Annotated in this window: 10 protein-coding genes and 2 pseudogenes; 7 read left to right on the forward strand and 5 right to left on the reverse strand. The window is 41.1% G+C overall.

Features of this window, described 5'->3' with window-relative positions:
• Positions 1-63: 63 nt before the first annotated feature.
• Complete coding sequence (locus V7K49_RS18490) at positions 64-588, reverse strand: hypothetical protein (RefSeq protein ID WP_335206769.1); 525 nt, start codon at positions 586-588, stop codon at positions 64-66.
• 266 nt (positions 589-854) lie between these two features.
• Between V7K49_RS18490 and V7K49_RS18495 the strand changes: the two are divergent.
• A pseudogene (locus tag V7K49_RS18495) lies at positions 855-1,271 on the forward strand (IS5 family transposase); the annotation flags it as partial.
• 223 nt (positions 1,272-1,494) lie between these two features.
• On the opposite strand, the gene V7K49_RS18500 reads toward V7K49_RS18495, so the two are convergent.
• Complete coding sequence (locus V7K49_RS18500; RefSeq protein ID WP_335206771.1) at positions 1,495-2,472, reverse strand: MvdD family ATP-grasp ribosomal peptide maturase; 978 nt, start codon at positions 2,470-2,472, stop codon at positions 1,495-1,497.
• An 89-nt stretch (positions 2,473-2,561) separates the two neighbouring features.
• Positions 2,562-3,008: pseudogene (locus V7K49_RS18505) on the reverse strand (MvdC family ATP-grasp ribosomal peptide maturase); the annotation flags it as partial.
• 1,555 nt (positions 3,009-4,563) lie between these two features.
• On the opposite strand from V7K49_RS18505, the gene V7K49_RS18510 reads away from it, so the two are divergent.
• From V7K49_RS18510 to V7K49_RS18535, 6 genes are all read left to right on the forward strand, one after another.
• The gene (locus tag V7K49_RS18510) at positions 4,564-8,871 is read left to right on the forward strand and encodes an SDR family NAD(P)-dependent oxidoreductase (protein WP_335206772.1); all 4,308 of its coding nucleotides are present in this window, start codon (positions 4,564-4,566) and stop codon (positions 8,869-8,871) included.
• Positions 8,868-16,859: an amino acid adenylation domain-containing protein gene (locus V7K49_RS18515; protein WP_335206773.1), complete on the forward strand. Its 7,992-nt coding sequence runs from the start codon at positions 8,868-8,870 to the stop codon at positions 16,857-16,859. The genes V7K49_RS18510 and V7K49_RS18515 overlap by 4 nt, the downstream gene beginning before the upstream one ends.
• Before the next feature lie 2 nt (positions 16,860-16,861).
• A complete protein-coding gene (locus tag V7K49_RS18520; protein ID WP_335206774.1) occupies positions 16,862-24,457 on the forward strand; it encodes an amino acid adenylation domain-containing protein in 7,596 nt (2,531 codons plus the stop codon).
• 8 nt (positions 24,458-24,465) lie between these two features.
• The gene (locus tag V7K49_RS18525) at positions 24,466-28,743 is read left to right on the forward strand and encodes a beta-ketoacyl synthase N-terminal-like domain-containing protein (RefSeq protein ID WP_442948676.1); all 4,278 of its coding nucleotides are present in this window, start codon (positions 24,466-24,468) and stop codon (positions 28,741-28,743) included.
• 104 nt (positions 28,744-28,847) lie between these two features.
• On the forward strand, positions 28,848-39,386 hold the full coding sequence (locus V7K49_RS18530; protein WP_335206777.1) for an amino acid adenylation domain-containing protein: 10,539 nt from the start codon (positions 28,848-28,850) through the stop codon (positions 39,384-39,386).
• Between the two features lie 71 nt (positions 39,387-39,457).
• Entirely contained in the window at positions 39,458-41,479 is a 2,022-nt protein-coding gene (locus tag V7K49_RS18535) for an ABC transporter ATP-binding protein/permease (protein ID WP_335206779.1), read from the forward strand.
• A gap of 106 nt (positions 41,480-41,585) precedes the next feature.
• Here V7K49_RS18535 and V7K49_RS18540 read toward each other — a convergent pair whose 3' ends face one another.
• The gene (locus V7K49_RS18540) at positions 41,586-43,319 is read right to left on the reverse strand and encodes a hypothetical protein (protein ID WP_335206780.1); all 1,734 of its coding nucleotides are present in this window, start codon (positions 43,317-43,319) and stop codon (positions 41,586-41,588) included.
• Between the two features lie 186 nt (positions 43,320-43,505).
• A complete protein-coding gene (locus tag V7K49_RS18545) occupies positions 43,506-43,793 on the reverse strand; it encodes a hypothetical protein (RefSeq protein ID WP_335206781.1) in 288 nt (95 codons plus the stop codon).
• Positions 43,794-43,845: the final 52 nt, after the last annotated feature.

Below are 43,845 nucleotides of genomic sequence, written 5' to 3' on the forward strand. Positions count from 1 at the left end.
AAACTTTATCAACTCTTACTATTTTATTTAATTGCCAAAAACTGAAATTAAAATAATCCTTGATCATACCACAAAATATTTATGCAAGAGTTCTATAGTACGTGCAGCTTCATACGAACCAGCTATTGCACCATATTTTGTAACTGTTGCCCAAAGATGGGGTGTTAATCCTTCTTCTATTCCTAACCATTTTAGAAAGGGGCAGAATCCTAACTTTAAATATTTACCTTTTTGATGTGATTGTTGGTGACGCTCAACCATATATGGTAATGAAAGAGTTACTTTAACCTGACCAACTGTTAATATATGTCTAGTATAATTCCCATGCTTTCTGAATGCTTTATTTGACATATTTTCTGTTTGACTGATTGCTGTATTTAAAGCTGATTGGGACTGTGATAGTTTGTTTAATAAAACTGCTACACATTCCCCCGCCAAACTTAATGCCGTGTTTCTAATTTTTTCCTCTCTATCTTTAAAAGTCTGAGCCGACCATTCACTCAGATTTTTTATTTCTAAAAATTTCGTAACTTTTTCTTTAAAGTTTGACAATAATGTGCTTAAATCTAAACTCAAATGTTTATTCATGAAGTGTAGTCATTCCCTGTTTTGATATCAAATCTCAAAACTTTTACTCCAAAGGAATCCTACACTTTTTTGTTTCCATCATAAAATTAAACAATCATAACGATAAATTTTTCTCAGTATTACTGAGGTATTGAGCTATCTAACCAGTATCTATTTTACTCATCTACTGAACTATCGGGTTAGCGATCGCATCCTTCGGAGTGGGGCATATTCACTCGTTTTTACCCGACTTCAGAAAATCGTGTTGCTCCCGGGAGGCATCTACTGAAGCAATTGGTCGTAGCAAAGGTGGATTGAGTACCAAGATTCATGCGACAGTAGATGCCTTGGGCAATCCTTTGAGTTTTCATCTAACCCCAGGACAAGCTTGTGATTTGGATGGAGCTGACCAACTATTACCTGAGTTAGTAGCTGATACCATACTTGCTGACAAAGCATACGATGCTGATCACAGAGTAATTGAACCACTCCAGGCTCAAGGCAAGACAGTGGTAATTCCGTCCAAGTGTAACCGCACCAAAGCGCGTGATTACGATTAAGACTTGTACAAGGCCCGCCACCTGATCGAAAACTTTTTTGCCAAGCTCAAGCAGTACCGGGCAATCGCCACCCGCTATGATAAACGTGCCAACAACTTTTTGGGTGCCATTTATTTGGCTGCCTCTGTTATCTGGTTGAATTGATGACACGCCCTAGGTTTGTCACAAGGATTTTATCTCCAATATAAAGAACTTCCTAATTTAAAGTTAAGGTCTTAAATATTAATAATTTTAATCAGAAAATTCACTATTAACTTCCAAAATTGTAGGTAATGTAGATATGGTTACTACTTTACTCTAGAGAACATTACTACAAACATATCTTTTAACTGAGTACCTTTCTGGTGGAGAAAAAATAAATAATACTCTAATTTTTATTAGTTAGTAATACTTCTGCGATCGCTTGCGAGATGGGATAATGCGGTGAATATATTTCCATCCAAAAAAATTCCCCGACTGGATTAACTTCGAGGAATACATGCTGACCATCGGGGGTGACAATAATATCAATTGCCCCATAGTTTAAGCCAAACTCAGTCATTAGTTTGAGCAGCTTTTTCTCAATATCTTCTGGCAAGTTGTATGGTTGCCAATTCTTACCTAAAGCTAGCCCCTCTTTACGCCAGTCGTAAGTAGATCCTGACAAGCTTTGCGAGTCTACGGAGGCAGTAAATACGCGGTGTCCGACGATAGTTATCCGCAACTCCAGCGCCTTGGGCACGTTTTCTTGAAATGTCATCGGACAAAAACGCAGCCCTTCCATATTCTCCATATCCTCATCTGTAACTGGAGTGGTAAACACCACGTTTTCTCGTCCCTGCTCATCATAGATAGCAAAGGAAGAAAGCATCTTGGTGATTATACCTTGCTGACACTCTTGAGCGAACTGCTTGACTGCTTCGGGATTATTTGAAGTCAAGGTACGTGGAGTTAGAAGTCCGAGTTCTCGTGCAACTTGCAATTGTAGTTGCTTATTATTAGCCCGATCCACATTTGACATTTTATCAAAGTGGAATCCTTGGAGGCTGGCAATCATACCTCTGACGGTGGCGCGACATTCGTTAATTGACGCATCTCTATATTGCTTGTCCATTGAGTTAGATATTTTCTGCCCATAGCGCATCCGCCGATACCAAACTGAGAACACTTCACTCAAATCGAGCTTTTGTTCGCCATCAGTAATAATTACCTGTTCAGTATCACCAGAGTAAATATCTAGCTTGACTTCGGTGGGATATCTGTCTGTGTCAAACCGAAATGCTTTTTCTCCTCTAGCCTCAATTTCTTTGATTACTAAAGGAATGCTTTCGTTATCTTGGCTAAACGTAACTATTAATACAGTCATAAAAAATTGTTAACGAAAATACTTGTTTTTATATTTTGTAGTAAGGACTTTAGTACTTAATACTGAAGCTAAAACCTTTACTAGAAGAACTATCCGGCTTTTTCATAAATAAGAGCAAGTGCGATCGCACTTGCAATAGGCAAGTCTAAATCTTTCTCTAGCATTCCCCATTCTCCCACAGGGGTGATTTCCAAAAAGACGTATTCGCCTGATGGTGTGAGAATGAAATCTAAGGCTCCAAATAACAACCCAAATCTCCCCATAAAGGCTTTGATACGACGAATTATTTGATCAGGAAGCTGGTGGTGTTGCCATGCGCCAACCTCAACACCTGGTTTACGCCAATCAACTTTAGCTGCTGCATACACATCCGCATTTAGCGCCCCTACAAATACATTGCCATTCACATACACCACTCGTAATTCCTGTTTCTTGGGGATTTGCTCTTGAAAAACCATTGGGCAATAGCGTAGTGACTCGGCATCTTCTAAGTCTTCCTCTTTGACGATGCTGGTGTAAAGAAAGAAAGAGGAGTTAGCTTCCATACACTACTATTGTTTGATACTTGCAGAAGTTTTCGGTCTACTGACTTTATCAACGAAGGCAGGAGGCAGATAGCGCAGCGTTAGGAGTCCGCGTTCGCTTTTAGCGTCTCGTAGAGAGCGTCGGGCAGGAGACAGAAGGAAAACTGCCCGTACTGTAGAACAGCTGCGACCAGATAAGATAAGAACACCAAATTTTCAATTTGGTGGCTCCCGTTCAGGAGCAGGCTGTTTCATTCGTAATGGTCATGATTTTGTCAAGAGTATGGCCGAGAAGTTTAGGAAGGTAGGAAAAAGAAAAATTACCATTTCAACAGATAAATTTAAGTGCGAGCGCCATTTTCTTGTCGAATTAGATTTCTTAGTCACCTGATTTTTTTGCTTAAAATACTTGTAAATCAGCGCCTTTTAGGGGATAAATCAGCCCTGCGTCCAGAAGGGGATTCAGACCCCTTCTGAACGGAACCTTCTGCTTTCTGCCTCCTACCTCCTTCAAAAATATCAAAGTTAACTCGCTTGGCTTGTGCGTTTTACTTGATTTTGAAGCCGGAAATTAGTTTGCGCCAACCAGACTACAAAATAATTCCTGCAATACTGAGAACTAAAATAGGAATCTGCTTTGATTTCTATTAGCGCAGCTTGGCGTAGCCTACTGATTTGTGTAGGCAGGGAATAGGCAATAGGCACTCTTGCAACAGAAAAAAAGCCTTTCTGTTGTACTGAGCTTTTTCAAAAATCAAATATAAGTCCTATATCTACTTAACTTTCTTAACTTTCCTTGAGTTCCCGCTATGAAGCTGAGAGAATAGTAAGCTGTATAAGTTAAAAAACAAAGGTAAAAAAGTTTGCTTAAATTAGATTAATACTGAATAATTTTAATACGTAGCTTTTACGTAATGTTAAGCATTCTTAGCAAAACTAAAGTTAGCTAATTTTAATTCTCAAAGAGCGGTCTTTAAGCAAAGATACAGAAGCTAATGCATTTAGATAGTCAAGCTAGCATAAATAATATTACTTAAAATTTTGTAAAATATGGAAGTAAAAATAAAACTTTGAGGCTATCGATAATTACGGAGGATTACGCCTACCCGTCATCAAAAAAAGTACCACTCATTCTTAACCGCCAATACTCCGTATAATATTAAATTCGATACTCAGATACTGCGGGTCTGTTGTAATGGGGAAGACCGCTTTTAAATATTGTATTTGACGGTAGTAGTGAAGTAGTAACCGGAGAATTAAAACGATTATTTGAACCGAGTAATAAAGGTAGTAAAAGTTTTTATTATCGTTTTCAAACATTCCCCAGCAGTGAACAGCAAGCAACAGATAACGCTAAACCAGAAAATATTCGTCAGCTACAGGCATTAGCAGCTCGGCTGATTGTAGAAAAAAAACAAACAATTAATAAGTTGTGTGGTCTATTATAAAACTAGTCTTTATTAATGGCCTGCTATTATTTAATGTCACCTCTTACTATTATTAGCAAAAGTGCAGTTAAGTAAGCATAATTCTGAAAAAGCCAACAGCAAGAAGGATATAGAATCAAATGCAGTTAGATAACTATAGTCTGCCTTTAGCAAATTCAATTAATAAGAATTTTATATGTAGAGAAGTGGAAGTTGCTATTCGGTCGGATTTAGCTGTTGACGATTGTGTAGTAATCCAGAGGCAGACAAAAAAGTTAAAACAAGAGTTAGTTGCTTATATAGTTCCATCAGGTTCTTTTATACCAGAACAATTGTTATCTGACTTGCAAAAAATTCTACCCAGCGAATACATCCCCAAGGCGATCGCACTAGTTTCTACCATACCCTTGACAGATAAAGGAGAGTTAGACAAAGCGACTCTAGCCACTTTAGAACTGATTGACTCTGACCTGATACTTAATATAGAAAAGCAACTAGAGTCATTGTCAGAAATTGAGCGCGTTGCTGTGGTTTTTGAACCTCAAATTAAGATTATTCCTACTCTACATTTAGAGAATTTACTAGGCGAAAATCAAGCAATATCTCTGGCAACGTCTCTAACAAATGTTTTTGAAAATAGCCTCCTGCAAAAAGTACAAGCCGTTATACCTAATGAGAATATAGAAAATCAAAATTCTGACTCGTCAAAAAAGCTAGCCATTAGCCACGGGGAATCTCTGCAATACTCCGAAGACACTTCTAAAAGTTTACAAGAAGTGCTGCAACGAACTGCTCAAAATTCAACTAAAGGTATCATTTATGTTCAACTTAATGGCAGTGAGAAAATTCAGTCTTACCGCCAATTATGGCAAGATGCTCAAAGAATTTTAGCGGGATTGAGAAAGCTGGGACTCAAGCCCCAAGATAAAGTAATTTTTCAACTAGAAGATAATCAAGATTTCATCTGTGCCTTTTGGGGTTGTGTGCTAGGGGGCTTTGTGCCGGTGCCAGTGTCTATCGCACCTACCTACGAACCAGTCAACAGTACCGCAAGCAAACTCCAAAATGCTTGGCAACTGTTGGGAAAACCGATTGTACTGACGAGTGCTTCTTTAGCTCCCAACATTGATGGTTTTTTCCGGCTTTTAAATTTAGAAAACTTTCAAATTGCAACTATCGATCAGTTGCGTGAGTGTGAACCGGATTTTAAATTGCATCAAAGTCAGCCAGAGGATTTAGCAATTTTGTTGTTAACTTCTGGAAGTACTGGCATACCCAAGTGTGTAATACTAAATCATCGCAATCTATTGAGTATGACGGCTGGCTTAGTTTCAATGGGCCATTTCTCCAGCCAGGAAAGCGTTTTAAACTGGATGCCTCTGGATCACGTCGGTGCATTGGTATCTCTGAGTATCATGGCTGTTAGTCTGGGTTGCCAACAAATCCATGTACCCACTGACTTAATTGTGCAAAATCCGCTCAAGTGGCTGGATTTGATTGATAAACATCAAGCTACGATTAGTTGGTCTCCTAACTTTGCTTTTTCCCTAATCTGCGATGCCCTTGGCGATCTTTCCTACGGAACGCTGCGCGAAGGGTATCAGGCTTTTGATATCGAGCGCCAGAAATGGGATTTATCCTCAATGAAGTTCATAATCAACGCTGGAGAGCCGATTGTCACTAAAACAGCCAGGAATTTTTTAAAGCTGCTTCGCCCTTATGGTTTACCAACCAACACGATTCATCCAGCCTTTGGGATGTGCGAAACCGCTTCTGGTATCACTTACTCTAATAGTTTTTCCCTAGAATCGTCATTAGATAACACCTCATTTGTAGAGTTGGGGTCTCCTATTGCTGGTGCTTCACTGCGAATTGTTGACGAAAATGAACAAATAGTTCTAGAAGGCATAATTGGGCGACTGCAAGTAAAAGGTGCATCTGTTACTAGAGGTTACTATCAGAATCCACAGGCGAACCAAGAAGTTTTTACCCTCAATGGTTGGTTTAATACAGGTGATTTAGGATTTCTGGATCAAGGGCGTTTAACGATTACTGGACGGCTCAAAGATGTCATTATTATCAATGGACTCAATTACTACTGCCACGAAATTGAAGCTGCTGTTGAGGAACTTAAAGATGTAGAAGTTTCATATACAGCCGCCTGTGCAGTTAAACAACCAGGAAGCAATACTGATAAATTAGCTATATTTTTTAATACTTCTGTTTCTGATGATGCCAATTTATTAGTTCTGCTGAGGCAAGTTCGCGCTTCTGTTGTCAATAAAGTAGGAGTAAATCCAGATTATTTAATTCCAGTAGATAAAGAAATTATTCTTAAAACCGCTATTGGTAAAATCCAGCGATCGCAACTTAGCCAGCGTTTCAATGCAGGTGAGTTTAAATTAATTATTAAGCGACTTGATATATTACTGAGTAACGCTAATACCATTGCCGACTGGTTCTACCGTCAAGTGTGGCAGCCCAAATCTCCCATTACTTTTAATTCTGTTTTAACTATTACTAATTCCACTCTAGTATTTCTAGATTCTTGCGGATTAGGGGCATATTTATGTCAAATATTGTTAGAACATAACCTGCCATATATAACTGTTTCACCCAGTGAAGATTTCCGAAAAATTAATCACTCACACTACACAATTACTCCCAGACAAGCCAAGGACTACCAACTTTTAATCGAATTTCTAGCAGCAGATAATATTATCATTGGACAGATTCTTCACTTATGGACTTATGACGAGTATATTGGCGAAGTCAAAAATCTTGATGCTCTCGAACAAGCACAAGAACATAGCATCTACAGTTTATTGTTCCTGACTCAAGCTTTAGCCAAATTTCAGGGTGCTGATAATTCTGTTCAATTACTATTTATTTCTTCTTATATTCAATCTATTTCCTCATCTGATCCAATCGGTTACGAGAAATCAGCAGTATTAGGGCTATTGAAAACGATTCCTCAAGAATTACCTTGGTTGAACTGTCGCCACATTGATTTGCCTTTCGCTGAAGTTGAAAAAAATGGAGCTTATATCTTACAAGAGATACAAGTTTCCTCAAAAGAACGAGAGATAGCATATAGAAATGGACAGCGTTTCGTTCCTCGTTTGAAAAAAGTTGATTGGACTAACGAACCTAAATCCTCAATTGCCTTCAAGCAAGGAGGAACTTATTTAATCACTGGAGGACTTGGTGGTATAGGTATTGAAATTGCGCGGTATTTGCTGAAACATTACCAAGCTAAGTTACTGTTGGTTGGCAGAACTCCTTTACCTGAAAAAAGTACCTGTAATGCTCATCTAGAGAGGGAAGATGTTACTGCAAAATCCCTGAAAGTTTATCAGGAACTAGAACATCTTGGCGGAGAAGTAATCTACGAAGCTGTTGACATTTGTGACTTAAAACAGTTGCAGATAATAGTTGAAAAAGCTAAATTCCGATGGAGTACAAATCTGGATGGAATAATTCATTTAGCTGGAACTTTCCATGAGCAGCTGGTACTTGAAGAAACTCAGGAGAACTTAGCAGTAGTATTGCGTCCCAAGATGTTGGGTGCTTGGACGTTGCATCAATTAGTGAAAGACAATGCAGACAGCATTTTTATCAATTTTTCTTCAGCACACGGTTTTTTTGGTAGTACTGCTGTCGGTGCTTATGCTGCTGCCAATAGTTTTCTCGATCGCTTTTCTGATTACCAAAATTCCCACAGTAAATTAACAAGCTATTGTTTGAGTTGGAGTATGTGGGATGACACAGGGATGAGTCAGGGATATCAGATGAAGAATCTGATCCGTGCCAAAGGTTTCTATGTCATGTCTGCTTCCCAAGCAATATCTTCAATGCTTGCCACCTTACAACATCAGCAAAAAAATATATTGATAGGTTTGGATGGTAGTAACCAAAATATTCAACGTTGGCAGTCTCAAGCCTTTAATTTAGAGAAGTTAACTGCCTATTTCACTTCTAGTAGTAACGAGGTTGTTCAATTACCAAACTTGCAAGTGCAAGACCGCTTTGGAACTTCTTGTACTTGCAATTTAGTACAACTGCCGGAAATGCCTTGCCTCGAAAACGGCGAAATCGATCGCACCAGCCTAATTCAGAAAATTAATACTCAGCAAATTAGGGAGCGAGTAGAACCACGCAACGAGATAGAGTTCAAAATTGCTCAATGTTGGCAGCAAGTTCTAAAAGTACCACCTTTAAGTATTAATGACAACTTTTTTGAGTTTGGTGGAAATTCACTACTAGCTGGGCAAGTAATTTCTCGGTTACAAGCAGATTTTTCTCTAGAGTTGTCTCTACAACGTTTATTTAAAGCACCCACGATCGCTAGTTTAGCCCAGAGTATTGAGGCGATTCGAGGATTAACTCAAAATCAGAGTGGATCTATTGAGGCAATCGCAGAAGAATATGAGGAAGTAAGGATATGAGAATAGAAGAGTTTTTAGCTAACCTGCAAACCAAGGGTGTCAAAATCTGGATTGACGGAGATCAACTTGGCTGTCGCGCTCCCAAAGGAGTGATGACAGCAGTCATCCAGCAGGAACTTAAAGAGCGGAAAACAGAAATCCTTGCTTTTCTCAAAGAAGCTCAAATAGCTACACAATCTACTTCTTTCCCTCTAGCAGCAGTTGCCAGGGATAGGGAGTTGCCTTTATCTTTCGCTCAACAGAGGATATGGTTTCTTTCTCAACTAGATAAGGAAAGCCCATTTTACAATGAAAGTTTCCAACTGCGGATTATTGGAAAGCTTTCAATCACAGCCTTAGAACAGAGTATCAACGAAATTATCCGCCGTCATGAAGCCTTACGAACTACCTTTGCTGTGGTAGAGGGCATCTCTTTTCAGGCGATTGCACCTACCTTTACCATAAATATACCTGTGGTGAACTTACAGGGTTTACCAAAAGCCTCAGTGCAACAAATAGTCACTTCATTGGTTCGCAAACCCTTTGACTTGAGTAGTGTTCCTTTGTTGCGAGTTACTCTACTGCGTCAGGAAGTAGAATCTCACTTGTTGATCTTGACCATGCATCACATCATTATCGATGGCTGGTCAATGGGGATATTTTTCAAAGAGTTAAAAGCTCTTTATCAAGCTTTTACTAAAGACCAACCAAATCCTTTACCAAAGTTAACTATACAATACGCTGATTTTACCTTTTGGCAACGCCAGTGGTTAACTCAAGAAGTTCAACAAAAGCAACTTGATTACTGGAAACAACAGTTAACTGGTGCACCGCCTTTATTAAAGTTGCCAACTGATTATCCGCGTCCACCCGTGCAGACATTCTCTGGTGCTACTAAAAAATTTCAACTAACAGAGCATTTAACCTCTCAACTATTAAGCCTCAGCCAAAAGTCAGGTGTCACCTTGTTTATGACCCTGCTGGCCGCTTTTGCAGTTTTACTGCATCGTTATAGCGGTGTAAATGATGTTTGTATCGGTTCGCCTTTTGCTAACCGCAATCGTCAAGAAGTTGAGCCACTAATTGGCTGCTTTGTCAATACTTTAGTGTTGCGTACTCAAATCGAAGATAATCCTAGTTTCTCTCAATTACTCCAACAAATCCGCTCTGTTGTTTGGGATGCCCACGCACACCAAGATATACCATTTGAGCAAGTGGTAGAAGCACTACAGCCAGAACGTTCTCTTAGCTATAATTCCCTGTTTCAAGTGGTGTTTGTTTTAGAAAATTTTTCGCTCGATACTTTAGAATTACCTGATATTAGTCTGACCCCAGAGATGGTAGAGCGGGGTACGTCTCAGTTCGATTTGAGCCTCTCGATTTGGCAGACACAAAAGGGATTAATTGGGTCGTGGGAATATAACAGCGATCTGTTTGAGGCAGATACAATTGCTAGGATGACGGGTCATTTCCAGACTTTGTTAGAAACAATAGTTAGAGAACCCAATCAGAGAGTTGGAGAATTCTCTTTACTAACACAATTAGAACGGCATCAGTTATTAGTGGAATGGAATAGTACTCAAACAGACTATCCCCAAAAATGTATCCATCAGTTGTTTGAAGAGCAAGTAGAGCGCAATCCTGATGCAGTAGCGATAGTCTTTGAAAATCAACAACTTACATACCGTGAATTAAACTGCCGCGCTAACCAATTAGCGCATTACTTACGTTCTTTGGGTGTGGGAGCAGATGTACTGGTAGGTATTTGTGTAGAACGCTCGCTCTTAATGATTGTGGGAATCTTAGCAATTCTCAAAGCAGGTGGGGCTTATGTGCCACTTGACCCTGAGTATCCGACTGAGCGTTTGCACTTCATGCTCGAAGACACTCAGCTATCACTGATATTGACTCAAGAAAAACTAGTTGAGAAATTAAGCGATCGCTTTCGGCGTGGCTTTGGCGATTCTCCAGAGGAGACGCTACGCGATCGCAAAGCTAGGATAATTTGCTTAGACTCAAACTGGGATATCATCAGTCAACAAACACAACAGAACCCGACTACTAGCATAAAGCCTGATAACTTAGCTTATGTAATGTATACGAGCGGTTCTACAGGTCAACCCAAAGGTGTGAGCATTATTCACCGAGGTGTAGTTCGATTAGTTAAAGAAAACGACTATGTAAGCTTTTCTGAAAAAGAAGTATTTTTCCAATTTGCTCCTATCGCCTTCGACGCTGCAACTTTTGAAATTTGGGGAGCGTTACTTAACGGTGGAAAACTTGTAATATTCCCTGCCCACACCCCATCAATAAATGAATTAGGACAAGTTATTGAGCAATACCAAATTACTACCCTTTGGCTAACTGCGGGTCTATTTCATTTAATAGTAGATGAAAATATTGAAGCTTTAAAACCCTTACGTCAACTGTTAGCAGGTGGTGATGTTTTATCTGTAACTCATGTCCAAAAATTTTTTCAAACTGTAGAAAATTGCCGACTAATTAATGGTTACGGCCCCACAGAAAATACAACTTTTACTTGCTGTTATCAAATCCCCAAGTCACTCAGTTGGGATGTCTCTATTCCTATCGGTCGTCCGATTGCTAATACCCAAGTTTACATATTAGATAAAAATCTTCAACCCGTACCCATTGGTGTACCTGGAGAATTGCATATCGGTGGTGCAGGATTAGCACGAGACTATTTCCATCGACCTGAAACTACCGCCGAAACATTTATTGAAATTGAATTATTCAATAAAGTTGAACGTCTTTACAAAACAGGGGATTTAGTTCGTTATTTACCAGATGGCAATATCGAATACCTGGGACGCATTGACAATCAGGTGAAGATTCGTGGTTTTCGGATCGAGTTGGGAGAAATTGAAGCAATACTGAGCCAACATGGAAATGTGCAAACCTGTTGTGTGATTGTCAACGAAGATGCAACTGGTGATAAACGCTTATTCGCCTACGTAGTACTGCAAACAGAGGTAACATCCATCAAGGACGAACTACGTCAGTTTCTTGCCGATAAACTGCCTCACTACATGATGCCATCGGCTTTTGTAATCTTGGAGTCCTTACCACTAACTCCCAACGGCAAAGTAGACCGCCGTGCATTACCACTACCGGATTTATACAGTGAAATAGCAGATAAATATGTAGCTCCGCGCACCCCCATTGAAGAAAAGTTGGCACAAATTTGGGCGCAAGTCCTCAAAGTAGAGCCAGTTGGCATTTACAATAATTTCTTTGAATTAGGGGGACACTCGCTATTAGTGACCCAAATAATTTCTCGCTTACCAGAAGCTTTTGGGAGTTCGTTATCGTTGCGTTCTTTATTTGAATCACCAACAGTTGCTCAGTTAAGTGAAGTCATCTCTAATGAACTGCAAACTAATTCGGGTTTGACAGTACCGCCGATTGTGCCTGTTTCCACAAGACTTGACATACCTCTATCTTGGGCGCAGGAACGCCTGTGGTTTCTGCATCAATTAGAAGGTGAAAGTGGAGCTTACACGATAAATTTCCCCTTGCATTTGGTGGGGAATCTCAATATTCAAGCCTTAGAAAAGGCAATTGAGGAGATTGTGCAGCGACATGAAGTTCTGCGTACTCGCTTTGAGATTAAGAATGAGAAGTTAGTACAAGTAATCGACCCCAACATAACCATCAAGTTACCAATAGTGGATCTACAAAATGTGGCAGATCCTTGGCAACTAGTGGAGCAACTAGCGATTAAAGAAGCATACAAACCATTTGATTTGGCTAACGATCCTGTGTTGCGGGTCAAGATGTGGCAAGTTGCTCAACAGGAGTATGTATTACTGATAGCCATCCACCATATTGCTGCTGACGGTTGGTCATTAGGTGTTGTTAACAGCGAACTGTCTGCCCATTATCGAGCCAATGTCACAGGTAGTTCAGTTGTCTTACCATTACCTGTACAATATGCTGACTTTACCTTATGGCAACGCCAATGGCTGACAAATGAGGTACTAGAGCGTCAGTTAAGCTACTGGAAGCAACAGTTAGCAGGAGCGCTCCCTTTGTTGGAAGTGCCTACAGACCGCCTCCGCCCAACCATCCAGACTTTTAGGGGAGCAACAGAGCAGTTTAAACTAGATAGCAAGCTAACTTCTGCGCTCAGACTACTGAGCCAAGAGTCAGGAAGCACTTTGTTTATGACACTGCTGGCGGGTTTTGTGGTGTTAATGTCTCGCTACAGTGGACAAACGGATCTTCTAGTTGGCTCCCCAATTGCCAATCGCAACCGCAAAGAAATCGAAGGATTAATTGGATTTTTTGTCAATATCTTAGCACTGAGGTTCGACTTATCAAAAGAACCGACCTTTGCAGACTTATTGACGCAAGTACGACAGGTGACTCAAAACGCTTACGACCATCAAGATTTGCCCTTTGAGATGTTAGTCGAAAAGTTGCAATTGGAGCGAAACCTGGCTCACAACCCATTGGTACAGGTGATTTTTACTCTCCAGAATGCTCCTACTTCCCCTTGGGATTTACCTGGTTTAAAGGTGGAAGAAATGCCTTGGGAACTTGATGCCGTGCGGTTTGACCTGGAAGTACACTTCTGGGAAACTCCAGAAGGTCTTGAGGGCTTTTGCTGTTACAGCACCGATTTATTTGATGGGATAACGATCGCCCGCATGATGCAGCATTTCCAGAATTTGTTCGTGGCGATCGCTGCAAATCCACAGCAGCCAGTAGCTTTACTACCCTGGCTCACACAGCAAGAGCGTCATCAACTGTTAGTGGAGTGGAACGATACAGGAGTAGATTATCCCCAAGATAAGTGTATCCATCAGTTGTTTGATGAGCAGGTAGCGCGTACTCCCGATGCGGTGGCGGTAGTGTATAAAAATCAACAACTTACATACCGTGAATTAAACTGCCGCGCTAACCAATTAGCGCATTACTTACGTTCTTTGGGTGTGGGAGCAGATGTGCTAGTAGGCATTTGCGTAGAGCGTTCTTTAGAAATGATTGTGGGACTGTTAGGGATTCTCAAGGCAGGTGGTGCTTATGTACCTATTGACCCAGAGTATCCCCAAGAGCGTTTGAGCTTTATGTTAGAAGATGCTCAAGTATCGGTGCTTTTAACTCAACAGCAATTTGTAGAAACGTTGTATGCAACGTCTAAAAATCAAGCGTATGTCGTTTGCTTAGACACTGACTGGGAAACAATAGCTCAAAACAACTCCTCAAACCTGGAAAAGACTGTAACCCGCGATAATTTAGCTTATGTCATCTACACTTCAGGTTCTACAGGTAAGCCCAAAGGCGTTTTAGTCAATCACAATAATGTAACTCGTCTGTTTGCAGCAACAAACTCTTGGTATAACTTCAATTCCCAAGATGTATGGACACTGTTCCACTCTTATGCTTTCGACTTTTCCGTTTGGGAAATTTGGGGTGCATTACTGTATGGTGGACGGTTGGTAGTCGTGCCTTATTTAGTGACGCGATCGCCTGAATCCTTCTATAAATTATTGTGTCAAGAAAAAGTCACAATTCTCAATCAAACACCTTCAGCCTTCCGCCAGTTAATTCAAGCTGAACAGGCGATCGCAACTGCTGGCGATTTGAACTTACGCTTAGTAATTTTCGGTGGGGAAGCCTTAGAACTATCGAGTTTGCAACCTTGGTTTGAACGCCACGGCGACCAGATGCCCCAGTTAGTAAATATGTACGGGATCACCGAAACCACCGTACATGTTACTTATCGTCCCTTGAGCAAAGCTGATTTAAATGGTGCGGCAAGTGTGATTGGTCGTCCGATTCCCGACTTACAAGTGTATGTACTGGATGAATATAAACAGCCAGTACCGATTGGTGTTCCAGGTGAGATGTACGTTAGTGGTGCTGGAGTGACACGCGGCTATGTCAATCGTCCCGAACTCACAGAACAACGGTTTATCTCTAATCCTTTTAGCAACAACCCTCAAGCACGACTATACAAAACAGGGGATAGGGCGCGTTACTTGCCCAATGGCGAGTTAGAGTACTTAGGACGAATCGACAATCAAGTGAAAATTCGGGGCTTCCGTATCGAATTAGGGGAAATTGAAGCGGTTTTAAATCAACACCCCTTAGTACAGGAGAGTGTAGTCGTCGTCAGAGAAGATACCCCTGGGGATACTTGTACTGAGCTAAATCGAAGTAAACGTCTTGTGGCTTACTTAGTGCCTGCTGTTCATCACAAAACATTACCCCAGCAGGTTGCCCAATGGCAGAGCGAGTACGTTAGTGACTGGCAAATGCTCTATGAACAAGCCTATAGCCAAAACCAAGCATCTACAGATGACCTCACGTTCAATATTACTGGTTGGAACAGTAGTTATACCAGACAACCCATCCCAGATTGGGAAATGCAGGAGTGGGTTGAAAGTACAGTTAGCCGCATTCTGGCTGGTTTTCCGCAACGGGTACTAGAAATTGGTTGTGGAACGGGTTTACTATTATCTCGCGTTGCCAAGCACTGCCAACAGTATTGGGGATGTGATTATTCTATCGCCGCAATCAAGCACGTTAAGCAGATATGCTCCACAGTTGATGGTCTAGCTCATGTGCAACTGCTGCACCAAATGGCTGACAACTTTGAAGGTATCCCCAAAGCTGAATTCGACACTGTTATTTTAAACTCTGTAGTGCAGTATTTCCCCGGTGTTGAGTATTTGTTGCAGGTAATAGAAGGAGCAATGGCAGCAATTGGCACTCAGGGTAAACTATTCATGGGCGATATCCGCAGTTTGCCATTACTAGAGCCATATCATGCAGCTGTGCAGTTGTTCCAAGCTGCTGAAGATAGAACTGTTGAGCAATGGCAGCGAATGGTAAATCAGAGTGTTGCTGTTGAGGAAGAATTAGTTATCGACCCCAGTTTCTTCATCGCCCTCCAGACACGCTTTCCTCAAATTACTTGGGTAGAGATTCAGCCCAAAGGCGGTAACGCTCAAAATGAGTTAACTCAATTCCGCTATGATGTTACCCTGTACGTAGGTATTGATGTCCCAAAAACGGCAGTTCCTTGGTTAAATTGGCAACTCGACAAGCTTTCATTGACACAAATTCAAAATCGATTGCAACAGGAACAGCCCCAAGTGTTGGCAATCAGACGCGTACCGAATCAAAGGGTACAGCAAGCACTACAAGTTTGGCAATGGTTGGAACATCCCCCGGCTGTAGAAACAGTGGGACAACTGCGGCAGTTCCTAGCACAACAGCCAACACTGGGGGTCAATCCAGAGCAGTTTTACAACTTGGGGCAACAATTTGGTTACACGGTTAATCTAAGTTGGTGGGAGAGTAGTCAGGATGGTTGCTATGATGTGCTGTTCTGCCGCCATAATTCGACGCAGACACTTGCACTGACTTGTGCCGAGCGTTCGCGTAGCGTCTCGCAGAGAAGCCGAGGTAGAAAAGCTGAAGTGTCTGACGCACAAATTGCTTTTTGGGAGACTTCAACAGTCACTAATAAACCTTGGACTGACTATACTAACAATCCTCTACGGGGCAAATTAGTTCAGAAACTAGTACCGCAGCTGCGTGAACATATCCAACAAAAGCTACCCGATTACATGATGCCACAGGCTTTTGTCGTCCTCAATGCCCTGCCGTTAACCCTCAATGGCAAAGTAGATCGCCGCGCCCTGCCTTCACCTGATACAGCCACAAGAAATCTTTCTACTGGCTTTATTTTACCTCGCACCCCAATTGAAGCTCAACTGGCTCGAATCTGGAGCCAAGTTTTGGGAGTTGAACGTATTGGCGTTAAGGACAACTTCTTTGATCTGGGTGGTCATTCTTTACTAGCTACCCAAGTTCTTTCAGAGATTAACTCAGCTTTTGGGCTTTATATATCTATACAGATGATGTTTGAGTCTCCCACAGTAGCGGGGATAGCAGCCTACATAGAAGCAGTGAATTTGGTAACACAAAATTTATCAGTTAAAGAAATTGGTAGTGAGGTAGTGGAGTTTTGAGCATGACTAACAACACCCTGGAATTCATTCGTCACCTGACAAACCTAAGTATTGAACTAGAGGCCGATGGCGATCGCTTGCGCTGTCATGCACCTGAAGGGGTATTAACTCCAACACTACGTCAGGAAATAGCTGGGCGTAAAACAGAAATTATGCTGTTTTTACAGCAAGCAAAGCAGGTTAAAACCTCTAATCAGTTGCCCATTGAAAAAGTGCCACGGAACGGTGAACTACCGCTATCTTTTGCACAGCAACAACTCTGGCTTTTGCACCAGCTCTCGCCTGACAGTTGTTCTTATAATATGCTATTGATTCTGCGGCTAGATGGGTTGCTCAATATAGTTGCACTCTCAGAGAGCCTGAGTGAACTTGTTCGTCGCCATGAGGTTTTAAGAACCACTTTTCCCTCAGTAGACGGAAAACCCGTCCAGGTAATTGCTCCTCCTACTGCCTTAACTTTGCCCTGCTATGATTTGCAGGGGTTGTCAGCCCAGGAACAAACTGCTCAAATTCGGCAAATAGCGAACTCCATTGCATCCAAGCCCTTCGATCTGGCTGCTGAACCATTATTACAACTGACCCTACTCCAACTGAGCAACCAAGAATATATACTGCTGTTGAAGATGCACCACATCATTTACGATGGCTGGTCTTTGAACATCTTCAACCGTGAGTTATCTCAGCTATATTTGGCTTTCACTCAAGGATTGCCCAACCCACTACCAGAATTACCCATCCAATACGCTGACTTTGCCGTTTGGCAACGTCAATGGTTGACAGGCGAAGTCCTCGATCGACAACTGGCTTACTGGCAAAAACAGTTAGCGGATGCCCCTGTTGTACTAGAACTGCCTACTGATAAACCACGACCCCCAGTCCAGACCTTCCGAGGTGGAGTTGAGCGTTTTCAACTGGATCGTGACCTCACGCAACGCCTTAAGCAACTGAGCCAAGAGTCAAACGCAACGTTGTTTATGACTCTACTGGCAGGTTTTTTAGTCTTGCTCTCTCGTTACAGTGGTCAATTAGATATTGTTATTGGCTCCCCAACCGCTAATCGCAACAACAAGAGCATTCAGGAGCTAATAGGTTTTTTTGTTAATACCCTAGCATTAAGGGGCGATCTCTCTGGCAACCCCAGCTTTGCTGACTTTTTGGCGCAAGTGCGGCAAACCACATTGTCAGCTTATGCCCACCAGGACTTGCCCTTTGAAATGTTGGTAGAAAAGCTCCAGCCAGAACGAGATTTGAGTCGTAATCCCTTAGTACAGGTGATGTTTTCCCTTCATAACACCGCACAGTCTTCTTGGGATTTGCCAGGTTTAACTATTCAGGATATATCCTTACCAATTGATGAAATGGTCAGGTTTGACTTGGAAGTTCACTACTGGGAAGTTTCAGGAGCTTTGGAGGGTATTTGGAGTTATAGTACTGATTTATTTGATGCAACAACAATTGCTCGCATAGCCCAACATTTTCAAACTTTACTCCAAGCAATTGTTGCCAATAAAGAAGCGCGAATTGCAGAATTACCACTGTTGACGATCGCAGAACGCCATCAATTGTTGGTGGAATGTAACAACACTCAAGTAGACTATTCCTCTGATAAGAGTATTAATCAGTTATTTGAGGAGCAAGTAGAGCGTACCCCGGATGCAGTGGCAATTGTGTATGAAAATCAACAACTGACTTATCAGCAGTTGAACAGTCGTGCTAACCAGTTGGCGCATTACTTGTGCTCATTGGGTGTGGGAGCCGATGCGCTGGTCGGTTTGTGTGTAGAACGCTCTTTAGAAATGATTGTAGGATTACTTGGTATTCTCAAGGCAGGTGGAGCTTATGTACCAATTGACCCGGTGTATCCCCAAGATCGTCTTAGTTTCATGTTAGAAGACGCTCAACTTTCGGTGCTGTTAACCCAACAGCAGTTAGTAGAGTCTCTTCCTCAACATCAAGCGCGTATCGTCTGCTTAGACACCGACTGGGAAAAAATTGCTCAAAAGTGCCAGTCAAACCTAGAAAACACCGCAACACCCGATAACCTAGCTTATGTTATCTACACATCAGGTTCCACAGGTAAGCCCAAAGGCGTTTTAGTCAATCACAATAATGTAACTCGTCTGTTTGCAGCAACAAACTCTTGGTATAACTTCAATTCCCAAGATGTATGGACACTGTTCCACTCTTATGCTTTCGACTTTTCCGTTTGGGAAATTTGGGGTGCATTACTGTATGGTGGACGGTTGGTAGTCGTGCCTTATTTAGTGACGCGATCGCCTGAATCCTTCTATAAATTATTGTGTCAAGAAAAAGTCACAATTCTCAATCAAACACCTTCAGCCTTCCGCCAGTTAATTCAAGCTGAACAGGCGATCGCAACTGCTGGCGATTTGAACTTACGCTTAGTAATTTTCGGTGGGGAAGCCTTAGAACTATCGAGTTTGCAACCTTGGTTTGAACGCCACGGCGACCAGATGCCCCAGTTAGTAAATATGTACGGGATCACCGAAACCACCGTACATGTTACTTATCGTCCCTTGAGCAAAGCTGATTTAAATGGTGCGGCAAGTGTGATTGGTCGTCCGATTCCCGACTTACAAGTATATCTGCTAGATGAACATTTACAGCCAGTGCCGATTGGGGTTCCAGGCGAGATGTATGTTGGTGGTGCTGGGGTGGCGCGTGGTTATCTCAATCGTCCCGAATTGACAAAACAACGGTTTATCTCTAACCCGTTTAGCAACAACCCTCAAGTGCAACTATATAAAACAGGGGATAAGGCGCGTTACTTGCCCAATGGCGAGTTAGAGTACTTAGGGCGAATCGACAATCAAGTAAAAATTCGAGGTTTCCGCATCGAGTTGGGAGAAATTGAGGCAGCGCTAACACAACATTTGGCTGTGGGGGAAACTGTAGTAATCGTCCGAGAGGACGAGCCTGACAATAAACGTCTAGTAGCGTATATTGTCCCCGATCAAAACTATGCCTTTCAAATTTCACAACTACTTCATTTTAAAAATAAAAGTCTGCTGAGTAAAGAGTTACTCTATGAGTTGCCGAATGGCATGGTGGTTGCCTATCTGAACAAAAGCGAGACAGAATTCGTCTACAAAGAACTTTGGGAGGAACAGGTTTATTTAAAACACGGCATCACTATCAATGAAGGGGATTGCATCTTTGATGTGGGTGCTAATATCGGTTTGTTCACACTCTTCATGGGTCAAATATATAAAGATGTCTCTATTTACGCATTTGAGCCAATTCCACCTGTTTTTGATCTGCTACGCATAAATGCTGAGAACTATAGCTTAAATGTGAAGCTATTTAATGTTGGTCTTTCCAGCGAAACAAAGAGTGACACCTTTACATATTATCCTCAACTTTCCGTCATTTCGGGGCGTTTTGCTGATGCCGATCAAGAGCGCAAGACGGTCAAATCCTTTTTGCTCAACCAACACAATATTGTAGCAAATAAGACAGAAATATCGAGTCAAGCAATTGATGAATTGTTAGCTGAACGATTACAGAGTCAGCAATTCACTTGCCATTTAAGAACAATTTCTGATGTGATACGTGAGCATGGCGTTGAGAGGATCGATTTGCTAAAAATCGATGTGGAGAAAAGTGAGCAGGATGTGCTGTCTGGCATCCAGCAAGAAGATTGGCAAAAGATCCAGCAGATAGTTGTAGAGGTTCATAACATCAATGGCAGGTTGGAGGAGATTGCAGCCCTGCTAAAAAAACATGGATACGACCTAATTATTGAGCAGGATATTTTACTGGAAGATACTGTACTCTACAATATTTATGCTAGACGACCATCCATAAACCAGTACCTCCTAGAAGAGCTTGGTAGCAGGTTAGTCAGTGATTCTGTAAAACCGACCTGGAACAATGTAAGTTTATTAGTCAGTGAGCTTCGCAGCTTCCTACAAAAGAAGTTACCAGAGTACATGATACCAAGTGCTTTTGTGCTGCTGGAATCCTTACCCTTGACTCCCAACGGCAAAGTAGACCGCCGCGCCCTACCAAAACCAGACTTAAACAGCACACTGCTAGAAAAATATGTAGCCCCGCGCACACCCATTGAGGAAATTTTGGCACAAATTTGGGCGCAAGTCCTCAAAGTAGAGCAAGTTGGCATTTATGATAACTTCTTTGAACTAGGGGGACACTCGTTACTAGCAACTCAACTACTCTCGCGCATCCGCAACATTTTCAAATTAGAACTACCATTGCATAGCTTGTTTGCAGCAGCAACAGTTGCCGAATTTACGCAAGAGATTAAGAAGTTACAGCAACAAAACCTAAAACTGTCCGCACCACCTATCTTACTAAGAGCAAGTGATGCTCAATTACCACTATCATTTGCTCAACAGCGTTTGTGGTTTTTAGACAAGTTACAGCCGAATAGCGCCTTCTACAACGTACCCATAGCTTTGCGTCTAGTCGGAACTCTGGAAGTTGCAGCGCTACAACAAAGCTTACAAGAAATTATTCATCGCCACGAAGCTTTACGGACAAACTTCATCACAGTTGATGGACAAGCAACTCAAGTTATTAGGGAACTCTTAACAGGGAACGGGGAACAGACAATAATATCTGTTGTTGACTTAAACCATTTAGCTACAACCGAACAAGAAGATGCTTTACAGCAATTAGCAAAACAACAAGCTATTCAATCTTTTAACTTGGCAACTGAACCATTAGTTAGGGCGACATTAATCGTATTGTCCCAGACAGAATACGCCTTATTAATGTGTATGCACCACATTGTCTTTGATGGCTGGTCAGTGGGTGTGTTTCTCCAAGAACTAGCAGCGTTGTACAATGCTCATTCTCAAAATCAATCCTTATCGTTGACTCCATTGCCGATTCAGTACGCAGATTTCGCTATTTGGCAAAGAGAGTGGTTGCAAGGAGATGTACTGCAAACGCAGCTTGACTACTGGCAAGAACAACTGGCAAACGCACCAGCTTTGTTATCCCTACCTACAGACCGACCCAGACCAGCTTTGCAGACTTTCGCTGGAGCATATCAACAGTTTGCACTCTCAGTTGAGTTAACTGATAGATTGGTAAAACTGAGCCAGGAGCAAGGTTGTACTCTCTTTATGACGCTGTTGGCAGCTTATAATACCCTGCTTTATCGCTACACAGGGCAAGAAGATATTCTGGTGGGTTCGCCAATTGCTAGTCGCGATCGCTCTGAAATAGAAGGGTTAATTGGCTTTTTTGTCAATACTTTAGTCATGCGTTCTAACTTAGCAGACAACCCCACTTTTAGCGAATTACTCCTTCGTGTTCGAGAAGCAGCGTTATCCGCGTATGCTCATCAGAATTTGCCTTTTGAAATGCTGGTAGAAGCATTGCAGCCAGAACGGAATCTTAGTCATTCCCCTCTGTTTCAGGTAATGTTCGTCCTTCAAAATGTTCCTATTTCTCAATTAGAGTTGACTGGGTTAACTATTAGTCCACTGATGGTAAAAAGTACAACTACCAAGTTTGACCTTACCTTAGTAATGGAGAACACTGCCACTGGGCTGGTGGGAGTATGGGACTACAACACAGATTTGTTTGATGCTAGTACCATTGAGCGCATGACTGGTCATTTTGTCACTTTGCTTGAAGGTATTATTACTAACCCAGAACAGCTAATTTCGGAATTGCCTCTGCTGACACAAACTGAGCAACAGCAGTTACTTGTCGAGTGGAACGATACTCAAGCAGATTATCCACAAGATTTGTGCATCAATCAGTTGTTTGAGGAGTGGGTTGAACGTACTCCAGATGCAGTAGCAGTGGTGTACGAAAATCAACATCTTACATACGGTGAATTAAACTGCCGTGCTAACCAGTTGGCGCACTATCTCAAGTCTTTGGGAGTGGGAGCAGATGTGCTGGTAGGCATTTGTGTAGAACGCTCAATAGAAATGCTGGTGGGACTACTAAGTATTCTCAAGGCAGGTGGAGCATATCTACCACTTGACCCTGAGTATCCTACTGAGCGTTTGCGCTTTATGCTAGAAGATGCTCAAGTTCCAGTTTTGTTGACCCAGCAGCGATTTGTTGATAGATTAGCCCAGCAGAAAGCACATCTTGTCTGTTTAGATACTGACGCTGGGGTGATTTCTCAGTTCAATCAAGACAATCTCATCCTTGAGGTACAAGCAACTAATTTAGCTTATGTAATTTATACTTCTGGTTCTACGGGAACACCAAAAGGTGTGATGATTCCCCATAAAGGATTGCTAAATTTGGTGTTCTGGCATCAACGTACTTTTAAAGTCACTTCATCAGATAGAGCCACTCAGCTAGCAGGAACAGCATTTGACGCTGCGGTATGGGAATTATGGCCTTACCTAACAGCAGGAGCAAGTATCCAATTAGTTAAACCTCAGCTACTTAGTTCGCTAGTGAAGCTACAAGACTGGTTGATTTCAAACAAGATTACTATCAGTTTTCTGCCAACACCATTGGCACAGGAATTATTATCTTTGGAATGGCCAACTGAAGGTTTGGCAATGCGTTCCATGCTGACTGGAGGAGATAAGCTTCATCAGTATCCATCAGATTTAATCCCCTTCCAAGTAGTGAATAATTATGGTCCAACTGAGAATACTGTTGTCACAACTTCTGGGCTAATAGTTGCCGAGGGACAAAATCAGATATCACCGAGCATTGGAAAAGCGATCGCCAATACACAAGTTTACATCTTAGACGCAAATTTACAACCAGTGCCTGTGGGTGTGCCAGGAGAGTTGCACATTGGTGGTGTTGGGTTGGCAAAAGGCTATCTCAACCGTCCAGAACTAACTCAGGAAAGATTTATCAGTAACCCCTTTGATTCTGGTCGCCTCTACAAAACTGGGGATTTAGCACGTTATTTACCGGATGGCAACATTGAATACCTGGGGCGCATTGACAATCAGGTAAAAATTCGGGGCTTCCGCATCGAATTGGCAGAAATAGAAACAGTACTGGGGCAACATGATGATGTGCAGATATGTTGCGTCATCGCTCGTGAAGTAACTCCAGGTAACAAGTGTTTAGTCGCTTATGTAGTGTCACAAAAAGATGTGACACTTACAACAGACAACCTGCGTCAGTTCCTTGCCGATAAACTGCCTGGGTATATGGTGCCAAGTGCTTTTGTGATATTGGAGTCCTTACCCCTGACACCTAACCGTAAAGTAGACCGTCGCGCTCTGCCTAACCCAGATTTGCAACAGGAACTGTCAGATTATGTAATACCAAATACAGAAGCAGAAAAAATCATTGCTAGCATTTGGCAAAAAGCATTAGCAGTAGAAAAGGTAGGGATTTACAATAATTTCTTTGAACTGGGAGGTCATTCATTATTACTAGTAAAAATTAATCAACAATTGCAAGAAAAATTTGGTTTGGAATTGTCAATAGTTGATATGTTTAATTATCCAACTATACATAGCTTAAGCGAATATTTGATTACTAAGACTCGTAAAGAAAGTACAGTCAAGCAAAATAACCATAATCCTCAATCTCATAGTGAAATTAAATTTTTGAGAAATCAACAATTGGAATCTAGACAACAATATCGCTCTCAGAAAAAAAGGTAAAAATGACAATGACTTTGGTGCATAACAATAATGAGTTTAACAATTGCGAAATAGCAATAATTGCTGTTGCAGGGAAATTTCCAGGCGCAAAAGATATCGACTCATTTTGGCAGAATCTACGAGATGGGGTAGAATCTATCTCTTGTTTGACGGATGAAGAATTGATAAATTCTGGCGTTTCCCTAGATTTACTGAGTAATCCTAATTATGTAAAAGCTAGTTCTGTGCTATCAGACATTGAATTGTTTGATACAAATTTCTTTGCTTATAGTGCAAAAGAAGCTGAGTTAATAGATCCACAACAACGCCTATTTTTAGAATTGGCTTGGGAAGCTGTAGAAAAAGCTGGTTATGACCCGCAAACCTACAATGGTTTAATCGGAGTTTATGGTGGTGTAGGGATGAGTGGGTATTTGCTCAATAATCTTTACCCTAATCATCAATTATTAGCAACAATTGACCCTATTCAATTAGTATCTTCCAATGATAAAGATTTTTTACCTACACGAGTTGCATATAAACTCGATTTGACTGGGCCCGCAGTAAATGTGCAAACAGCCTGTTCTACTTCTTTGGTTGCTGTTCATGTGGCTTGTCAAAGTCTTTTAAATGGTGAATGTGACATAGCTTTAGCTGGTGGAGTTACTCTGGGCATTCCCCAAAAAATAGGTTATTTGTATCAAGAGGGAATGATTCTTTCTCCTGATGGACACTGCCGTACTTTTGATGCTAAAGCACAAGGAACAATTCCTGGTAGCGGTGCTGGTATTGTGGTATTGAAAAGATTAAAAGATGCAATAAGCGATCGCGACTACATCCATGCAATTATTAAAGGTTCAGCCATCAATAACGATGGTGCAATGAAGGTGGGCTACACTGCTCCTAGTGTTAGTGGTCAAGCAGCAGTGATTGGCGAAGCTCAAGCTATAGCTGGTGTAGATGCCGAAACAATTTCCTACATTGAAGCTCATGGTACAGCTACACCTTTAGGAGATCCCATTGAAATTGCCGCTTTAACTCAAGCTTTTAGTCAAACTACGGATAAAAAAGGTTTCTGCGCTATTGGTTCGCTCAAAACCAACTTGGGACATTTAGATAGCGCAGCAGGTGTGGCAGGTTTGATTAAAACAGTATTAGCACTGCAAAATAAAATGCTGCCTCCTAGTTTGCACTACCAGACACCTAATCCTAAAATTGATTTTGCCAACAGTCCTTTTCATGTTAATACAACCCTAGCTGAATGGAAAACAAATAACACTCCTCGCCGTGCTGGGGTTAGTTCTTTTGGTATGGGGGGTACTAATGCTCATGTCATTTTAGAGGAAGCACCTGTTTTTAGGCAGGGAGCAGGGGGCAGGGAGCAGGGGAGAAATTATCAATTGTTGGTACTTTCAGCTAAGACTGCTAGTGCGCTTGAGAAGGCAACAGCTAACTTAACCGCACATTTAAAAGAACATCCAGAACTAAACTTGGGCGATGTAGCTTATACCCTCAATAGTGGTCGCCGGGGTTTTAGTTACCGACGGATGTTAGTTTGTCAAGACTTAGAAGATGCTCTTAAAGGTTTAGAGTCAAAACAAGTATTGACCAACTATACAGAGATTACAGAACGCCCTGTTGTTTTTATGTTTCCAGGACAAGGTTCTCAGTATGTCAACATGGCGCGGGAAATTTATGAAACCGAGACAGTATTTAAAGAGCAAGTTGATTATTGCTCAGAAATTCTTAAACCCATACTAGAGCTAAATTTACGTCATATTCTTTATCCTAGTGAAGAAAAGCTTGATGAAGCATTGCAGCAACTTCAACAAACATCTGTTGCTCAACCAGCTATTTTTGTAATTGAGTACGCCCTAGCTAAATTATGGCAGTCTTATGGAATAGAGCCACAAGCTGTGATCGGTCACAGTATTGGCGAATATGTAGCAGCAACTCTAGCAGAAGTCTTTTCTCTAGAAGATGCCTTATCTCTGGTAGCAACACGCGGACAGATGATGCAGCAACTGCCCACTGGGGCAATGCTTTCGATTCCCCTGCCCGCAGACAAAATAAAATCCCTGTTAGGTGAAGAACTTTCTGTTGCTGCGATTAATCAACCTTCACAGTGTGTAGTTTCCGGTTCCATAGCAGCAGTAGAGACATTACAAAATCAGCTTGCTACTCAAGGCATTGAGTGCCGTCGTCTGCATACTTCCCATGCCTTCCATTCGCAAATGATGGAACCAATTTTAGAGGCATTTGCAGAGCGAGTCAAAAAAGTTACTTTAAATCCCCCAAAACTTCCTTATATCTCTAACCTTACTGGTACTTGGATTACAGTCACCCAAGCCACAAATCCTGAATACTACGCTCAACATCTGCGTTCCACCGTGCTGTTCGCTTCTGGTGTAGAGAAATTATTGGCAACACCTGAGCAAGTCTTACTAGAAGTGGGGCCTGGACACACACTAGCTACATTAGTCAAGAGACATCCAGATAAAGCAACTACACAAACAGTTTTAACTTCGGTACGTCATCCTCAAGAAAAGCAATCTGATATTCATGTTCTATTTAACACATTCGGCCAACTCTGGCTGGCTGGAGTCAAAGTAGATTGGTTTGGATTTTATAGTCAGGATGAGTATTATCGTCTTCCCTTACCAACTTATCCCTTTGAACGTCAACGTTATTGGATTGACCCCCCACAAAAAGCAGCTTGGGGAGAATTGCAAACTTTACCTCCAACATCGCAATTGTGGACATCGCTTACACAAGCAGGTCAAAAGCAAGCAAGTGTTAGAAATGCAGAACTCAACGAGTTAACCTATCAACAGAACAGACAATGGTTGGAACGTTTATGTACAGCCTACATTAACTCTGCATTCCAGCAATTAGCAGCTTTTAGCAATCCCAAAGAAAAATATTCTTTGGAGAGTTTGTTGGCGCAATGCCATATTTCTCCTCGTTATCAGCAATTGTTGTCTAGATGGTTACAAATATTGGTTGAGCAACGACAAATACAAGAACATGAGGGATTATTTACTGGGCTAATGCCATGTTCGCAAGATTATATTCATGAACATTTAGAAGAAGTTAGAGCGAGGTTTGCTGCTTCATCTTTACTATATTTAGACTTAGTGCAACGCTGCGGTGAAAATTTAGCTGCTATTGTTGCTGGTGAACAAGAACCATTAGAAATTTTCAATGAACTGATTTACCAAAAAGAAAACAACGGCTCAAATTTAGAAGGGGAAAACAACGGTTCACATCCAGAATCTTCCTTAAATACTTACTACAACTCTATCTTGCGCTCAAGCTTGGAACAGGTGGTCAAGTCATTGCCATCATCGGTTAATCTGAGAATTCTGGAAATCGGTGGGGGCACTGGTTTATCTACGCAAGCATTATTACCTGTGTTGCCGCCCAAACAAACCGACTATACTTTTACTGATATTGGTAGTGGCTTCTTGACTCAAGCTCAAGAAAAGTTTAAGGAATATTCATTTGTTGAATATCGATTACTAGACATAGATAAGTCGCCAACTGAGCAAGGGTTTGAAAAGTATAGCTTTGATGTAATAATAGCTGCTAATGTATTGCACGCAACTCGAAACATAGATCAAACCCTCAACAATGTACGCTCTTTATTAGCTCCTGGTGGTTTCCTCTTAGTGTGGGAAATAACTCAGCCAAAAATTGACTTTGATATTAGTTGGGGTCTGCTGTTAAAACCTCTAAACGATAAAAGACGCAGCCCTGGTCAGCCTTTTATTATCAAAGAGCAGTGGTTTGAAGCACTACGCGCTCAAGATTTTGTTCAAGTTGCAGCTTTTCCTGAAACTGAAGCGATTGAGCATCAAATTATTATGGCTGTTGCTTCTGCATCAGCCGCATTTAGCAAAAAATCTGGGCAAAAAGAGACTGACACCAAGTTAGAGAGTTCATTGCAAATAACGCCGGATCTTGTTCAGTTAGAAAAATTATCTGCACTCCATTCAAGACCCAATTTACCTAATTCTTCTGTAGCTCCTCGTGATGAGATTGAGCAAAAAATTGCCGATATTTGGCAAGAATTATTGGGAATTAAACAGGTAGGAATTTATGACAGCTTTTTTGAGTTAGGAGGAGATTCTTTAATAGCTGTTCAAATTATATCCAGGCTAAAAAATACTTTTTCTATTAAATTAACTGTAGCAAGTTTACTTGAGTCTCCCACAATAGCTGAAATAGCACCAAAGCTAGGAAAGCAACAATTAAGACAAAATACTAAGAGGGGTACAATTGGTAGAGAAAAAATAGAAATATGAGCAAGATGAAATAGGGTTCATATAAATATCTAACCTGACAAAATAAGTTGTGATTAGCACGCACATTCTGCTGAAATCGTTGACAATATAAAGGACATGATTCTATGAATCTCAAGCAATTTATAGTAGAACTCTCTAATCAGGATGTGGAGTTGTGGGTCGAAGGCGTTAGCGGAGCGCCTCTGGAAGAGGTTCGCTTGTGCGTTGATGCTCCAGAAGGAGTATTGACACCAGAAACTCGTGACTTATTAGCTAAAAATAAAGCAGAACTTATTTTGTTACTGCACCAGGAAAATGCAGATACCGATACAGATTTACTCCTGATTAAAACTGAGTGTCCTCAGAACTTACCTCTGTCTTTTGCTCAAGAACAACTTTGGTTAGTAAACCAATTAGAACCAGACAACCCTTCATATAACGAACAAGTATCTCTAAAAGTTCACGGTCATTTGAACACCGTGGCACTAAAGCAAAGCCTTAACAAAATTATCTCTCGTCACGAAGCCTTACGTACCAACTTCCGCACCATCAACGAGCAGCCAGTCCAAGTAATTGCTAACAGCTTAACTTTAAGTATACCAGTAGTAGACTTAGCAGAATTACCTGAAAGTGAAAGAGCGATCGCTTGCCAAAAATTAGCTGCAAAAGAAGCTAATCAACCCTTTGACCTTGCTAATTCTTCGTTAATCCGAGCTTTTGTGATTAAACTTAGAGAAGAAGAACACGTTTTTATACTCACAATACACCACATTGTCTTTGATGGTTGGTCAATGGGTATAATTATGCGGGAATTAGCAGCTATTTACTCAGATATCTGCAATAATTTGTCCCCAGAGCTACCTGAGTTACCAATTCAGTATGCCGACTATGCTATTTGGCAGCGGCAATGGTTGCAATCAGAAGTACTGCAAACCCAGCTTGACTACTGGAAGCAACAACTCAAAAACGCTCCCACCTTACTAGAATTACCCACAGACAGACCAAGACCAGCGATTCAAACTTTCCAGGGCGCAACTCAATATTTAGAAATTTCAAACCAACTGAGTCAAAAGCTTGCCAATTTCAGTAGGCAAGAGGGAGCCACCCTATACATGACGCTGTTAACAGCTTATGTTACTTTACTTTATCGGTATACAGGCTCGGATGATATTGTAGTAGGTACGCCCCTTGCTAAACGCGATCGCACCGAACTTGAAGGATTAATTGGCTTTTTTGTCAATACTTTAGTGCTACGTACCGATTTGTCAGGCAACCCCAGCTTTAAGGAATTACTTAATAGAGTGCGGCAAGTGACACTGGAAGCTTACACTCATCCAGACCTCCCCTTTGAGGAGTTAGTCAAAGCATTGCAGCCACAACGCGACCTCAGTCATACACCACTGTTTCAGGTGATGTTTATCCTCGAAAGTGCGATCGCGTCTGAAGTAGAAATGAGTGGGTTAACTGTCAGTTCATTTGCCGCAGAAAGGACAATTGCCAAGTTCGATTTAACTCTATTTATAAAAAACACTGCTAATGGGTTGGTAGCTGCGTGGCAATACAACACAGATTTGTTTGATGCACCTAGCATTGAGCGAATGGCAGGCCATTTTGTGACCTTGCTAGAAGGTGTTACTGCTAACCCACAGCAGCAAATTTACCAATTGCCCCTGCTGACAGAAGCCGAACAGCGAAAATTACTTGTTGAGTGGAACGATACTCAAACTAAGCATCCTATTGATAAATCTATCCATCAGTTGTTTGAGGCGCAAGTGGAGCGTACACCCGATGCAGTGGCGGTGGAGTTTGGCAATCAACGACTAACCTACGATGAATTAAACTGTCGTGCTAACCAGTTGGCACATTACCTAAAGTCTTTGGGAGTAAAAGCAGATGTGCTAGTTGGGTTGTGTGTCGAGCGTTCCTTAGAAATGGTCGTAGGACTGTTAGGTATTTTGAAAGCGGGTGGTGCTTATGTACCACTCGACCCAAACTATCCTCAAGAGCGTTTGGCTTTCATGTTAGAAGATACTCAAGTTTCAGTGTTGCTAACCCAACATTCTATCCTGGACAGATTGCCCTTAAATCAAGCAAAGCAAGTCTTTTTGGATACTGACTGGCAACTGATTTCCCAGTCGAGTCAGGACAATCTCATCTCTGGCGTACAGACTACTAACTTAGCTTATGTAATTTACACGAGTGGTTCTACAGGCCAACCTAAAGGCGTAGCCCTTAATCAACTTGGCCTTTGCAATCTGATCTTGTGGCAACTTCAAAATAATACAATTTCTACTGGACTAAAAACGCTGCAATTTGCTCCTATCAGCTTTGATGTCTCTTTCCAGGAAATATTCACTACTTGGTTTTCGGGAGGCACATTGCTGTTAATTACAGAGGAATTGCGCCGTGATGCCTTGGCTTTATTAGGTTTTCTCGAAGAAAACGCTGTTGAAAGATTGTTTCTTCCTTTTGTTGCCTTACAGCAATTAGCTGAAGTAGCTGTTGGTGGTGAATTAGTTGTTAGTCATCTACGAGAAATTATTACTGCTGGGGAACAGTTGCAGATTACTCCTGCGATTTCTCAATGGTTGAGCAAACTAGGTAATTGTATTCTGCACAATCATTATGGTCCATCGGAAAGCCATGTAGTTACTACTTTTACACTGACTAATTCAGTTGATACTTGGCCGTTACTTCCTCCCATTGGAAAGCCAATTGCCAATACACAAATTCATATTTTAGATAAATATTTACAGCCTGTACCTATCGGTGTGCCAGGAGAGTTGTACATCGGTGGTGTCGCTTTAGCTAGAGGCTACCTCAACCGTCCAGAGTTAACACAGGAAAAATTTATCTCTAATCCTTTTGAGAAGGCAGAAGGGAATAGGTTATATAAAACTGGGGATTTAGCGCGTTATTTATCAGATAGTAATATTGAATACTTGGGACGCATTGATAACCAAGTAAAAATACGCGGTTTTCGCATTGAGTTGGGGGAAATTGAAGCAGCATTAAGCCAACATAGCCATGTACAAGCCGCTTCTGTCATTCCCCGCGAAGATACCCCTGGTGATAAACGCCTAGTTGCTTACGTGGTAGCACATCAAGACTCTACACCCACAGTTAGCGAACTGCGGCAAGCCTTGAAAGCAAAGTTGCCAGATTACATGGTGCCAAATGCTTTTGTCTTTTTGGATTCCCTGCCAGTGACTCCTAGCGGCAAAGTAGACCGCCGCGCTTTGCCAGCACAAGATTTAAACAACGAAATTACAGACAAATATGTTGCCCCACGTAACCCAATTGAAGAACTGCTAGCACAAATTTGGGCGCAAGTGTTGAAAGTAGAGCAAATAGGTATTCATGATAACTTCTTTGAACTTGGGGGACATTCGCTACTAGCAACGCAACTGGTTTCACGTATCCGCAACATTTTCAAAGTGGAATTACCATTGCGTGAGTTGTTTACCAACGCAACAGTAGCGGAATTGGCGCGATCGCTTGAGCAGTTACAGCAACATGACTTAGAATTGTCTGCACCGCCCATTCTACCAAGAGCCAAGAATACAGATATACCACTGTCTTATGCTCAACAGCGTTTGTGGTTTTTAGACCAGTTTGAACCGAACAGCCCCTCCTACAACATTCCTTTGGCTTTGCGTTTAGTAGGAACTCTCAATCAAACAGCCTTAGAGCAAACCTTACAAGAAATTATTTATCGCCACGAAGCGTTACGGACAAACTTCATTACAGTTGATGGAAAACCAACTCAAGTTATTAGGGAACAGGAAATAGGGAACAGGGAGCAGACAATAATATCAGTTGTTGACTTGAAGCATTTATCTACAAGCGAACAAAAACGTGCTTTACAGCAATTAGCGCAACAAGAAGGCATTCAAACTTTTGACTTGGACAGTGTTGCATTAGTCAGGGCAAAATTACTAGTTCTGAATGAGACAGAATACGCCTTATTAATGTGTATGCACCACATTGTCTCTGATGGTTGGTCAATGGGTGTGTTTCTCCAAGAACTCGCAACGCTGTACAATGCTCATTCTGAAGGTAAATCCCCATCGTTGACCCCACTGCCGATTCAGTACGCAGATTTCGCCATTTGGCAAAGAGAGTGGTTGCAAGGAGATGTACTGCAAACTCAACTCTCTTACTGGCAAGAACAACTAAAAGATGCACCAGCTTTATTGTCCCTACCGACTGACCGACCAAGACCTGCTGTGCAGACTTTTGTTGGCTCACATCAAGAATTTACACTTTCAGTTGAGTTAACTGATAAATTGGTGAAGCTGAGCCAAGAGCAAGGTTGTACCCTCTTTATGACGCTGTTAGCAGCTTATGATACTTTGCTTTATCGCTACACAGGACAAGAAGATATTCTGGTGGGTTCGCCAATTGCAAACCGCGATCGCTTGGAAGTTGAAGGATTAATTGGCTTTTTTGTCAATACCTTAGTTATGCGTAGCGATTTAGCAGGTAATCCAAGCTTTAGTGAATTACTCCTTCGTGTTAGAGAAGTGGCGTTGTCCGCGTATGCTCATCAGGACTTACCTTTTGAAATGCTGGTAGAAGCATTGCAGCCAGAACGGGATCTAGGTCATACACCACTATTCCAAGTGATGTTTGCACTTCAGAATGCGCCTATGTCTCAACTAGAGTTAAATGGGTTAAGTATCAGTTCTTTTCTAATAGAAAGTAAAACAGCCAAGTTTAACTTAAATTTATTAATGCAGAACACTGCTGATGGGCTGGTGGGCGTGTGGGAGTACAATACTGATTTGTTTGATGCCAGCACTATCGAGCGGATGACTGGGCATTTTGTGACATTGCTTGAAGGTATTGTTACTAATCCGCAGCAGCAAATCTCACAATTGCCACTGTTGACGGCAGTAGAAGAAAGACAGTTACTTGTGGAGTGGAACAACACTCAAGTAAACTATCCCATTGATAAGTGTATCCATCAGTTATTTGAGGAGCAAGTTCAGCGCACCCCGGATGCTGTAGCAGTTGTGTTTGAAGATCAACAACTGACCTATCACCAGTTAAACTGTCGTGCTAACCAGTTGGCACACTACCTCAAGTCTTTGGGTGTAGCAGCAGATGTGCTGGTTGGGTTGTGTGTAGAGCGATCGCTAGAAATGATAGTGGGACTACTGGGTATTCTCAAGGCGGGTGGTGCTTACCTGCCACTCGACCCTGAGTATCCTCAAGAACGCTTGAGCTTTATGCTCCAAGATGCTCAAGTTGGCGTGCTGCTAACACAACAGCAACTTCTGGAAAAGTTACCTGGGCATCAAGCGCAGGTTGTATGTTTAGATACTGACTGGCAATTGATTTCTCACTCAAGTCAGGATAATGCAATCCCCGATGTGCAAGCAACTAACTTGGCTTATGTGATTTACACTTCTGGCTCTACAGGCAGACCCAAAGGGGTAATGATCGCACATGGCGCGATCGCCAACCACTGTTGTATTATTCAAGAAGCTTACGCACTTGGAAAGAGCGATCGGGTACTCCAGTTCGCCTCAATCAACTTCGATGCCTCATTAGAACAGATATTTCCCACACTCATAGTTGGCGCGACCTTGGTACTCCGAGGCTCAGATGTATGGACTCCAACAAACTTTCAAAAAATAATTTCTGATTTTGGACTTACTGTTGTTAATCTGCCAACAGTCTATTGGCAACAATTAGCTCAAGAGTGGATCAAAACACAAGTGTTAGATACCAATAACCAACTGAGACTTGTGATTGTTGGTGGAGACGTAATGTTACCCGAATATGTTACCGTTTGGCAAAAAAGCCCAATGTCTTGTGTTCGTCTGGTCAACGCTTATGGTCCCACAGAGACGACTATCACCACAACCCTGTTTGAAATTCTTCCCCAGTTGAGTGAACACGGTAATCTGAGAAAAATGCCTATTGGTCGTCCTCTGCCTAACAGGACTGTATATATTCTAGACAAGTATTTACAGCCTGTTCCCATTGGTGTACCAGGACAATTGTACATTGGTGGTGTGTGCTTGGCAAAAGGCTACCTCAATCGTCCTGAGTTGACACAGGAAAGATTTATCACTAACCCCTTTGGTTCTGGTCGCCTCTACAAAACTGGGGATTTAGTACGCTATTTACGGAATGGTAATATCGAATACCTTGGTCGCATCGATAACCAAGTGAAGATTCGCGGTTTCCGCATCGAACTCGGAGAAATCGAAGCAGTCCTCAACACCCATCCCCAAATTCAACAAGCTGTAGTCATTGTCAGAGAAGATATTCCTGGTAACACTTGTACTGAGCGACTTGTGCCGAGCGGAGCCGAGGTAAGTCGAAGTAAACGCTTAGTTGCTTATGTACTTCCAAGTGATGAATCCCTCACCAGCAACCAACTGCGGCAATTCCTCAAGCAACAGCTACCGGAATATATGGTTCCCACTAGCTTTGTCACTTTAGAGAACCTACCATTAACACCTAACGGCAAAGTAGACCGCAAAGCACTACCAACACCTGATGGGGAAATTAACCGGGAAGATGAATACGTAGCACCACGTACAGCTATAGAACAAACCTTAACCAATATCTGGCAACAACTGTTAGTCAAAGAAAAAGTCAGCATCCACGACAACTTTTTTGAAATTGGTGGTGATTCCATCCTCAGTATTCAAATAGTTTCTCGTGCCAAAAACTCAGGAATACAAATCACTCCCAAGCAAATATTCCAAAATCAAACCATTGCTGAACTTGCTCAGGTTGCTAATACAGTAGCGAGTGTTGAATGTAAACAAGGTATAGTGACTGGAGTAGCACCCCTCACGCCAATTCAACACAGATTCTTTGAGCAAAATAGACCAGAGGCACACCATTATAACCAATCAGTTTTATTGCAAGTTCCAAATTATTTGCAAAGTGAATTAATGGCAATAGCCGTGAAAAATTTACTAAAGTATCACGATGCTTTGCGTTTAAGATTTACATCTGTTGTAGATGAATACAAACAAATAAATCAAGGGTTAGATGATAACATACCATTTGCCGTAGTTGACTTATCATCAACACCTAAAAAAGAACAACCACAAGCCCTAGAAAAAATCGCCACAAAATATCAAGCAAGTTTAAACTTGTCAATAGGGCAAATAATACAAGTAGTAATGTTTAATTTGGGTGATGATAGTGATGCCAGGTTACTAATTATTATTCATCACCTAGTAGTAGATGGTGTAAGTTGGCGAATTTTATTACCAGACATAGAAAGAATTTATCAACAATTAGTTACTCAAAAACCAATTCAACTCAGTCCAAAAACCACAGCATTTATGGATTGGGCAGAGAAGTTAAATAATTATGCCAATTCAGAAATTATCAAACTTGAGTTAGACTATTGGCTGAACCAACCTTGGTCTAAAATAACGTCCCTACCATCAGATTATGCTGAGATTCAAACAGAAAATACAGTAAATAGTACTGCTCGTGTGTCAATAAAATTAAGTCAAGAAGAAACCCAAACTCTCTTGCTATCAGTCAACGAAGCTTACAATACACAAATTAACGATATATTACTAAGTGCATTAGTAGTTTCCATAGCAGAGTGGACAAAAAATTCAACGGTACTAATTGACTTAGAGGGACATGGCAGAGAAGAACTATTTTCAGATGTAGACTTATCACGGACGGTAGGTTGGTTCACTAGTTTATTTCCCGTATTATTGCAACTGCCTTCAATCAACCAGCTAAAAGAAATTATCAAATCAATAAAAGAACAATTACGAGCAATTCCTAATCGTGGAATTGGCTACGGTATATTGCGTTACTTGTGCAAAGATAAGACTGTTAAAGAGCAAATACAGGCAATTGCTGCTTCCGAAATTAGTTTTAACTATCTGGGACAATTTGACCAAGTAGAATCAGAAACTGGTTGGAAATTTGCGCCTGAATCTGCTGGAGCTATCCACAGCTTAAAGCAAACTCGTGACCATCTATTGGATATTAATGCTGTGGTAGTAGCAGGTGAATTACAAATTGATTGGACTTACAATAGTCACGTTCACACCCATGCCACAGTAGAGAAATTAGCACAGAGCTATATAGAAGCGATCGCGTCAATCATAGAACATTGTCAGTTAGCAGAGAATAGAGGATATACACCGAGTGATTTTCCTGAAGCACAGTTGAATCAATTACAACTCGATGAGTTATTAAGTCAGTTTCCAACTAAAAATATTGAATCAATTTATCCACTGTCTCCTTCACAACAGGGAATGTTTTTCGAGACTCTAACTGCTTCTGAGTCAGGGATACATCTTGAACAGTGCATTTTAAACTTGCAAATTGAAGAATTTGACTCATTAGCTTTTGAAAAAGCTTGGCAGCGTCTTAGCGATCGCCACTCAGTTCTCAGAACAGCCTTTATTTGGGAAAATCAAGATGAGCCATTGCAAGTTGTACTCAAGGAAGTAGAAATTTCACTAGAGCAGCAAGATTGGCGTGGACTTTCTCTATCCCAGCAGCAAGAAAAATTAGAAACCTATCTGGGTGCAGACCGACTGCGTGGTTTCGAGATGACTAAACCACCATTAATGCGTTTTGCACTTTTTCAAGTAGACACAAATACCTATCAATTCATCTGGACTTCTCATCACATTCTTACAGATGGTTGGTGCGTGCCTCTGATCTTCAAAGAGGTTTTCGCATCCTACGAGGCATTCAGCAAAGGTCAAGATTTATTACTGCAACCCAGTCATCCCTACAGAAATTATATCGTCTGGCTCAAACAGCAGGATTTATCGCAGGCTGAGGCATTCTGGCGGAACAAACTTCAAGGGTTCAAAAGGCCAACCCCATTAGGAAGAGAAGCTGAATTTGTTAATTTTTCTGACCAGGAAGAACGGTATGGTGAGCAACAAGCCAGCTTGCCAGCTCCGGCAAAAGAAGCTTTACAGTCTTTGGTACGGCAACATCGCTTGAGCTTAAATATTCTAGTTCAAGGCGTTTGGGCTTTGCTGTTGAGTCGCTATAGTGGTCTCGAAGATGTGGTATTCGGCGCGACTTTCTCTGGTCGTCCCCCAGAATTGGTAGGGTCTGAATCCACTTTAGGTCTATTTATTAATACCCTACCGATGCGGCTTTTGGTTTCTCCCCAAGCATCACTTTGGTATTGGCTTAGAGATATCCAAGAGCAAGGCTTTACGCAACGAGATTATGAATACTGTTCTCAAGGACAAATTCACGAATGGAGTGAAGTACCCGGCTCATTACCCCTTTACGAGAGTCTTCTAGTTTTTCAAAGCTATCCAGTCGATTCATCGGTAAAACAATCTGCAAACCATGAGAAGAATCAATCTCAGACTCGTTCTATAGGCGCACAAACGAAATATGCCCTCACTATTTTGGTTAGCCCAACTTCAGAGCTAGATTTTCGCATTATCTATCAGCGATCGCGTTGTGACAATTCGGCTATAACTTTGATTCTGGAGCATTTTCAGGCTTTGTTGAACAGTATTATTGACCTTCCAGAACAGCACCTGGGAAAACTGATTGAAAGAATTTCGGCAGATCAAATTCCGCAAGTTAAACCGCCTCAGAAACTTATTCCAAAAGAAGCGCGGAAGGGCTTTAACGAACCTAGAAATCTCTGTGAATTTCAACTGGTACAAATTTGGGAAGACATTCTGGGCATTCATCCTGTCAGCATACAAGATAACTTCTTTGAACTTGGGGGTCATTCCCTTTTAGCTGTCCGTCTCATGTCCCAGATTCAAAAACACTTCCAGATAAATTTACCTTTAGCTATTTTGTTCCAATATCCCACCATCGAACAACTAGCACATTTTCTGGATTCTTCAACAGATCCTTTACCTTGGTCTGCCCTAGTCCCTATTAAAACTAATGGCAATCAACCACCTCTGTTCTGTATTCATCCTGGTGGGGGAAATGTTCTTTGCTATCATAATCTTGCTTATTATTTGAGTTCAAAACGACCATTCTATGGACTACAATCTTTTGGTTTAAATCCCCAAAATCAGCCTCATACTAGTATTGAACAAATGGCAACTCACTATATCCAAGAGTTACAAACTGTTCAACCTTATGGCCCTTATTTTCTCTCTGGCTGGTCTTTTGGTGGTCTAGTAGCTTTTGAAATGGCTCAACAACTTTCCCAGCAAGGTGAACAGATAGCTTTATTGGCTCTACTAGATACTTCTCCACCTGTTCTCATGATCAAAGAACCAATAGACTATGCTTTTCTATTAGTAGAGTTCTTTAAAGAACATTTAGACCTTTGTTTAGAGGAACTGCGGCAATTTGAACCAGAGGAACAGATAAATTATGTCTTGGAACAAGCCAAACAGAAAAATATTGTTCTAGAAGGTTTTGATTTCGATCTAGCTCCCCTGATTCTGAAAATTTCCCAAATCAACGCTCAAGCCATACAAAATTACAAAGCTCAACATTACTCAGGCTCAATTGTTCTATTTAAAGCTAGTGAAACTGATGCAGACTTTGAATTTGGCTGGAGTGAACTTGTAGAACATATAGAAACTGTTGTAGTTCCTGGTAATCATCTAAGCATGGTGAAAACACCTCATGTCCAGACCCTAGTTCAAAAATTCCAACATTTTATTGAACAAGCACAGAGTAATCAATCAATAGACATCTACTAAAAAACTATGTATGAACGTGCGGCGTTCTACGTTATAAAATAAACACCCTGAACTGGGAGTCAAACTTCAATATGCCAACCCAAGTTGTTCAAGCTAAACTGTCAACTAATGCTTTTTCAGATTTTATTCAATTCTGGAAAGATGTAAAAGCGATCGCAGGCCCTTACTGGTATCCAACAAAGCCAGGGGAAAGAGCATTCTCAGACGTTATTCGTGCTTGGGGAATGCTTATTCTCCTAATATTGCTAATAATCCTCCTTGTAAGTGCAAATACTTTTAATAGTTTTATTCATCGCTATTTAATCGATGTCATTATTCAAGAAAAAGATTATTCTAAATTCACTTATACTATATCAATTTATGCTGTTGGACTTGTATTGATAACGCTTTTAGTAGGATTTTCTAAATTTATTAGGAAACAAATCGCTCTTGATTGGTATCAATGGCTTAATAATCACATTTTAAATAAATATTTACATAAACGGGCTTATTATAAAATCAACTTTCAAGCCAATATTGATAATCCAGATCAACGTTTATCTCAAGAAATTGAACCGATCACCAGCAGTGCCTTAAGTTTTTCAGCTATTTTTCTAGAAAAACTACTAGAAATGATGACTTTTTTAATAATTGTCTGGTTAATTTCTCAACAAGTAGCTATTGCTCTGCTTGTCTATACAATTATAGGCAACTTGATTGCTGTTTATTTAAATCAAGAGTTGACTAAAATTAATCAGGCAGAACTCGAATCTAAAGCTGATTATAGTTATTCTTTAACTCATGTTCGCAATCACGCTGAGTCGATAGCTTTTTTTCAAGGAGAAGAACAGGAACTCAATATAATTGGAAGGCGATTTATTAATCTTATAAAAAATGCTAAAGATAAAGTGAATTGGGAGAGAAATCAGGCAATTTTTAACAGAGGATACCGTGCTGCTATCGAATTTTTCACGCTTTTAGTACTCGCACCTTTATTTATTAGAGGTGATATTGATTTTGGAGAAATTGGACAAGCTACTACAGCTTGCTATTTTTTTGCTGGTGCTGTGGAAGAATTAATAGCTGAATTTGGCATTTCTGGGAGATTTTCCAGTTATGTTCAGCGTTTATCTGAGTTCTCAGATGCGTTAGAAGCTGTGACTAAAGAACTAGAAAATTTCACTACCATTAAAACAATAGAAGAGAATCATTTCGCTTTTGAGCATGTCACCTTACAAACGCCAAACTATGAGCAGGTAATCGTCGAAGACTTGTCACTCGCTGTTCAGCCTGGAGAAGGTTTATTAATTGTAGGGCCAAGTGGTCGAGGTAAGAGTTCTCTATTGAGAGCGATCGCTGGTTTGTGGAATGCGGGAACAGGTCGTCTAGTGCGTCCTCCTCTAAAAGAAGTCTTATTCCTACCCCAGCGTCCTTATATCATTTTGGGTACTTTGCGCGAACAGTTACTTTATCCTAAAACTAATCGTCAAATGACCGACGCAGAACTCAAAGAAGTTTTGCAACAAGTAAACCTGCAAAACTTGTTAAGTCGAGTTGAAGGCTTTGATACTGAAGTTCCTTGGGAGAATATATTGTCTTTGGGAGAGCAACAACGCCTTGCTTTCGCACGCCTGTTAGTTACTCATCCAAGGTTCACCATATTAGATGAAGCAACAAGTGCTTTAGATTTAAAAAATGAAGGAAGTTTATATCAACAGTTACAAGAGACAAAAACAACGTTTATTAGTGTTGGACATCGAGAAAGCCTATTTGAATATCATCAATGGGTTTTGGAACTTTCGCAAGATTCAAGTTGGCAACTAGTAACCGTACAAGATTATCGAAATCAAAAAACAATTACCCATAACTCCCCTGAAAATCCTCACATTACTATAGACAGTGTACCTAATAATGAATACCAAAATCAATCAGAAATATTGACTCAAAAAGCTAAAAATGTAGGACTTTCTCATAAAGAAATGACTGAATTAACCTTCTATTCCATTAAGACGATTAGAAGTAAGGCAAGTAAAGGGGAGTCTATCACTAATAGGGACGGTCTTACTTACCGCTATGACAAAGACTCAAAGGTATTGAAATGGGTGAGAATTTAGTAACATATTTTTAACTAATTGCGCGATGTAATCTTTTACCTCAGCAATTCTCATTTTGAAATAAATAGAGTATTAACCGTATCCCCTCAATACTTCGGGGAAAAAGTTATTCAGTCACCCATGAGCAACCAAAAGGATTGAGAACAGATTTTTCGCGAATAATAGACCCCAAAGATGGAATATTTCCCAGATGAGAAATGCGGTCACGGATATATTCAAAAAAGCTGATTCCTAACTTACGAGTAGTAGCAACAAGAGACATAAAAGTATCCCAAGTCTGAGTCCCCTCAAGAGTTTGAGTTGCATAACTAATATGACGTCGCTGCACCATCGTCCTGGCAGCTAACTCTGCCGGATTATTATGCAAGGGCAATTCAGGATGCTCTAAAACATATAGCAACTCGGAACTTTTTAGGAGCGTTAATCGTTTTCGCTCATCCAATTGTTGATAATCACTTGGAGTATCGAAAAGTTTCCAAAACTCAGACCTAAGTTTGTCTGCTCTTTGCTGACTGGGAGAATGTTTATAAGCAAGTAAGTCTCGATAGTAATCCCAGAAATCATCTAGAAATTTATCAAGAGTTTTTTGGTGACAAGCAACATAAGGAGTTAACTTCTTATAGTGTCGTCCCTCATGCACCCAAAATAAAGCTATACTATCAGTCAGTAACTTGAACTGGGGAGCATCATCACAAACGAGAGTTTGTACCACTGGCCAATCAGTTTGCTGATGATAGAAAGCAATCGCTGCTGCTTCGCTGATGCGAGTCCGTTGTTGAGAACCCAGTTTGGGTAGATATGTATCAAGTAGGGCATTAAACTCTGCCTCACTCAACACGGTTTCTTGAGGTAATAGTTTAAGTGCGTTTTTCCATTTAGCTGGAAGTTGGAAGGTCTCCAGTAAATTATATGTGAGTTGATTGAGAATTAACTCCAATTCTCGTCCGTTTTGCAATACTTTCACTACACTCAATCGGTCTTTATTGGCAGTAGTCGAGTAGATTGTATATAAAGGGTTGCACACTACATTAGTGGTGTAGTTCACCCCACCCACCCGCGCACCTGTTTGGTCTAAGTGTTGCCAAGGACTGCTCTCTAGTCCCGACGCATATACTTCTGTTTTCTCGCTTTCAAAATCAACGTGGTTTTTAATTAGTAGGTTCGATAAATATCCTGCTGATATGGATATCCCAATATCTTCTAAAAACTCTAATAATTTGCCTTGGGTCATGTTACCAAGGCAGCTTTGCGGGGGAAGCTTCCCCCGCAAACGTGCCGCCCCGTAGTACAGACTAATTACTAAGGTTTTGATTCCCGGTCCGAATTCTCCTTCATAACCGCAAGGCAGTTCAGCTAAATAAGTTTTCCCAACTGAGGGTGAGTAGTATTTCTCTTTCCGGAATAGTATGTTATCGGTTGCAAGGGTGATGTCTTGGACGATTACTTCTTGATAACCTTTAAATTCTGCGTCTGCTGGCAGTTTGTCTTGGGGATATTCTAGTATTTCTTCCCGGTCTATTTTTATAGTTTGATTTTTATTGCCCTTGCAGTGCTTTTTTGGGGTTTTTCTTTCTTGCTCTGATGAGTGTTTGTTCTCAAACCCTTTCTTGTTCTTGGCTTTTATGTCTGGCTGACCTTTTTCTCCCTTGAGTCGGTTAAATTCATCTCTTAACCGTTGATTCTCTGACTCTAAGCCTTTTACTTTTGATTGTAATTGCTCTATTAGGTTCAGTAATATCTCTACTATCTGACGCATTGATTCGTCTGCAATCCCTTTTGGCTCGATGGTTTGCAGCAAATCTATTTCTGAAAGGTCACTGGAAATAAGCTTTGGCGTCATGTCTCCTATTTTATGACACTGTGTGTACCTCGCTTCACTTATTTTCCTCTGCTACCCCTACTTATTGAGCCGATACTTAATCGCTTTAACTCATATCTTGCACCTGGAAATATTGATGTCAAAACCACAACTAAGTGTAAGGAGAATTAATCGCTCAATTTCAAGTAAAAGAAGAGACACGACTATTCAAGGGAAAATAGATTCTAAGGCAGTTTGTGCGGCCTGACCCCAATCAGGTGGTGATGGGAACTGAATTTCGAGATAAGTCCAATGAGCAATGAGGTAGGTAGTCAGAGAAAGGATAAGCCAGCGATACATACCAAGCAGAGTACCTTGCCCAAAACGATGTAAGCCAAAGCGATGTTTGGCAGTTTTAAACCAACCTTCTATCTGCCAACGACGCTTACCCCACCACTTAAGAGTAGAAGCTTTAAGTAAGTGGTTACAATTAAATATAAGATAAAGAGAGTCCAAAAATGGGTGCTACAAGATGTCTGCTCGATTGCGAGTTGCATTAACAGATTTG

Origin of the sequence: Nostoc sp. (assembly GCF_036919675.1) — a bacterium.
In the GTDB taxonomy this organism is placed as follows: domain Bacteria; phylum Cyanobacteriota; class Cyanobacteriia; order Cyanobacteriales; family Nostocaceae; genus Nostoc.

Excerpts from the sequence above, each read along its gene's own strand:
- V7K49_RS18515 (WP_335206773.1), top strand. The coding sequence starts at position 8,868 with ATGAGAATAGAAGAGTTTTTAGCTAACCTGCAAACCAAGGGTGTCAAA.
- V7K49_RS18530 (WP_335206777.1), top strand. The coding sequence starts at position 28,848 with ATGAATCTCAAGCAATTTATAGTAGAACTCTCTAATCAGGATGTGGAG.
- V7K49_RS18490 (WP_335206769.1), bottom strand. The coding sequence starts at position 588 with ATGAATAAACATTTGAGTTTAGATTTAAGCACATTATTGTCAAACTTT.
- V7K49_RS18535 (WP_335206779.1), top strand. The coding sequence starts at position 39,458 with ATGCCAACCCAAGTTGTTCAAGCTAAACTGTCAACTAATGCTTTTTCA.
- V7K49_RS18520 (WP_335206774.1), top strand. The coding sequence starts at position 16,862 with ATGACTAACAACACCCTGGAATTCATTCGTCACCTGACAAACCTAAGT.
- V7K49_RS18510 (WP_335206772.1), top strand. The coding sequence starts at position 4,564 with ATGCAGTTAGATAACTATAGTCTGCCTTTAGCAAATTCAATTAATAAG.
- V7K49_RS18540 (WP_335206780.1), bottom strand. The coding sequence starts at position 43,319 with ATGACGCCAAAGCTTATTTCCAGTGACCTTTCAGAAATAGATTTGCTG.
- V7K49_RS18500 (WP_335206771.1), bottom strand. The coding sequence starts at position 2,472 with ATGACTGTATTAATAGTTACGTTTAGCCAAGATAACGAAAGCATTCCT.
- V7K49_RS18525 (WP_442948676.1), top strand. The coding sequence starts at position 24,466 with ATGACTTTGGTGCATAACAATAATGAGTTTAACAATTGCGAAATAGCA.